The sequence below is a fragment of the Thermoplasmata archaeon genome, from assembly GCA_038729465.1.
Lineage (GTDB): Archaea > Thermoplasmatota > Thermoplasmata > Thermoplasmatales > ARK-15 > JAVRLB01.
Map to the genome: position 1 here is coordinate 57672 of JAVYRZ010000003.1, position 53340 is coordinate 111011.

48 protein-coding genes and 1 tRNA gene (1 of these 49 cut by a window edge) are annotated in these 53340 nt (G+C 33.9%); 36 read left to right on the forward strand and 13 right to left on the reverse strand.

The window, feature by feature from the left end:
* Positions 1–859, reverse strand: partial view of a phosphoglycerate kinase gene (locus QXQ25_01735; protein ID MEM0160427.1) — the 5' portion only. Its footprint begins 389 nt before the window's first position; the window shows 859 of its 1248 coding nt (coding positions 1–859); the start codon lies at positions 857–859; the stop codon falls past the left edge of the window.
* A 134-nt stretch (positions 860–993) separates the two neighbouring features.
* Between QXQ25_01735 and QXQ25_01740 the strand changes: the two genes are divergently transcribed.
* The 15 genes from QXQ25_01740 (at position 994) to QXQ25_01810 (ending at position 18225) form a co-directional block, all read left to right on the forward strand.
* A complete protein-coding gene (locus tag QXQ25_01740) occupies positions 994–1533 on the forward strand; it encodes a hypothetical protein (GenBank protein MEM0160428.1) in 540 nt (179 codons plus the stop codon).
* A 46-nt stretch (positions 1534–1579) separates the two neighbouring features.
* Positions 1580–2776 carry an acyl-CoA dehydrogenase family protein gene (locus QXQ25_01745; protein MEM0160429.1) on the forward strand — a complete coding sequence of 399 codons (1197 nt, stop codon included), beginning with the start codon at positions 1580–1582 and terminating at the stop codon, positions 2774–2776.
* Between the two features lie 6 nt (positions 2777–2782).
* Positions 2783–3574, forward strand: a complete 792-nt coding sequence (locus QXQ25_01750; GenBank protein MEM0160430.1) for an electron transfer flavoprotein subunit beta/FixA family protein — start codon at positions 2783–2785, stop codon at positions 3572–3574.
* On the forward strand, positions 3526–4578 hold the full coding sequence (locus QXQ25_01755) for an electron transfer flavoprotein subunit alpha/FixB family protein (protein ID MEM0160431.1): 1053 nt from the start codon (positions 3526–3528) through the stop codon (positions 4576–4578). Before QXQ25_01750 ends, QXQ25_01755 begins: the two co-directional genes overlap by 49 nt.
* A gap of 118 nt (positions 4579–4696) precedes the next feature.
* Positions 4697–6598 (forward strand): tRNA guanosine(15) transglycosylase TgtA, encoded by a 1902-nt coding sequence (tgtA, locus tag QXQ25_01760; GenBank protein MEM0160432.1) that lies wholly within the window; start codon positions 4697–4699, stop codon positions 6596–6598.
* 29 nt (positions 6599–6627) lie between these two features.
* On the forward strand, positions 6628–7269 hold the full coding sequence (locus QXQ25_01765; GenBank protein ID MEM0160433.1) for a hypothetical protein: 642 nt from the start codon (positions 6628–6630) through the stop codon (positions 7267–7269).
* Entirely contained in the window at positions 7266–8522 is a 1257-nt protein-coding gene (gene truD, locus QXQ25_01770) for a tRNA pseudouridine(13) synthase TruD (protein ID MEM0160434.1), read from the forward strand. Before QXQ25_01765 ends, truD begins: the two co-directional genes overlap by 4 nt.
* Positions 8523–8592: 70 nt before the next feature.
* Positions 8593–8751: a hypothetical protein gene (locus QXQ25_01775; GenBank protein MEM0160435.1), complete on the forward strand. Its 159-nt coding sequence runs from the start codon at positions 8593–8595 to the stop codon at positions 8749–8751.
* A gap of 172 nt (positions 8752–8923) precedes the next feature.
* Positions 8924–9475 (forward strand): 2-oxoacid:acceptor oxidoreductase family protein, encoded by a 552-nt coding sequence (locus QXQ25_01780; protein ID MEM0160436.1) that lies wholly within the window; start codon positions 8924–8926, stop codon positions 9473–9475.
* A 7-nt stretch (positions 9476–9482) separates the two neighbouring features.
* The gene (locus QXQ25_01785) at positions 9483–9785 is read left to right on the forward strand and encodes a 4Fe-4S binding protein (GenBank protein MEM0160437.1); all 303 of its coding nucleotides are present in this window, start codon (positions 9483–9485) and stop codon (positions 9783–9785) included.
* A gap of 1 nt (position 9786) precedes the next feature.
* Entirely contained in the window at positions 9787–10977 is a 1191-nt protein-coding gene (locus QXQ25_01790) for a transketolase C-terminal domain-containing protein (GenBank protein MEM0160438.1), read from the forward strand.
* Positions 10974–11864 carry a thiamine pyrophosphate-dependent enzyme gene (locus QXQ25_01795; GenBank protein ID MEM0160439.1) on the forward strand — a complete coding sequence of 297 codons (891 nt, stop codon included), beginning with the start codon at positions 10974–10976 and terminating at the stop codon, positions 11862–11864. The genes QXQ25_01790 and QXQ25_01795 overlap by 4 nt, the downstream gene beginning before the upstream one ends.
* A gap of 366 nt (positions 11865–12230) precedes the next feature.
* Positions 12231–13724, forward strand: a complete 1494-nt coding sequence (gvpD, locus tag QXQ25_01800) for a gas vesicle protein GvpD P-loop domain-containing protein (protein ID MEM0160440.1) — start codon at positions 12231–12233, stop codon at positions 13722–13724.
* 114 nt (positions 13725–13838) lie between these two features.
* Positions 13839–17378, forward strand: a complete 3540-nt coding sequence (gene smc / locus QXQ25_01805; protein MEM0160441.1) for a chromosome segregation protein SMC — start codon at positions 13839–13841, stop codon at positions 17376–17378.
* On the forward strand, positions 17368–18225 hold the full coding sequence (locus QXQ25_01810; GenBank protein ID MEM0160442.1) for a segregation/condensation protein A: 858 nt from the start codon (positions 17368–17370) through the stop codon (positions 18223–18225). The genes smc and QXQ25_01810 overlap by 11 nt, the downstream gene beginning before the upstream one ends.
* On the opposite strand, the gene QXQ25_01815 is transcribed toward QXQ25_01810, so the two are convergent.
* Positions 18215–18508, reverse strand: coding sequence for a DNA-directed RNA polymerase subunit L (locus QXQ25_01815; GenBank protein MEM0160443.1), 294 nt, complete (start codon positions 18506–18508; stop codon positions 18215–18217). The genes QXQ25_01810 and QXQ25_01815 overlap by 11 nt on opposite strands.
* Before the next feature lie 220 nt (positions 18509–18728).
* On the opposite strand from QXQ25_01815, the gene QXQ25_01820 reads away from it, so the two are divergent.
* The 4 genes from QXQ25_01820 (at position 18729) to thiI (ending at position 27102) form a co-directional block, all read left to right on the forward strand.
* Entirely contained in the window at positions 18729–23600 is a 4872-nt protein-coding gene (locus QXQ25_01820; protein ID MEM0160444.1) for a hypothetical protein, read from the forward strand.
* On the forward strand, positions 23597–25180 hold the full coding sequence (locus QXQ25_01825; protein MEM0160445.1) for a DUF5591 domain-containing protein: 1584 nt from the start codon (positions 23597–23599) through the stop codon (positions 25178–25180). Before QXQ25_01820 ends, QXQ25_01825 begins: the two co-directional genes overlap by 4 nt.
* A 65-nt stretch (positions 25181–25245) precedes the next feature.
* A complete protein-coding gene (gene pyrF, locus QXQ25_01830; protein ID MEM0160446.1) occupies positions 25246–25884 on the forward strand; it encodes an orotidine-5'-phosphate decarboxylase in 639 nt (212 codons plus the stop codon).
* Positions 25885–25968: 84 nt separating this feature from the next.
* Positions 25969–27102, forward strand: a complete 1134-nt coding sequence (thiI, locus tag QXQ25_01835) for a tRNA uracil 4-sulfurtransferase ThiI (protein MEM0160447.1) — start codon at positions 25969–25971, stop codon at positions 27100–27102.
* On the opposite strand, the gene QXQ25_01840 is transcribed toward thiI, so the two are convergent.
* A complete protein-coding gene (locus tag QXQ25_01840; protein MEM0160448.1) occupies positions 27099–28301 on the reverse strand; it encodes a tRNA (N(6)-L-threonylcarbamoyladenosine(37)-C(2))-methylthiotransferase in 1203 nt (400 codons plus the stop codon). The two genes, thiI and QXQ25_01840, sit on opposite strands and share 4 nt — an antisense overlap.
* A 229-nt stretch (positions 28302–28530) precedes the next feature.
* Between QXQ25_01840 and QXQ25_01845 the strand changes: the two genes are divergently transcribed.
* Positions 28531–28689: a hypothetical protein gene (locus QXQ25_01845; GenBank protein ID MEM0160449.1), complete on the forward strand. Its 159-nt coding sequence runs from the start codon at positions 28531–28533 to the stop codon at positions 28687–28689.
* Positions 28690–29076: 387 nt separating this feature from the next.
* Positions 29077–29688: a hypothetical protein gene (locus QXQ25_01850; protein MEM0160450.1), complete on the forward strand. Its 612-nt coding sequence runs from the start codon at positions 29077–29079 to the stop codon at positions 29686–29688.
* 14 nt (positions 29689–29702) lie between these two features.
* Here QXQ25_01850 and QXQ25_01855 read toward each other — a convergent pair whose 3' ends face one another.
* From QXQ25_01855 to QXQ25_01870, 4 genes are read right to left on the reverse strand one after another with little or no spacing between them, the layout of a single operon-like run.
* The gene (locus QXQ25_01855; GenBank protein ID MEM0160451.1) at positions 29703–30389 is read right to left on the reverse strand and encodes a KaiC domain-containing protein; all 687 of its coding nucleotides are present in this window, start codon (positions 30387–30389) and stop codon (positions 29703–29705) included.
* 4 nt (positions 30390–30393) lie between these two features.
* Positions 30394–31218 carry a recombinase RecA gene (locus QXQ25_01860; GenBank protein MEM0160452.1) on the reverse strand — a complete coding sequence of 275 codons (825 nt, stop codon included), beginning with the start codon at positions 31216–31218 and terminating at the stop codon, positions 30394–30396.
* Positions 31202–32173 carry an NAD-dependent epimerase/dehydratase family protein gene (locus QXQ25_01865; GenBank protein MEM0160453.1) on the reverse strand — a complete coding sequence of 324 codons (972 nt, stop codon included), beginning with the start codon at positions 32171–32173 and terminating at the stop codon, positions 31202–31204. Before QXQ25_01865 ends, QXQ25_01860 begins: the two co-directional genes overlap by 17 nt.
* A complete protein-coding gene (locus QXQ25_01870) occupies positions 32166–32810 on the reverse strand; it encodes a fibrillarin-like rRNA/tRNA 2'-O-methyltransferase (protein ID MEM0160454.1) in 645 nt (214 codons plus the stop codon). Before QXQ25_01870 ends, QXQ25_01865 begins: the two co-directional genes overlap by 8 nt.
* 262 nt (positions 32811–33072) lie before the next feature.
* Here QXQ25_01870 and rimI point away from each other — a divergent pair, with 262 nt between their 5' ends.
* Positions 33073–33537 (forward strand): ribosomal protein S18-alanine N-acetyltransferase, encoded by a 465-nt coding sequence (gene rimI / locus QXQ25_01875; protein ID MEM0160455.1) that lies wholly within the window; start codon positions 33073–33075, stop codon positions 33535–33537.
* On the opposite strand, the gene QXQ25_01880 is transcribed toward rimI, so the two are convergent.
* The 3 genes from QXQ25_01880 to QXQ25_01890 form a co-directional block, all read right to left on the reverse strand.
* Entirely contained in the window at positions 33534–34727 is a 1194-nt protein-coding gene (locus QXQ25_01880; protein MEM0160456.1) for a methionine adenosyltransferase, read from the reverse strand. The two genes, rimI and QXQ25_01880, sit on opposite strands and share 4 nt — an antisense overlap.
* Positions 34728–34798: 71 nt before the next feature.
* Entirely contained in the window at positions 34799–35065 is a 267-nt protein-coding gene (locus QXQ25_01885; protein MEM0160457.1) for a winged helix-turn-helix domain-containing protein, read from the reverse strand.
* Positions 35046–35606, reverse strand: coding sequence for a hypothetical protein (locus QXQ25_01890; GenBank protein MEM0160458.1), 561 nt, complete (start codon positions 35604–35606; stop codon positions 35046–35048). Before QXQ25_01890 ends, QXQ25_01885 begins: the two co-directional genes overlap by 20 nt.
* 184 nt (positions 35607–35790) lie before the next feature.
* Between QXQ25_01890 and QXQ25_01895 the strand changes: the two genes are divergently transcribed.
* The 10 genes from QXQ25_01895 to QXQ25_01940 all read left to right on the forward strand — a co-directional run bounded on the left by QXQ25_01895 (position 35791) and on the right by QXQ25_01940 (position 44853).
* Positions 35791–35865: transfer RNA gene (locus tag QXQ25_01895), tRNA-Arg, on the forward strand.
* Positions 35866–36422: 557 nt separating this feature from the next.
* Positions 36423–36653, forward strand: coding sequence for an ATPase (locus QXQ25_01900; GenBank protein MEM0160459.1), 231 nt, complete (start codon positions 36423–36425; stop codon positions 36651–36653).
* 11 nt (positions 36654–36664) lie between these two features.
* Positions 36665–37225, forward strand: a complete 561-nt coding sequence (locus tag QXQ25_01905) for a hypothetical protein (GenBank protein MEM0160460.1) — start codon at positions 36665–36667, stop codon at positions 37223–37225.
* The gene (locus QXQ25_01910; protein ID MEM0160461.1) at positions 37226–38290 is read left to right on the forward strand and encodes a V-type ATPase subunit; all 1065 of its coding nucleotides are present in this window, start codon (positions 37226–37228) and stop codon (positions 38288–38290) included.
* Positions 38291–38296: 6 nt separating this feature from the next.
* Positions 38297–38623, forward strand: coding sequence for a V-type ATP synthase subunit F (locus QXQ25_01915; GenBank protein MEM0160462.1), 327 nt, complete (start codon positions 38297–38299; stop codon positions 38621–38623).
* Positions 38624–38629: 6 nt separating this feature from the next.
* Positions 38630–40381: a V-type ATP synthase subunit A gene (locus QXQ25_01920; GenBank protein ID MEM0160463.1), complete on the forward strand. Its 1752-nt coding sequence runs from the start codon at positions 38630–38632 to the stop codon at positions 40379–40381.
* A 3-nt stretch (positions 40382–40384) separates the two neighbouring features.
* Positions 40385–41767 (forward strand): V-type ATP synthase subunit B, encoded by a 1383-nt coding sequence (locus tag QXQ25_01925; GenBank protein ID MEM0160464.1) that lies wholly within the window; start codon positions 40385–40387, stop codon positions 41765–41767.
* Positions 41767–42414, forward strand: a complete 648-nt coding sequence (locus QXQ25_01930; protein ID MEM0160465.1) for a V-type ATP synthase subunit D — start codon at positions 41767–41769, stop codon at positions 42412–42414. Before QXQ25_01925 ends, QXQ25_01930 begins: the two co-directional genes overlap by 1 nt.
* Positions 42415–42581: 167 nt before the next feature.
* Entirely contained in the window at positions 42582–42905 is a 324-nt protein-coding gene (locus QXQ25_01935) for a hypothetical protein (GenBank protein ID MEM0160466.1), read from the forward strand.
* Position 42906: 1 nt separating this feature from the next.
* Positions 42907–44853 carry a V-type ATP synthase subunit I gene (locus tag QXQ25_01940; GenBank protein ID MEM0160467.1) on the forward strand — a complete coding sequence of 649 codons (1947 nt, stop codon included), beginning with the start codon at positions 42907–42909 and terminating at the stop codon, positions 44851–44853.
* A gap of 4 nt (positions 44854–44857) precedes the next feature.
* Here the strand turns inward: QXQ25_01940 and cyaB are convergent, their stop codons facing one another.
* Entirely contained in the window at positions 44858–45382 is a 525-nt protein-coding gene (cyaB, locus tag QXQ25_01945; protein ID MEM0160468.1) for a class IV adenylate cyclase, read from the reverse strand.
* Positions 45383–45585: 203 nt separating this feature from the next.
* Here cyaB and QXQ25_01950 point away from each other — a divergent pair, with 203 nt between their 5' ends.
* Together QXQ25_01950 and QXQ25_01955 are read left to right on the forward strand one after the other, a co-directional pair.
* The gene (locus tag QXQ25_01950; protein ID MEM0160469.1) at positions 45586–45954 is read left to right on the forward strand and encodes a BlaI/MecI/CopY family transcriptional regulator; all 369 of its coding nucleotides are present in this window, start codon (positions 45586–45588) and stop codon (positions 45952–45954) included.
* 4 nt (positions 45955–45958) lie between these two features.
* Entirely contained in the window at positions 45959–47461 is a 1503-nt protein-coding gene (locus tag QXQ25_01955) for a radical SAM protein (GenBank protein ID MEM0160470.1), read from the forward strand.
* 14 nt (positions 47462–47475) lie between these two features.
* On the opposite strand, the gene QXQ25_01960 is transcribed toward QXQ25_01955, so the two are convergent.
* Positions 47476–48333, reverse strand: a complete 858-nt coding sequence (locus QXQ25_01960) for a universal stress protein (protein ID MEM0160471.1) — start codon at positions 48331–48333, stop codon at positions 47476–47478.
* A gap of 183 nt (positions 48334–48516) precedes the next feature.
* Positions 48517–51318, reverse strand: coding sequence for a class I tRNA ligase family protein (locus tag QXQ25_01965; protein MEM0160472.1), 2802 nt, complete (start codon positions 51316–51318; stop codon positions 48517–48519).
* A 57-nt stretch (positions 51319–51375) separates the two neighbouring features.
* Here QXQ25_01965 and asnS point away from each other — a divergent pair, with 57 nt between their 5' ends.
* Both asnS and QXQ25_01975 read left to right on the forward strand, forming a co-directional pair.
* Positions 51376–52662, forward strand: coding sequence for an asparagine--tRNA ligase (gene asnS / locus QXQ25_01970; GenBank protein ID MEM0160473.1), 1287 nt, complete (start codon positions 51376–51378; stop codon positions 52660–52662).
* Complete coding sequence (locus QXQ25_01975) at positions 52659–52937, forward strand: DUF5611 family protein (protein ID MEM0160474.1); 279 nt, start codon at positions 52659–52661, stop codon at positions 52935–52937. The genes asnS and QXQ25_01975 overlap by 4 nt, the downstream gene beginning before the upstream one ends.
* Positions 52938–53340 lie beyond the last annotated feature (403 nt).

The window sequence follows — 53340 nt, forward strand, 5'->3', positions numbered from 1 at the left end:
CTTCAGCACTTATTGCAAAATCTGTGGGCGTAACAATTTCATAATTTTTAATGATCTCTTTTGCAACACTCACAAGTTTTTCATAATTTCCAATCTCTTTGTTTAAGACCTCTTTATTGATAGGGCCCACGTCTATACCTTTTGCAATTAAAAAAATATTTGCTACCAGCCCACCAGTTAAAATTTGGTCTACAATTTTATGTTCCAGCATATTTTTTGCAACTTTAATAGAATCATCAGCTTTTGCACCTGCAAACAACGCTATTTTAGGATGTTCTTGAAACTCCATAAATTTAGTAAGCATTGTAATCTCTTTGTCCATCAACTTTCCAGCCAGCATAGGTACCTCTTCTGCAAAGGCTACAAGAGTTGGTTGCGGGCGATGTACTGCGGCAAAAGCATCGTTAACCAGATAGTCCATATATGGCGCCAGTTTTTTAACAATATTTGATTTTTTTTGTACTTCTAACGGTTCGTTTGCAAGAACTACCTCTTCAGCATAAAATCTAGTATTCTCTAGCATCAGGATGTCCCCCGGCACTAGTTTTTTTATTTCATCTATTACTCTAGAATCGAACAACCCGTCTATATACTTTATATCTCTTTTAAGCAATTTAGCAAGGGCAAGAGAATGCTGATATAATGACGTAAAATCTTTCTTTCCAGGCCTGGACTGATGTGCAATAATGACGACTTTAGAATGGTCTAGAGCTCTTATAGTATCCAGATGTGCTTTAAATCTGGAATAGTCCATAATATCTCCAGTTTTAGGATCAATAGGTGAGTTTATGTCTAATCTTAAAAATATAGTTTTACCAGTAAGATCAAAATCATCCATAGATAGATATGACTTTACCATAATTGTATATCTCATTTATACATATATTATTTTTGATACTCTTTTTAAATCTATAGGGGTAAAAAAGAAAAACATTTATATAGTTCTGAAATAATATCTGTCTGACAAAAATATGACATGGTGTGGTGAGAAAAATGGTAAAAGGATCTGCACTAATAAATATGGTAGAGTATGTGGAAAAGAAAAAAGGAATTAATGGATTAGAGATACTACACAGTGAAGTAAACAAGGAAAATTTAATATTTCCTCAACTGAAAAATATAAATAAATCTGATGAATTTTCAGCACGATATTTTGAAAGAATGCTTAATGCCAGCTTAAAATCTTTAGGAACTAGCGAAGAAACCATTCACGATTTTGGGTATTCTTATGGTAATGAGACTGGTCTTGGGTTTGGATCTAAAATGTTAAAATTAGAATCATCTAAAAGAATAGTTGAGGCTATTACATCCAGTTTCAGTAAATATATGCCTCTATTTAAAATCAGGGCTGAAGATCTCAGTGAAACTACCTTTATACTGAAAATTTCAAATTTAAGTAGTAAAGAACAGAGATTGTTTGTGTCAGGCTATTTTGACTCTTTATTATCTAATTTTTCGAAGAAAGTTCAGAAAAAGGAAGAGGACAAAGAGAGTGAAAAAATAATAACTCTACGGTTCATACAAAATTTATGACAATTGTTATATATTTCTTTTCTATTACCTTTCTCGGTGTATATAGATGAAAGATTATACTTTTACAGAAGAGCAAGAAATGATCAGGGAAAGTGTTAGAGATTTCGCGCAGAAAAAAATTGCACCGATATCCTTAGAAATGGAGCATACAAAAAGAATACCAGAGGAGATAATTAAAGGAATGGCAGACTTAGGACTTATAGCGTGCACTGTTTCTCCTGAATACGGTGGCCAAGGTTTTAATGCCGTAACAGCAGGAATTATTGCTGAAGAACTGGCCAGAGCGGATATTACAGGTTCGATACCAGTATTTTACTTGATACAGGCAGCATGGGGTCATCTTTTTGATAAGTATGGAACTCATGAGGCTAAATCTGAAATTCTTCCAAAAGTAACTAAGGGTGAAAAATTTTTGGGAATTGCAACCACAGAATCTGATGCAGGATCTGATGTGGCAGGAACAAGGACTACCATTACCAAGAAAGGAGATGAATACATCGTAAATGGGGAAAAGATGTATATAAGCGGAGTTAGAGAAGCAATAGAAACAGATGGAGGACATATCACTGTAGCAAAGCAGAACCCTGAGCTTGGAGCTAGAGGTATGACATTGTTTTATCTGCCTTTGAAACAAAAGGGAATTACGCCAACGTATGTAGATGATCTTGGAAGAGAAGGAATTACAACGGGCGGATTTTCGGTTGATAATGTAAAAATCCCGAAAAAATATATTATTGGTCAGGAAAACAAAGGATTTTATTTGATACATGAAGGCTATGAGTATGCAAGAGGATTTATTGCGGTTATATGCGCAGGAGCAGGTTTACAGTCGCTTGATAGAGGAGCCAAGTACCTGAAAGAGAGAAAAGCATTTGGGCTTCCTTTAGCAAGATATGAAGCTTTACAGTTCAAACTTGCAGAGCACTATACAAAGCTGAATTTTCTCATGGAAAGTTCATATAAAGCATTATGGACACTGGATCAGGAGAGCATCGGAAAAGCGAAGAGATTTGACTCCAGCAAAGCTATAGCAATGGCGAAAATGTTTGCTTCAGAATGGTCCACAGCAGCGATAGATGAAGTGATGCAGTGGCAGGGAGCTTTTGGATATACGAGAGAGTGTTTAGATCAGGCTGCATACAGGGCTGTTCGCTCGTTTGCGTGGGCGGAGGGAAGCAAAGAGATAATGAGAGTAATCGTTAGCAGAGAATTACTTGGAAAAGAGTATATAGCATATAAGTGATCAGTTATGGATATTTTAGTATTAGTAAAACAAGTGCCAGATACTACAGAAGTCAAAATTGACCCTAAAACTGGGAACATGATCAGAGAAGGTGTGCCCAGTATATTGAACCCGTTTGACCAGTTTGCGTTGGAAGAAGCAGTAATGATAAAAAATAAGCTAGGTGGTACTATAACAGTTATTACTCTCGGCCCGGATCAAGCTAAAACTGCATTGATGAGATGTTTAGCACTCGGCGCAGATGTTTCAATACACCTTTCAGATTATGCATTTGCAGGTGCAGATACGCTTGCAACGTCATTTTCTTTGGCCAGCGCGATCAAGAAAGTGGGAAAATACGATCTTATATTCACTGGACAGATGGCTCAAGACGGTGAAACAGGACAGGTAGGACCAGAGATAGCAGCAATGCTGGATCTACCACAGGCTACTTATGTGGAAGAGATAAAAGATATAACACCGGAGAAGATTATAGTTAAAAGTGATACGGATGAAGGTTACAGGATCATGGAATTGAAGTTACCGGCGTTAATAGCGTTTTTACCCCCAACCTCTTTTGAATATTCGAATCCTTCTATGAGTGGCATAATAAAAGCCAAATCGAAGCCTTATTCATTGTGGAAACAGGCAGATCTCAATGTTCCAAGAGAAAAATGTGGATTGAAAGGATCTCCGACCAGAGTCTCAAAGATTTATTCACCTACCCAAAAAACTAAAGGTGTAATATTTACAGATAATATTGAAGATGCTTGCAAGAAGGTAGCAGAGGCTATAAAAGAAAAGAAGGTGGTACAGTGATAGAAGATTTTAAAGGCATTTGGGTCTATGCAGAATACGATCAGACTAAAGTTAAAAGCGTTACATTTGAGCTGTTGTCTAAATCTCTGGAATTAGCATCTATTTTGAATGAAGAGGTAAGCTGTGTATTGATAGGTGCGGATGTTAAAAAGTTCGTTCCAGACCTTGCAGCTTACGGTGCTACCAAAGTATATCTAGCAGAGGATCCTAATCTGAAACTTTACAGTTCAGAAGCATACGCAAAGATCGTTACAAATTTAATAAACACATACAAGCCATCCATAATCTTAATCCCAGCAACAAAACTGGGCAGAGATCTAGCTCCAAGAATATCCGCATCAGTAGGAACAGGATTAACTGCTGATTGCACAAATCTGAAAGTACTTGACAAAAACTTAGTGCAGGTCAGGCCTGCTTATGGCGGAAACATTATGGCTGAAATCATTGCACCAAATCATAGGCCGCAGATGTCGACAGTTCGGCCAAATGTATTTAAGAAAATAGAGCCTATGTCTGGTAAAACAGCAGAGATAGTACAAATGCCAGTAACTCCAGATATGCTAAGCATGAGAGCAATTGTCAAAGAGATAATCAGCACCTCTGTTGCCGGAGTTAAGAAGTTAGACGAATCAGATATAATTGTTTCAGTTGGCAGAGGTGTAGGAACTACTAAAGAATCTCTGGTAGATGTTCAGCAACTTGCAGATTTGCTTGGTGCAGCTATGGGTTGCAGCCGAGTAATTGTAGATATAGGATTAATGCCTAAAACCGCGCAGATTGGGCAGAGCGGTATAACAGTATCTCCTAAACTATATATTGCATGTGGAATATCTGGAACTATCCAGCATATCGTAGGTATGAAAGAGTCTAAGATGATCGTGGCAATCAATAAAGATCCTAACGCCCCAATATTCAATATTGCAGATTATGGCATAGTCGGAGATGTACATACAGTAGTACCGGTATTGATCGAAGAGTTAAAAAAGGCCCTAAAAAACAATTAAATTTTTTAATATTTAAAATGACTTTGTCAGATAATCTATAAAAAAGATTGGTTTGGCAAGGTCTTTTAAAAACATTTTTAAACTATATTGCTTTTTGTATCTGTGGAGTTGCAGTTTAATGCTTGAGTTATTAGAGAGAGATGGATTAGCCAGGATATGCAAGTTCAGTGTGAATAATAAAGAGGTTGAAACACCTACATTAATGCCCGTGATAAATCCTGGTAAGATAGTGATATCTCCCAGAGACATCTATGAAAAATTTAAATTAAAGTCGATAATTACAAATTCATATATAATCTACAACAACAATGATCTTAAAGAGAAAGCGCTAACACAGAAACTGCACAAAATGCTTGATTATCCTGGCATAATAATGACCGATTCAGGGACTTTTCAGGATCATGTATATGGCAATCTAGAGCTTGACCCTCAAAAAATATTAGACTTTCAAAGAGAAATAGGGGCAGATATAGGAACTATTCTAGATATCTTTACAGAACCTGATTTCAGTAGAGAACAGGCATTGTCTGCTATTGAAGAAACGGCAAGGAGGGGAGCACAAGCACTAAAAATCAAAGGAAATATGAAGCTGGCGGGAACAGTACAGGGATCTGTGTATCTAGATTTAAGAGAATATGCAGCCCAGAAAATGAGTGCTTTGGAATTTGATTATTATCCTATAGGCGGAGTAGTTCCGCTGTTAGAATCATACAGGTATTCTGATATTGTTGATATATTAATTGCCTCAAAATTAAATTTAGATCCCAGCAAGCCAGTCCATCTATTTGGTGCTGGCCACCCCATGTTTTTTGCGATGTCTATATTGCTAGGGGTTGATTTTTTTGATTCTTCATCATATATAAAATATGCACGCGATAACAGGTTCTTATTTCCTGATGGCACAAGGGAACTGAAAGACATGAAATATGTACCTTATTATTCTCCCGTTCTCGATAAATACGAAGTTTCAGAACTGGCCCAAATGCCATATGATGACCGCGTAAAGCTAATCGCAGAACATAATCTGTTCATATCGGTGGAAGAGCTTAACAGAGTAAAAACTGCAATATTTGAGCAAAGCATATGGGAATATGTTGAAGAGCGATCAAGGTCTCATCCAGCACTCTATTCTGCATTGAAAACCCTGAAAAAGTATCAAGAAAAACTGGAAAGATTTGAAAATTTGAGCAGGAAACATGCCTATTTTTATACAAGTATAGAATCTTTGAATCGCCCTGTTATATACAGACTTGATAAGAGAATTAGATCGGAGTTTCAAAACGAAAAAACAGTAGTGGTGCTAAACCAGGAAAATATTGATAAAATGAAGCAATACATAGAAACAGCTAATGCCACGTTTTTGGTGCATACACCTTTCGGTTTTATACCATACCAGTTAATGAGTATTTATCCTATTTTACAGTCTTCTTTTCCAGATTATCCAGATAAGATAGACAACTTAAAGCATATAATGGATTCATGGGATTTAGATACATTGATATCCCGTTTAAAGAACCCGGATGATCCTATTGGAGATGAGTTTATTACTGAACACAAAAAAGATCTAGATATAGAGAAAATAAGAGCCATTGTAGATTATCAATTTGGCAAATATTCAAGCAATGCGCTTTTTAATGGACCTGTAAAAATTGTGAAAAGCAAAAATACTGGAATGATAAGAACTGTATTTTTAGATGATAAACATATATTATCCATGCGCAATGACGGTTTTTTTACTTTAAAATATGAAGCTGGAAAATTACTTCATGCGTATTTTAAGTATCCAAAGTTGAGGATCGCAGTGTCCAAAGATTCTGCAGAGTTCAACATGCTAGGAAAAAACGTTTTTGCCAGATTTGTAGTAGACATGGATCCGGACCTGATACCATATGATGAAGTCTTGATAGTTGATCCAGATGATAATTATATAGGGGTAGGAAGAACTTTTATGAACAAGACAGAAGCGCTGAAATTTAAGAAAGGCATGGTTGCAGAAGTGCGTGAAACAAATAAAAAGTAATAAATAGTAGATCCTATTCATAATGCTATATGATTGATGTGTATGTGTTAGTTTCAACAATAATATCTTTTATATTTGCGATCTGGATATTTGAGAGATATATAAAAAACAAAAAGCCAAAAAATCTATTTTGGGGTATAGGACTTATTTTTATGACCCTGGCATTTTTAAGTATGTTTTATGCTCAATATTATTCATGGAACATAGATCTTTACAAATTTTACAATTTTTCGAGTACGATATTAGTCTTATTATTAGGGCTTGGTACAATATATCTATTTAACAATCAAAAATTCAGTATGTACAGTTTGATCTATTCTGTTCTTGTAATAATCATATTTACAATAGTAAACTTTTCTGCAACTATAAATGCAACAACGTTGCTGTCAAGTACAGCAAATGCCATGCCAGCATATGTCACTGGTATAGGAATGTTATTGATAATTCCAGGTGCAATAGCACTTATATTGGGTGCATTCTATTCTGCTTACAGGCTTAGACACACAAAAAATGCGATAGTTTATAATTCCTTAATAGGATTGGGTGCGCTGGTATTTTCAGCAGTAGGTTCTGCAGCACTGATAAACAATTACGCGCTTTATTATTCGGGGCAGATGATAGGTGTAATATTGATGTTTCTCGGGTTTTTGAAGAGTATTGATATAATATGATCGATGAGGATTATATTGGAATTGGTGCATATCTTTCTCATACTAAAGGCATCGGCGGGAAACTAAAAAATAAAATTGAGGATTTTGAGGTGGAAGAAATACCTATTCCAGTACCAAGGGATTCTAATGGCAAGAATTTGATATTGTTAATCAAATTAAACAACTGGGAAACTAACCGTTTTGTCAATGAGCTATCTAAAAGGCTAAAGATAGGCAGAAACAACATCACTTTTGCAGGTACTAAAGATAAAAGAGCAATATCTACTCAATATTTCTGCATAAAAAATTTTGAATCTGATATCAACATTAATTTAAGAGATGTAGAAATACTCGAATCTTTCAGAACCAATATCTGTTTAGATTTAGGGGATTTGTACGGAAACAAGTTTAAAATCAAGGTCTCAGAATGCAATCCTGAATCCACATTAATAGATGGTACAATGGCTGAGCTAAAAGCTGGTTTTCCAAATTTTTTTGGTGTTCAAAGATTCGGATCATCGAGACCAATTACTCATATTGTGGGTAAATATATACTTCAGAGAGATTTTGAAAACGCAGTAAGACATTATGTGGGCATGAAATTCGACTATGACAAAGATACAGAAGCCAGATCTTATTTTTTTGACACTTTAGATGCTAAAGGTACTTTAAAAATGATATCTGAAACACTAGATTATGAAAAAGTGATGTTATACCATCTTATTGAAAAACCTGGAGATTATAGAGGTGCAATAGCAGCATTGCCAAGAACACTGAAAATGATGTTTATTCATGGATATCAGTCCTATTTGTTCAATAAGATACTTACCTTTAGGATTAAAGAGCAATCTATTTTAGAGCCTATGACTGGGGATGTTATAATACCGGTGAAAGATGGCTATCCAGATACAGACCGTGAAATTCCGGTAACTTTGGACAACATTGATACCATAAAAAAGAGAATTGAAGAGAAAAAAGCTTGGATTTCTGCAATATTATATGGTTATAACTCTGAGTTTTCAGGTGGAGAACAGGGAAGAATTGAAAAAGAGGTCATAGAGGCTGAAAATATATCAAAAGATATGTTCAAGATCAAAGAATTGCCAGAATTATCTTCTAAAGGATTTAGAAGGGCAATGTCTGAAAATTTTAAAAGTTTATCTTATGTCACGGACAACGATTATGCAGTTTTTAAGTTCTATTTGAACAAAGGGACTTATGCGACATCTTTAATGCGTGAATTTATGAAGCGAGATGGCATATATTTTTATTAGTAATAACAAATAAAAAATAGAAATGATTATATATGAAATTTTGATTTATGGAAATTGGAGGTAAATATCCATGCCTCAAAAAAAGAAAATCAACTTTGTGAAAAAGAAAGACTTGGATAAGTTGAAGAAGTATGAAGATATTGATTATATGATATCTGACAGCCTGGATGAGGATATAGATTCGAACGAGGATGAGGAGGAAAAAGAACAAAAGAATGATTGGGAATAAAATAGATTCAAAAAAAATCTGTTTTTAATCTTTTTTAGATTATATTTTATAATTTTTAACATTATACTCAACAATTTTTATTGATATATATTAGCAAATACCCGTCATATATGCCAAAGTTTGACATAGCCAATAAGAAGCTTTATCTTATTGTTTGCATTTACCTCTCGCTATGTATGAAGTAAGATTTCATGGCAGAGGTGGACAAGGTGCAGTTACAGCTGCAAATATTCTTGCGATTGCAGCGTTCAAAGAAGGCTATGATGTACAGGCATTTCCGTTTTTTGGAGTAGAGCGCAGAGGTGCTCCTGTAGAAGCGTATACAAGAATTGACAACAGGAAAATAGATATAAAAATGTATATTTATAATCCAGATGCGGTGATAGTACTAGACACATCTTTGATAAGCAAGATTGACGTGGCTAAAGGATTGAAAGATGGAGGAATAATAATATTTAATTCTGTTAAAGAACCGTCTGAATTCAAACTAAAAACCTTTAAAGTCGCAACAGTGGATGCAACTGACATTGCAGTGAACAGGGGATTAGGATCTAAATCCGCGCCTATAGTAAACACTGCGATTCTCGGAGCTTACGCAAAGGCAGTAGGAAACGTGAAAATAGAGAGCATAGTGGAAGCTGTGAAGGAAAACGCGCCGATTAAGGGAGAGGAGAACGCAGCCGCCGCTTTTGAATCTTATCAAAAAACGGTTTTAGGATGGTGAACTTTTTATGAAAATTACAAGAGGTATAGTCATATCAGAGCCAGGAAGTACCGCTCTTGAAGAGACGGGATCATGGAGAACTTATAAACCTGAAATAAGATATGAAAAATGTATTAGATGCATGATTTGCTGGACTTATTGCCCAGAGCCAGCAATAGAAAAGAAAGAGGGAAAAACATATGCAACACCAAACCAGAAACTGGTCAATATGCCAGTTCCAGTTATAAACTATGATTACTGCAAAGGATGCGGGATCTGTGTAAATGAATGCCCGACCAAAGCTATAGATTTCTACAGGGAGGAAAAGTAATATGACAAAAATGATCGTGAAAGGTAACGAATCTGTAGCTTATGCAGCCAAACTTGCGAGGGTATCCGTAATACCTGCTTATCCTATCACACCCTCCACTTTATTTCCTGAAAAAATATCAGAAATGATAGCTGAAGGGAAGATGGATGCACTGTTTTTACCTGTTGAAAGCGAACATTCAGCAATGTCCGCGGCGATAGGAGCTGCAGTAACGGGTGTAAGGACCATGACCGCAACTGCAAGCCAGGGCGTGGCATTTATGCATGAAATGCTGTTCATAGCAAGTGGAATGAGACTGCCAATAGTCATGGCTGTGGGAAATAGAGCATTAAGTGCACCGGTAAATATATGGGCTGATCAGCAGGATAGCATGTCAGAGCGTGATGCAGGATGGTTACATTTATATGCCGAAACCAATCAGGAAGCACTGGATCTTGCACTTCTGGCTTTTAAGATCAGTGAAAACGAAAAAGTGTTGTTACCAACATTGATTGGACTCGATGCTTTTGTACTGACTCACACAATGGAACCTGTGGATGTGCCAGAGCAGGAAGAGGTTGATGCTTTCCTAGGGAAAAAGCAAATAAATTATGAGGTTATGGACAGTAATAGCCCTTCCACTTTCGGGGCATTTGTATTTCCTGAACATTATATTGAATTCAGGTATTCACAAAGCATAGCCATGGAAAATGCAAAAAAAGTAATCGACGAATCATTTAAAGAATTCGAGACTAAATTTGGAAGGAAATATGAAAAAGTATCTAAATTTATGGTGGATGATGCAGATATAGTATTATTAACCATGGGCTCAATGACCGGCACAGCAAGAGAGTCAGTCCGAAGAATGAGAGAAAAGGGAATTAAAGTTGGATTAATCAAGATAACTGTTTTCAGACCATTTCCAAAAGAAGAGCTTATAAATATACTTAAAAAGGTAAAATTACTTGCCGTTGTGGATAGAAACATATCCATCGGATTTGCAGGATCTATTTATAGTGAGATTTCAACAATAATGTACGGTGAGAAAACACGCCCTAAAATTATAGATTTTATAATTGGGTTGGGTGGTAGAGATATTAAAGTTGAAAACTATGAAGAGATTGTAAATATTGCGCAAAGCCAGAAGGCTGAAGCTGTTAACTGGATCAATGTTGATAAAGACGCGGTATATAAAGCGGAGGGAATGCAATGATCAACGAAGATGTTGAATATTTTGCGCCTGGGCACAGAGCCTGTGCAGGCTGTGCAGCACCAATTATTGTAAAATGGGTACTGAAACTTGCAGGCCCGAACACGTACATTGTGAACGCTACAGGCTGTCTGGAAGTATTTTCCACACCCTATCCACATACATCATGGAAATTGCCTTGGTTACATACTGCTTTTGAAAATGCCTCTGCGACTGCAAGTGGCCTAGAGTATGCACTTAAAGCTCTTGGAAAAGACAAAGATGCAAACATAATTATATTCGGTGGAGATGGTGGTACTTCTGATATTGGCATACAGTCTTTGAGCGGAATGTTAGAGAGAGGTCATAATATCATGTATGTGTTATATGATAATGAAGCATATATGAACACGGGAATACAGAGATCTTCATCCACTCCTTTCGGTGCGTGGACTACAACGACACAGATAGGTCCTTCAGATATGCTCGGTAAAAAAGAGCTAAAAAAGCCGATTGCAAAGATAGTAGCAGCACATAATATTCCTTATGTAGCTACTGTTAATCCTGCCTATATGAACGATTTTAAAACGAAGATAAACAAAGCTTTAAAGATCAAAGGACCTAGATTTATACATTCTATATCCAGTTGCACAACAGGATGGAGACATGATCCAAGTAAGACAATAGAGATAATGAGACTTGCAACAGATACAGGAATATTTCCTTTATATGAAATAGAGAATGGTGAAATAGAAAATTTGAAGCTTACATATATTCCAAAGCAGAGAAAGCCAGTAGAAGAGTATTTAAAACCGCAGGGTAGATTCAGGCATCTCTTTAACAATCCACAATATATTAAAGAGATTCAGGAAATGGTAGATAAATGGTGGGCTCCATACGAAAAAAAGTAGAGTCTAAAAAATTATCTTTTACCCCTTTATTTTTCTTGGAATAAACAGAAAAGGTACTATTTTTAACGGACAGGATAATTCGTCAGATGAAAAATTAGAAAAGGAATTGCTAGATCACCGCACATTCAAAAACTGTGATCATGGTACGAGTAAAAGCAATGGCTATGTGTTTAAAGCATAATATATACATTCTTTTATCTTTGGAAAATAACGTAGTGTAAGCAATAAAAAGCAGAAAAAATAAATGAAAGAATATCTAGGAAAGAGGCTATTTTTGTGATTTTGAATGCAGTTCTACGAGGTAAGTTAAAAATCGAGTTATTGTCAGAAAATTTATTATAGTTATTATATAATATCAAATCTGTTATGAATGGTCTGTCTGGCTTAATGAAAGAATTATCTATCTTCTTTGAATCAAAATCTGCAACATCTCTTATCTTAGCTGGTGCTCCAGGTACCGGTAAAACTACGCTAGCACTCCAGATTTTAGAGACTTATAAAGATAAGTACAATGGAATATATTTATCTACAAGAGTTGGTGATTCTGCATTATATCAGCAGTTTCCATGGATAAAAGATATGGAAAATAAAACTAAAATAATAGATGCTGGCAGGTTGTTTTTAGATAGCTTAAAAATTATAGAAGCAAACAGTGACGAAGAACAAGTAGAGGCAGCGAGATTATTGATCAAGAATATCTACGATGACAAACCTGCAAAAGTGTCAAGAGTATTATACAACAAATATTTCAAGGATCTTAAAATACCAGAATTAAAACGAGTATACAATGAAGTAGAACGTAATCTTCCAAATAGGTCTATGATAATAATAGACAGCGTGGAAGGATTATCAAGCAAGTACAAAATTAACGAAGAAGAGCTTATATATACCCTAGTAAAAGACTTGGTAGATGACAGTAATGCGAATATAATATTTATTTTAGAAAAAAAGAGGTCAGAACAGTTAGAGTACATAGCTGATGGTGTATTTGTTTTAGATCAGGATATGTACGAAGGGAGAAAGGTGAGAAGTCTGAATATAATTAAAATGAGAGGTGTAAGCTTTAAATTTAGCAAATATATGATTACATTAAATGGTGGAAAATTTAGGATATTTTCACCTACTGCCGAGATCTCTCTTCAGGGGTTGGAAAATATAGAGAAAGATTACAATATGCAAAATAAAAACTTAATTACTACCGGAAGCAAAGATTTAGACACAATGTTGGATGGAGGGTTTAAATATGGCACTTTAAATTTAATATCTGTTAGTAAAGATGTGAGTAAATTGCAATATGAGACCTTTATGACCCAGATACTTGGAAATATATTAAGCAACAATATTGGGATCTTAGCAGTTCCTTCGTTGGGCCAAACTATCGAAGGTAATAGAAATAGATTTAAGAGCTATAGATTCTTAGACCCTGAACTGGTAGATAATAATCTTAGATTTATAGATTATTCTGGATACAATAATAACAAAAAGTATGTTATATCGCTTACAGGCAGAAGAGAAAGTTCAATAGAGCAATTGAACTCGAAAATAAATGAACTGAGAAAGTATAATAAAACAATTGTTTACCTCCTTTCCTTGAGTACAATTGAAAAGTTTAGAGGCCAAATAGCATTTTTAGAAATTGTAGATTTCATAAATAATATTATAAATAGCAACGATATAGGAATAGCTATAGCTAAGCCAGGCATAATAAGTGAAAATCTGATAAAAAACATGGCATCAATTCATATCAGACTTCTAAATATATACAATAAATTATGTCTTTATGGGATCGCTCCAAAAACTATCCTATATGCTATAGAACCTTCAAAAAATTATTCTTTTGATCTTGTGCCAATAGTATGACATTTATATCAATAATGTCTGATTTTTTAGTAAAATTTATATACTAATTATATTATATCTAATTTAATAAGTCAGACAAAAGTCATAAAATATCCTGGCAGGATTGGTGAGTAAATGTTTTTACAGTCAATAGAGCTTGAAAATTTCAAATCGTTTGGCAAAAAGACAAAGATAGAGTTTAAAAATGGATTCACAGTTTTGAGTGGTCCCAACGGCTCTGGGAAAAGTAATATATCAGATGCCATCCTATTTGTCTTAGGCCCAAAAAGCTCAAAAATGATCAGAGCACAAAAGCTTACTGACTTAATATTTAATGGAGGCAAAGACCGAAATGCAGCAGATTACTGTAAAGTTTCTATAACGTTTAATAATACAGATAGGTTTATACCATTAGATAATGATCTGGTCACGTTTTCAAGAATGGTTAAGTTATCAGAGCGTGAGGATGGATACAACTCTTATTTTTATATCAATGGTGATAAAGCAAAACTGCAAGATTTTACAGATCTGTTGTCACAAGCCAGAATTTTTGCAGATGGCTACAATTTTGTGCAACAAGGAGATGTAACCAATATTGTAGAGATGACGGCACTGGAGCGCAGGAGAATACTGGAAGAAATTGCCGGAATAACGAAATATGATGAAGAGATTCAAAATGCAGAGAGTAAGAAAAAAGAAGTAGAAGAAAACATGAATGCAATAGATCTCTTATTGAAAGAGATCGAAGTGCATGTAGCAACATTGAGCAAGGATAGAGATGTAGCGCTTAAATATTTAGAGATTAAAGATCGATATAATAAGGCAAAGGCTCAGCTAGAGTATAAGCGAATGATGGGATTTAGGTCAGAAATAGAAGGCGACGAAGCAGAGATACTCAGATTAAAAAATGAGATAGAGAAATTAAACAGTGATATCAAGGAAATGAATAAGTCGGAAGAGAACGTGAAAGCAAAGAGAACTGAGCTGGATTTAGAGATAGCAAACAGTGGAGGAGAAGATGTAAAAAAATTGAAAGAGCAGATTGATGAGCATAGGATCCAGCTTGGAAGAAACAAGATGAAGATTGAAGATCTGGAAGATACTATAAAAAAGCAAAGAGAGCTTGTTTTAAGCAATGAAAAAGATTACAAAGAGCTTCTTACAAAGCTCAAAAATTCAGAGCTACAGAGAACAAAATTAAGCAAAGAAAAAGAGGCAAAGGCTCAGGATTATAACGCAAAAAAAAGCATTTTAAGTGAAAAAGAGAAAAAAGCAGTAGAATATTCAGAGAGCACTAAAGGATTGCAGGAGAATCTGTTAAAGTTGTATAAAGATCTTGAGACTATGCGATCTGAATTCACGCAGAAGACAAATGAATTTAACAAAACAAAAAATAAGCTTGACATGCTTGCAGAGTCAATAGCAGGTCTCGAAGAGTCTAAAAAGAATTATGAACTAAACATAACAGATGCAGAATGGAGACTCAGTGAATCAAAAAATTTCAACAAAGGTATTGAGAAAAATACTAAAGAACTGCAAGAACAATATTTTAAGCTAACAAATCAAGAAAAAAGCCTAAAAGAGGAGATTGAGAAGGTAGAAAAAGAGATACTATCTCTTACTAAAGAGTATGAAAAAGTGCAGGCGAGAATTGACAGCAGTAAAGTGGGGGCGGGGTATCATATAATAAGTGCCAGAGACCATAATGAATTAAAGGGGATTGTTGGAACAGTATCTGAATTAATTACCGTACCTGACGAGTATAAGGTTGCAATAGAAATTGCAGCAGGTGCGAGGCTAGAAAGCATTGTTGTTGAAAATGATGAACATGCAACAAAAGCAATAGAATATTTAAGGAATAAAAATTTAGGCAGGGCCACATTTTTGCCTCTGAACAAAATGATGGTAGGCAGACCAAGAGGCAAGGCATTACTTGCCGTGAAAGAGCAGAACGTTCTGGGGTTTGCAATTGAGCTTATAAAATTTAATAAAGAATATGAAAATGCGATATGGTATATTTTTGGAGACACTATAATTGTCAGGGACATGGCTACCGCGAGGAAGCTTATGGGTGGGATCAGAATAGTAACGCTTGACGGCCAGTTATTTGAGGCAAGTGGCGCAATAATAGGAGGCTCTTTAGAATCTCGGGGCAGTAGAGTAACAATGCGTGATTTAGAAGAGCTTGGAAAGAAGCTCAGAGATAAAAATAGCATGAGAGACGATCTTGAAAATGGGCTGAAAAATATAGAAACTATGTTGCAAGATGTTACAGCAAAGCTTAGAGAGTCTGCCATGAAAAACAATAAGGCCGAGCTTGAAATCTGGGAAAAAACTAAAGAAGAGTATAATAAGAAACTAACTGAATGTGTAATACAACTGAAAGCTAAGCAGGAAGAGAGTGATAAATTTACGGTGGTGCTTAAGAGTCTGGAGAATGAGATTACAGATCTAAAAAATTCAATAGCGGCGAAAGTTGAAGAATCCGAAAAGATAAAAAAGAGCATAGAAGCATTAACGCCAGAAAAATTAAGAAACGAAATAAAAAAGCTTAATGAAGAAATAGAAACTTTAGATGGTATTATAAAAGAACAAACTAATGAGTTAAGTGGTTTAAATACTGAAATATCTCTATTATCTGAAAAAATAGAAACGAACAGAAAGCAGGTAGAAAACTATACTATAGAAATAAAAGCTAAAGAAAAGGAGCTAAAAGAAGTAGAAGAACAGAAAAAGCAGACTGAGCAAGAGCTACAAAAATTGATAGAAGTTGAAAAATCGTTTAATGTAAAGTATCAGGAACTGATAAAAAAAAGGGAAGAGTTGGACAATAAGATCATAAGCATAGATCATGAAATAACTAGAAGTCAGGAAAATGCTGGAAGAAAGCAAGATTTTATTATCTCTTTAAATACACGTCTTAAAGAATCGCAAGAAAAACTTGAAGAGTCTAAGAAAATATTTGAAGCTTTTAATATAGAGATAACAGAGCCGGTACCACCGGTATCAGAACTTAAAAAGATAGTCTCGGATAGTGAAACTGAGCTAAAAAATTTAGAGCCTGTAAATATGAAAGCTATAGATGATTATAATGTCGAAAAGGAAAGATACGACACATTAAAGTCAAATTATGAAAAGCTAGAGCAAGAGCGCCAAGATTTGATAAAGCTGGTGGTTGAGCTCAACGAAAAGAAAAAAACAGGATTAATGATCGTATTAAAAGCAGTGAAAGAAAACTTCATGACGATATATAAAGAGATATCTGAGGGAGGAGAAGCAGATATGTATCTTGAAAATGAAGAAGATCCTTTTTCTGGCGGCTTGGTAATAAAAGTTAAGCCTAAAAGCAAGAAGTTTATAAGGCTAGAAGCATTGAGTGGCGGTGAAAAAAGTCTGGCAGCATTGACATTTATATTTGCAATACAAAAATATGAGCCTTCTCCAATCTATATTTTGGATGAAGTGGACATGTTTCTGGACAGTGTAAATGCTGAAAACGTGGCAAGAATAATAAAAAGCAACTCAGGCAACGCACAGTTTTTAGTAATATCTTTAAGAGAAGTGACATTACACTATGCAGATTATATAATAGGCGTTACATCTGCTATGGACGGGTTATCTAGAATATTTTCACAGTCTATGAAAAATATGGAGGTTATGCAGAATGGAACTTGAAATACTTAAAAAACTAATATCTTTTGATGAATATGACGAGTCTAAAATAGAAGAATATCTGAAACTTATAGCAAACTCTCAAAAAGGTTTATATCACTCTATGAAAGATGATCAGGAAAAAGCAATAGTTGCTGCATTCGAGCTTGTTATAGAGCATGGCTTGAATCCATGGAGCCTTGATATATTAGAGTTTACAAAATTATATTTAGAGAAAGTCAAAAATGAAGAGTTTATAGACTTTATAACTGCCGGAAACCTTATATTCATGGCATGGCAAATTTTAGAGAAAAAAACAAAAAGCGTGCTACTAAAGTATGAAGAAAAAGAACCGGTGCAGGAAATAGAACCTTACACATACGATAATGATTATGGAGATTATGATCTTACAGATTATTTAATCAGAGAAAATCCCTTGCAGGAACCGGTGAGAAGAGAAGAAAAAAGGCCCGTAACGATTATAGAACTTATAAACGCATTGCAAAAAAGCATGAACGATCAGAACCTTAGAAAAGAGACACAGGAGAAAAACAAGAAATTAAATGAGACGCTAAGCAAAACATGGAACGAAAAGCTTCATAGAGAGCGTTTGGAAGAGGAAATAAAAACAATATGGAACCGCATCTTGAGCGTTGATAAAGATTATATGGAATTAAAAGAGCTTTATGATGGCTCTAAGCTAGATTTTATACAGACTTTCATACCTTTGCTCTATCTATACAAGGAAGAAAAAGTGAACTTGATCCAGAGCAAACCTTATGATACTATTTCTGTTGAAGTATTAGTACCTTATCCATTGAGAAAGCTAGAACACTTAGAACCGCCAAAAGTAGAGCTTATCACTTCTTAGCCAGCTCTTTTTTTAATATTTTGTCCATGTCTTCAAAATATTTTTGTAATTTATTCAGTCCTCTTTTTACTGCATTTTGTGGTTTTCCCTCTTTTACCTTTATATACAATACAGGATTATCCAGCGTAGGATGATCTATATGATAAGTGATCTCATCAACCATCGGATCTTTAGAGATCTCTTCGATTAAAGGTCTCAGAATGGTATTATCTGAATTAACAATTTCTAATTTGATAGAATCCTTTTCTTTCTCTATAATCTGAAAGCTCATTTCTTCGGTCATTATAAAAGCTGATACTTTATTACTATTTTAATCTTTTTATGCGTTCTTTTAGTATTTTCGTCCATAGAGAAAGCGTTCGAATTTTTTCAAGTGTTTAGCTAAAGATCTCAGACACATATTATTAAATCCTTTATCTTAGCTCTTCTAATAACATTTGAAACAAAAGTTTATATGTATAGATATCATTTATTTATAAAATTTAATAGTGGGGGAATTTTAATTGCCTAATCCTTATACGTCCGCAATAAAAATTACAAAAGAGCTTGAAGAGAAGGCAAAAGAGATCAAATTAAAAAAAGAGCAATGTGATAGTCTAGAGGCAGATATACAAAAAAAATTATTAGAATTGAAAAAAATAGGCGCGGATACAGTAAATATATCTACTAAATTTAATAAGGGGAAGGCACTTTATGATAATAAAAACTATATTGAATGTATACCTATATATCAAGATGTACTAAACAGCTTAAAATCTATTGAGCTAGCACATATTAATGATTTTGATACAGATCTAAATAAAATATTTGATATGTCTAAGTACTTCAATATAGATCTTATAAAATATCAAGTAGAGTATAAATCATTGTTAAACACAGCCTCTGAAAATTTTGTAGAGTCTTTTAAAAAGATAGAAATTCTTAAAAGTCAATGTTTACAGATCTTTGAAGAAAGTTTATTGAAAATAATACACGCTATAATAGCTAAACTGGATATATTTGATACAACGGAGAAAGGCATTTTTGAGTCCAGAAGTGATGAAATATTAGAGCTTATTAGCAAGAAAGAAACTATACTAGCCGCTGAAAAATTGAAAAAGTTAGATTTAGACTATAGAGAGCAATCTGGAGAAAAATACAGGGCTTTGTTACTAGAAATATCTTCTTTAAAAAAATCGATCGAGTTTGCAAAAATAACATTTGACGCCCTTAAAATAAGCCAGATTGAAAAAGAGATAGAAAGAGAATATAAAAAAGGGAACATAGAAAAAGCAATAGTAATATCGAAGGATTTGAGAGATCTATTAAAAAATCAGATCTCTGAATTTTTCGAGAGTATCATGGCAATAACAGGTAACCTCATAGACGAAGCAAAATTTATTGGCGTGGAAAATGCAGAAGAGCTGAATAATGAGATTAATAAGATAAAAAATGATTTTTATGAAGGATCTTATTTTAACAGTCTAGTAGCAATCAAGAGAGTGATGTCGCAGATTGAGAAAATGAAATTTCAGAGGCTATACGATGAGATATCGAAAGTAAAAGACATACTTTCAAAAGCCAAAGAAGATAATATCGATATCACGAATTCACTGAATAGTTTAGAATCTGCAAAAGATAAGTTAAAAGATAAAAACTACATAGCTTCATATAATGATATAAAAAATGCAAGGCAGCAAATAGAAAAAATTATAAATTTAAGAGATAGGCTTATTAAAGAGCTGGTTGAAACGAAAGATTTGTTACCAAAGCTTTCAAAAGAAGGCATATCATTAAATATTTCAGAAAAAGAACTAGATAGTATATCTGATTTAGTTAGGAGCGATCCTTTTAAAGCAGAAGCTCAATTGACGGAGTTTAAGAACAGATTAAAAAGAGATCTTGAAGATTATGCATTAAACTTAAAATCCAAACTAGATGAAAATATTTCAGTTTCAAAAATGTACGGAATAGACTTAAAAAATTATGATATTGAATTATTGGACCAGCTTTTTGAAAATTCAGATTTTATAGCTTATATATCCAGCACTAAAAAAATCGACGCGTTATTAATTGAAAACATAGAAAAAGTAATAAACTCAAAGATAAGAGATACCGAAAAAAAACTTGTAAAAGAGAGTCAAGAAACAGGTCTTATTTTAACAGACTCATTAGCCAAAATAAAAGAGTTATTAAACAATCATAGTTATAGAGAGATTTACACAATTTTTAAAGAAATTGAAAATGTATTGTGGAATGAAAAAGTGAAGGAATATAACGATAAATTAAAGAGCATTGAAACTGTAGCAGAACAGCTGAGTAATGAAAATTTTGATGTTTCTCAACTAAAAACTCAAATCACCATTTTAAAAATAGAATTAGAACAAAAAAATGATAACAATATAAAACAGGCATATTCTGATTTGCAAAATATCTTTGATAATTCAATGAAAGATATAATTGATCAGATACTGGTATATAGCAACACTATTTTGATAGTACTAAAAAAATTAGGCATAGATAAAGAAAGAACTCCATTACCGCGAGAGATCTCTGAAATTATGGATGAACACAAGAAAGCAAATATAGAAGAAGTTTTTAAAAAGTCTTTAATTTTAAGAAAGCAGGTTAACGAGATATTAGAACACAGCGAATCATTGTTTATAGATATGTTATCTATAAAGCAGAGAATAAAAGATATTAAGATACCTGATACAGGAATATTAAACATCGATTTTGAACTTGGGGAAATAAAAAAAGAGTATAGCGAATTTAATTTTGATAGATGCAAGAAGCTGATAGATGAATTATCTGAAAAAATTGATAATGTCATATTTTCTCTAGATATAGATGCTATAACTAAAAAGATAGAAGAACTGTACAAGATATCTCAAACAGTAGGGTTAGGGCCAGAATTTGAAAACGATGCAGTTGTATTCAAAAGACTAATAAACGAAAAGAAGTTTAAAGATGCAAAAACAGTGGCAGAGAAAATTTTCAAAGAAACCGAACAGCAAATTGAATCTTTTTTTTCGCAGAGCTTTTTAAAAATGGACCAGCTTTTAGATACACTAAAGAGCAGATATTTAAAAATTCCATTAGATGAGAATATTCTCGAAGATTCAAAAAAATATTTTGTGAGCCGAGAGTACAGTAAGAGCTTGGAAACTTTAAAAGTATATGAGAACAAAATCAATAACATCAAATATGTTTATGATATTTTAGAACCAGATATAAAGTTAGTTGAGCAAAAAATAAGAGAAGCCAAGAACCTGGAACTTGTGGTACAGGACCTTGAAAATGAGTATGAGAGCATAAAGGCGCAGGTTTCATCTGGCGTTTATACAGAAGCTATCAATAAAGTAAAAGCTATATTATCCAATATTTCAGCACGGTTAAATGAGGCAGTAGATTCAATATTAAATAATGTAAGAGAAGAAATAAACAACGCAAAAGCCAGGAATGTTGATACCACGATAGTGGAAGGACTTTTATCTTCTGCAGAATTAAACCTTAAAAAAGGCAATGATTATGAATCGTTAAAAAGAGGATTTGAAGCATTAGATGAGCTGGGAAAGACAGATATACAGAAAAAAATGGCTAAAAAAATATTTTTAAAAGTTAAAAATGAGATCAACGCCCAGTCCAGTCTTTTAGGTAAGAGAATGATAGAGCAACAGAACGAGATAGAAATATTAGTACGTGCTGGGAAATATACTGAATGTATTGATAGATCTCTGAAACTGTTAGATAATATTCAATATACTATTTTCCTGGTAAACAATATACAAAAAAATTTAGAATATTCTAAGATATTGATTGCAGAGGCACGTGATCTTAACTTAGATGTTAAAGACGTAATGAAGACAATAAGCGAGGCTAAAACTAATTTTGTTGGAGTTAACTATGAAAACTCATTATCTTTAATCAAAAAGTCGACAGATATACTTGAGAAAAGGATATCTGGGTATATGCTCACAAAAGAAAATGAATATCAGAAACTTTTAACAACATATAAAAAATTCGCTAATTTTGAAAAAATAGAAGTTAAAGTCAAAGAGCTAGAAAAAATAAATAAAAAAGATACAGTGGCTATAACCAAAAAAAGAGAAGAGCTAATTAATATAATTAACGAAGAACTAGAAAAATTGGTTAATGAAAGGATAGCATTACTTGAAAATTATATATTATCAGAAAAAAAGTATGACATATTTTATCCGGAACTCATAGATAAAGTCAATAACTTAAAAATGAATGTAAAAAATTTAGAATATGAATATATACTATCTTTTGTGGCAGAATTAATGAAGGAATTTGAAAGAAAGCTTTATGAATACATATTCAACTTTATCAATACTACAAAAACAGAGATAGAAAAATATAAATCATTTGGCATAGACCTGTCGGATATACTCATTAAAGTGTCAGATTTATTGGTAATCTTAGAATATAGCGATTTTGTAAAGATTATGGAAGAAACAAAAAACATCAGCTCTAGTCTAGAGTCTCGTATAAGGGAAGAGATAGAAAAGAGAATGAAGAGTGAACTTGCTGATCTGGAATTTATAAACACTCAAAACGTAAAAAGATTAAAAGAGCTTATAAATATGGCGTTTCAAGGTAAAGAGTATATTCAAGTTCTCAAATATTTAAGTGATGTAAAATCAGTAATTAATAGTTATGAATCTTTACTGAAAGATGCAAGGGAAAAATTTGAGATTTTAAAACAAAAGTTCATGAAAATAAAGATAGAAAATAAAGAAACGTATGTGTTTTTAAATCGGGCTAATGAAATAGCATTACTTATCAATAATAATCCTGAGCTTGCAATTGACAAAATCTCAGAACTATCTGGAGATATAGATAGATTCACAGAGGCACATAATAATATAATCAGTATAAACTTGGAAGCCATTAGCATCATTGAAACTGTTCTTCATGCAAAACTGGAAATAACTAATAACAGCCCAGAGGATACGCTTAACATTCAGATCAAGATAGCTGGTTTGCTATCACAAAGTGAGCCCATAAATATTGAATCAATTAAAGGAAAAGACAAAAAAGAAATGGAAACTGACTTTTCTATAGTTAAAAAGAGCGGAGAACTAGAATTTATTATTACTTTTACAAATTTGGATAAATCATATAAAAGTGAGATTACTGTTCCATTCAATCTGGAGATTGACCCGGGCTACACAATTAAAAAATCTACAGGCACTGAGAGATGTAGCTATTGCAGAGGCAAGATATTCAGCGGGCTAGATTATGTAGAATGTGAGACAGGGGACGCAGCCTATCATGTTCAATGTGCAAAGAGAGCAGGTAAATGCATTATATGCCACAGAGAATTTAATTTTGATAAAATAATATTACCTAAAATCAGTGTAATAACATGATAAAAATGAAAGCAAGATCTGGATTTGCGAAGTCTGGGGTCTACGAATCAAATGACCTAAATTTTACGTTTCCGGGTATTGTAAACATTGCCTCGAAAACAGCCATAAAGTCAGAACTGAAGTTAATTAGAGAAGATGGTAAATTATACTTGAATGGAATACTATTAGATGAAAAAGAAATAAAGAGAAATAGATACATAGAGTTCTATGAAGATTTAGTGATTGTGCCAAATCTCAGCACGATCTTAAAAAAGCATAAAGAATTTGTGAAATATGTAATAGATTTAAGAAAAGAGATAGGGGTCAAAAAAATAATATTTGCACCTTTTATTGGCATACCGTCACAGATTCCAGTTTTAATGTATTTGGGCATTGATCTTATAGATACCTCATATACATATCTGGCTTCTAAAAATGGATATTTATTTACACGATATGGAGCATTCAGAGAAGAGGGCAAAGTTGACGATAACCTGAATTTAATGGCAGAATATATGCAAGAAACGAGAGACGCGATAAACAGAAACAAGCTTAGAGATCTTGTTGAATCCTTGCCAGATCTAACTGCCAAATCTCTGTTAAGGATAACCGATCTATTTTATTATAAAGAAATTGAGCCTTTTTATCCAGTCTGGGAAAAAGAATTGAATGCAGTGCAGTATGACTCACTTTTTCGCGCAGATATAAAAAGATTTATAGAACGTGTTAATGAAAGGTATCATAAGCCCGCTCTATACAACACTCTGTTATTATTACCATGCTCTGCTAAAAAGCCTTATTCAGACTCTAAATCACACCGCTTTTTCAGAAATTTGATAGAGGATACTGGAAAAATGGTCCATGAAGTAATTGTAACTTCACCACCGGCAGTTGTGCCCCGAGAACTGGAAACGGTCTATCCAGCGCAAAATTATGATATCTCTGTAATAGGGTACTGGTATCAGGATGAGGTCAAGCTAATTAGAGAGCAGTTAAAGAGGTATATAGAAAATAACAGGTATGAGCATATTATTGCATATCTGCCAGAAGATTTAGAATTTGTGAGAGACGTGCTCGAAAGCTATGGAGCAAAGATAATAATCGGAAATCTCAGAGATGCTGAAAATATAAAAACCCTGAAAGATTATATATTAAGCTCGAATTCTCCTGCTATTTCAAGGAAGTATCAGATTAAAGAGGAAATAAAAGCTGTTATCAGGTATCAGTTTGGAGATAGTTTTGATAATATATTGGAAAGGCTAACAATTACTGGAAGATATCCCAACATAGATATTTTACTGGATAATGAGCATTTTATGCATTTTAACAGAGATAAAGGAATGGTAACTTTAAGTTTAAAGGCAGCAGAAATTCTGGCAGATAAGCGCAGATACAGTGTGACGATAGAGAATTTCGAGCCTAAAGGCACGGTTTTCGCGGTAGGGGTACTTGATGCTACAGAAGATATACGCAAAGAGGATGAAATTGCAATAATCATTGACGGCAAAGCAGTGGGAGCTGGCACCGCAAAGATGAATTATGCAGATCTGCGATCGCAAGATTATGGAGAAGCGATAAAAATCAGGGCTTTTAAAAAATAGAAAATCAAAAAATTAGATATATCAATAATTAATATTACCTTAAGAAATAGGTAGAGAAGATTGATATGAAAAAATATGAAAATAGGATAATATTGGCACTGGATGTAGTAGATGCTGAAAAGGCCATTAAGATAGCCTCAGAATTAAGAAATTATGTGGATGCAATCAAAATAAACTATCCATTGATATTAGCTCAGGGACTTAACTTTATAAATAAATTAACAGTGCTAAACGATGTGATATGTGACATAAAACTTGCAGATATACCGAATACCAACAAACTTATTGTTCAGGAGATCAAAAAATATAATGTATCTGGCATAATAGTTCATGGTTTTGTAGGCTCAGACTCTGTAAAAACGGCGGTTGAAGAGTTCAAAGGAAGAGATGTATTTGTAGTCGCAGAGATGAGCCATCCCGGAGCTTTAGAGTATATGCAGCCGCACAGTGAGAAAATCGCAATTATGGCAAAAGAAGTAGGTGCAGCGGGAATAATAGTACCTGCTACCAGACCTGATCGAATAAAGATATATAGAAATCTCGTCGGAAACTTAAAAATTTTAACGCCCGGTGTCGGTGCACAGGGTGGAGATGCAAAATTGGCAATTGCCAATGGTGCAGATTACATAATAGTGGGAAGATCACTATATGAATCTAAAGATCCGGTGGCAACAGCCAAGAGCTTAATATTTTCCATAAAATAAGTGATAGAGATTAAAAAAGAACGTTTAAAATGTGAAATAGAAGCACAATAAAGTTAAAATAGTATAAATAATACTGCACAATAAATGATATTAGTCAGATACGGCGAAATAAGTTTAAAGGGTCGAAACAGGGAAGTTTTTGAGGATAAGTTAGTGGAGAATATATATAAACACTTGCACAGAGAAGGACAATCAGCAAACATCAAGAAATATCGTGGTAGAATTTTAGTATATACTGCTGCAGATCCAAATATTTTAAAAAATGTGCTGGGAATTGTTTCGATATCAGAAGCAGTAGAAACAGATCTGGATATTGAGAAAGTATATGCACATATATGCAAGCTAATAAAATTAAAGAATCCCAGAACATTCAGAATCTCCACACAGAGACTGTGGAAAGGCTTTAAATATACTTCTGTTGAGCTAAACAATATTTTTGGAGAAAAGGTAATAAATGATTTTGGATTAAAAGTAGACTTGGAGAACCCAGAACTGGAAATAGGAATAGAGATCACAGATTCTCATGCCTATATTTTTTCAGATCGAATTTCTGGATTTGGGGGGTTACCTGTCGGCATAGAAGGCACTATAATCGCACTTTTTTCTGGGGGCATAGATTCTCCCGTGGCAGCATGGATGGTTATGAAAAGAGGTGCTAAAGTCCTGCTTCTGAATTTTTACCACAATCAAGAACAGTTACAAAAAGTAATAGAAACAGCACATATTTTAGACAGATATTCTCCAGATCCCATTGAATTTATAGCAGAAGACCATGGTGCTTTAATCGGCAGTTTTGTGCATAACCTATATTATATAAACAAGCAGAGGTGGACATGCGTATTTTGCAGATACTCAATGCTAAAAAGAGCAGAGGAACTATCCCATGAAAAAAATGCACTTGCCATTGTCACAGGTGAATCTTTAGGGCAGGTAGCATCTCAGACATTGAATAACATTAATGTTGAGTCAAGTGCAGTAAACATACCCATCTTAAGGCCACTTATCGGATTAGATAAAATTGAGATCGAGAACATAGCCAAAAAAATAGGAACCTACGAAAAATCTATAATAGCAAAAGGTTGTGGGTGTCCGTTCTTGCCAGAATATCCAGTTACCAAAGCGGATTATGAATCGTTTAAAAAGATTGAGGTTCAAGCGTTTGCCAAAAGAGATGTGCCTGAAGTAAAAATAGTAAACGAAAGCAAACATACCTGCTAAATTACCTTTCCTATCAAGTACACATTTCCTGCATCTACTATCTCAACATCATAAAAACTATTTATTTTTACATCTTTCAGTATTATTGGCCTGTATCCCTCACTTCTTGCTAAAAAATAGCGTTTACCAGGCTCTGTAACCAATGCTTTATGCACGGTTCCTATTAATTTTACGTTATTTTCTTCACTTATTTTCAAATGAATCTGGGTTAAAATTCTAGACCACTCTTTTACTTTTCTCTGAAGTATCGGCTTAAGATCATATGCGGCAGTCATAGGTCTGGGTGAGAACCTTGTAATATTCAAAATGTCAGGCTTGATATCTTGTACGAGCTTAACGCTTTTTTCAAACGACTCATCAGTTTCGGTAGGATAGCCAACTATAATGTCTGTAGAAAATGTGAAATGGCTGAATTTTGCTTTAAATTTAGAAACAATATTATAGAAATCAGATACTGTATAATCGCGTTTCATGTCATTTAATACCGAATCATCGCCAGACTGTACTGGTAAATGAATAAACTTGAATATTTTCCGGCTTTCATATACTTCCAGCAATGGTTCTAATATGGTAGATGTTTCTCTAGGCTCCATCATTCCTACCCTTATCCTATATTCTCCTGGAATCTGGATTATCTTGTTTAACAGTTCAGGCAAGCCTGTACCCCTGTCCTTTCCATATGCTGCAGTGTCCTGGGCAGTGATTCTAATCTCTTTATGCCCCAGAGAAACAGCCAATTCTGTCTTTCTTATAATCTCCTGTTCTGGATAGCTTTTTAGATATCCTCTCGCAAGTTTGGTAATGCAATATGTACATTTTCCCAGGCATCCTTGGGCTATTGGTATTGCAACAGGATACCCGCTGCCGATACCTTTGAGATCTAAATTCATGTTGAATAATCTCAATGTGCCGTTTAATTCTTTTGGCGTGATTGTTACAGATTCTGCAAATAGCTCTTTTTTAATGGCTGGAAGGCAACCGCTTATAACCATCTTTTTATTATATTTTTTCAGCTCTTCGATTCTTTTTAGCATGTGATTTTCAGTGTGCTGAATAACAATGCAAGTGCCGATTAGAATAATATCTGCATCTGCGGGGTCAAGAGTTTGTTCATACCCATTTTTTTTAATCGCTTCATCTATCTGGGCGGTCTCAGCTTTGTTCATTGTACAGCCATAAGACTCTGTATATATTTTCACTTTGTATCCATCCGTACCGACTTATAATGATGCCTTCATAATCATCTATTGGTAATTAATTTTTTCTTTCAGCGACGTTGTCAATTTTTTGTTGGTAAGTAAATATTGTTTCATTTTGTCAAAGCTATATGGTATGCTAATGAATCAAACAAAATAAAAGAGAGGATGGATCAATAGTAAAATTATCAAGAAAAGGAACACAAGCAGAGAATGTTCAGTATATGGGTCATTGACTCGAAAAGAGCATTGCATAACTATGATATGTGAAGAATGTGACTTGATAATTGACAGAACCGAAAATGCAACAATAAACATAGCAAGACGGGGTCGAACAAGGCTGATACGATCCCTTCATAAAATGAGAAAGGGCAATCAGGTGAAGCGATGAAACAGTCAAAAGATGTGGAACAGATGATAGCAAGCTAGATCATATCAATAAAGCTTTTACAATGTCTTTTAAAAAGATCATATAAATAAAAACGTAAGATTAATATTTGCTTTATTCTTTGAATATGCACAACTTAATTGAAGCATGCAAGTAATGAATCTGCACTGTTTGAAAAATTATTGATCTGATATGGGACCAGTCTGCAAAGCTTTTGCATCTACAGTTTTAGCGTAAACTCAGATTTTAAAAGCATATAAAAATAACTTTGAATGTATATTATCTTCAGTTGCCTAGAAATTAAATCATTTAAAAAATAGCATTATAATAGACTATATAATCATAAGGTTTATATAAATAGATATTAATTACTGTAAGTAGGGATGAATCATGGTAACAAAAGAATCTAAACAGGAAGACTGGTTTGAAAAATTACAATCAGACTTAAATAAGAAATCGGAAGAGATTTTAAAAGGATATAATTTAGAATCAGACAAGAAAAGAAGCATAAATATAGAAATGGTCCAGGATCTCTGGAAAATTTACCTTAAGTTCGTTGATGTGAACGTGCACTTTACCTTAGATCCACCAGCTACAAACTGGGCCTCTTTTACTGATTATCCTACTAATTGGAAAATCAGGGATGAATATAACTTTGGAGCTTTGAATAGCATCTCTTTTGTAGATACAACGAGAGAAGATGACAGAACTGGCGATGCACTAAAGATGATGTATGAGCTAGGTCCTGATGGAGAAAAAATTAAGATTACCTTCGAGTTTTTTGAAGGTGAAAAGTACTATAAATATTCTGGCTGGAAAAGAACTTACGCAAAACATATATTATACGATAATTTAGTCTCTAAGTCCTCTATCGATGAGATACATAATATTCTCTCTGATCTGATACTTAAATGGTATGAATCTCACTTAAAGAGAGACCGAAACTTGCTCATAAACCATATAAAAGAAAAGTACCCGATAAGCGAGAGTTTTACAGAATAATATTTTTTATTTTTTTAATATGTTTCTGTACCTGAAAGAACTTCTATACCTTTATCTGTAATATAGTAAGGTCTTATTTTTCTAGAATGATTAGTTCTTCTCATTTTTATAACACACATAGTTAACCTCAGTTCATCTGCACGCTCGATATATTTTAAGAGAATAACTCCATCCACCACATACTCTATTAATCCATCTCTAGAACTTGATGGGTTTCTAGGATCTACTTCTGCAGTGATAATTGATGTTGCACCAGATTCCTTAATAGCTTTTACCAGTGAAAAAATTCCTTTTCTCTTTTCTGCATCAGTATCAAAAAGCATGCTTAACAAAGATACAGAATCTAATACCAATCTTTTTGCACCAAATTCTCTTATCTGTTCCGGAAGGTCACTGTTTATCCTCTCAACTGTGTTTAAAGCAGATTCGGGATCAAGCTTTATCACCAGTAGCTTATCTTCTTTAATATATGAATCTATGTCCCAGCCATAAACTGCTGAATTTTTTGCAATATCCTCACTGTTTTCTTCCAAGCTTATATAGATTCCTTTTTCACCGTTTACCAACCCTTCCCAAATAAATTGCAATGCCAGTGTTGTTTTTCCTGTCCCAAATTCTCCCAGTACTGCAACACATTCATGCTCTGGGATACCACCCTCTAACATATTGTCAAGCCCGCTAATGCCAGTTTTTATTTTCATTCTTTCACCTGATCCTTTCAGTATCTACTACTACAAACCCTCTTTTATTGTTTAGAGAAGTATCAAACCTTACAATCTTCTCTTCTTCCAAGTGAGATAACACCCCATTAAACTTTAAAACATACATGTATCTCGAGCGTATATAATATTTTTCATATCCTTGCCATCTAAATACTATTACACCATCAACAGTATCATATAATATTGCCTCTAAACGTTTATCTACTATTGACTCTGCTAGCATTAGATATGTTATTCCATTTCTCGATTTTGTAAATCTTTGCAGTCCCTTAATAATGTCTATAACAGCGCTCTGTTCTATGTAGGGGGATATTATAAGGTCAGTCAATGAGTCTATAATTACTATACTATCGTCTCCGTTTTCATTTATATAGTCTACAAATTCACTGAGCAGATCTTTATCTTCTTTAAAGATATTGCTTTTTTCTCCAATCCAGTTTTTAGGCACTTTACTCCTTTTAAAATATAATCTAGAAAAATCTTTGAAAATAAGTGTGTTCTTAAAATCAGATATAAAATCCTGATCAAAGATAAGATCTATATTTCTTTCAATCTCCTCTCTTGACCTTGAAAAGGAAATATAATGTGTTTTATTGGGAATATGTACGATATTTCCATACTTTTCGTAATCCCTTTTTTTATCGTCTCCCAGAGAGTCACTAAGCTTTATCGCCGAGGTTAAAGCAAATTCTAAAGCACCTGCACCAGGCTCTCCTGTCAAAATGATCAGAGAACCATTAGGTAACCCTCCCTTTACGATACTGTCAAAGTCTGGAACCTCTGTTGGAATTTTAACTTTTGGGTCCATTTTTTATCTCCCTCCATAAACTCTCTGCAGCTAGTTCTATTGATATCCTTGAATTATAATGTGGAACAAATCCATAACTTTTGATTTTACTTATATCTAGGATCATAACCTTAATGTCCCCGATCCATCCTCTTCCATCTTTACCACCTGTAAATTTAAAATCTACATTTTTTAAGTTCATTGTTTTTACAACAATACTTGCAATATCTTTTACATTGATATAATCTTCAGAACCTATATTAAATATCTCAACAAACTCTTTTTTGTGCTCGAACCCAAATATTATGGCGTCAATACATTCCTCTATATATAGGTATGATTTAGACTGAGAGCCATCTCCCAAAATCTCTAAACTATCTGGATTTAACAGAAGTTTGTGAATAAAATCATATATAACCCCATGTGTACCGTGCTCACCTACAATGTTGGCAAATCTGTAGATCACAGAGCTTAATCCATAATTCTGGGAATATGCAGTAATATATGCCTCTGCTGCCAGTTTTGACGCCCCGTACATAGATATCGGTATCAATGGTCCGTAATTTTCGGGTGTGGGCATTAATTTAGCCTCTCCATAAACCGTAGAGCTGGAAGTGAAAATAAGGTTATTTACGTCCTTGATTCTCATAGCTTCTAACAAATTTGAGGTGGTTATTACATTCTGTTTTAAGTGAATATCTGTATCTAAAGCTCCAATTCTAACATCCGGATTTGCAGCTAAATGAAATATTATGTCAATATTTTCAAGGGCAGGATTTACTTCTTCCTTTGCCAAAAGGTCCCCCTTGATAAACTTAAAGTTTTTTAAGTTCATATAATCTTTCAAAAGATCAATATTTCCACTGCTTAAATTATCAAATACTACTATGTTATTATCTTTTATTAATCTTGCTACTAAATTACTGCCTATAAAGCCTGCTCCACCAGTAATTAGTATATTTTTGTTCCTAATCATACTTGCTCACCAGTACATAGTGCTCTTTTTCATACGGTTCAATATTTATAGTTTCTTTCACATTCTTTAATTTCTTTCTTTCTATCTCAAGAACTTGCTTTGCAGATTTAGTCACATCTATTGCTTTTGTTTTAAGTGCCAAGATCCCGTAGCCTCCATGTGATAGAAACCTGACATTTTTATTAAATATCTCTGCCTGATTTTTCTGGGCTATATCTTGATATATTATATCTATATCTTTTATAAAAAATTCATATTTTTCAGGATGATTTGCATCTTCTAATATAGGATACACATTTTTTCTTTTTTCTGCAAGACTCAATAATGATTTAAAAGACCTCACAGATTTTTCAATAGCAAAAATATTTCCCTCAACACAGATGTCTGATAAGAAAGAAACAGTATTCCCAAATGAGGCACCGAGATATAAGATGTTTGAATTTTTCTTAAAAGGGAAAAGTCCTATATTTTTGTACAGAGCAGCGGATAATTTACTTTTATATGGGTCCCAGTACCTATATTCTTGATTATTTATCTTTAAAACTCTCTCTCCAAACAGAGATCCTTGTGAATAATTTAAAGTATATAAGTCTCTATTATGCTCAAAGACACCAAAATATCGTTTTGATAGGATCATAACAAAGATGATATATCATACACGTTTTTATAAATGTTTTGCTGTGGCTATGGCGGTAATATATAGTTGGATAAATAATATTTTTTCAATTTTTTATGTACAATACGTATTTTTGAACCGCATCTATTGTGTCAGTAATATACCTCGAAAAAGATTAAAAAATATGCACTATGCTAACACAGGATAAAAAATGATCCAACCGTCAATTTTCACCCAAGATACAATAATAAAATTTATATATGACTGCGAATAATGTCTTACCGTGGCTTTTGCAGTATCTGGGAATATAATAATCAGAAAGTTCAATATAGACTCACTTTCTAATATAATAAAAATAGCGGATATGAGTTTGGATGAAAAGTATTCCATAGATCTTTTTCTTGATATATATAGTGAATGGCCTGAGGGATTCTTAGTAGCAGAGATGAACAATAATATAGTAGGTTTTTTAGCCGGAGCTAGATTATCTGCAAAAGAAAGTAGAATATTGATGCTAGCTGTAAATCCAAATTATCAAGGATTAGGAATTGGATCCAAACTAGTTAATAACTTTGAAGCGCTTTCTATAGCTAATGGTATCAGAACTATAAGATTAGAAGTGCGCGTTTCAAATTATAAAGCAATCCAGTTTTATCAAAAAAGAAAATATGTAATTGCGAATATTATTCCGCATTACTATACTAACAACGAAAATGCATTTTTGATGTGGAAAATCCTTATTTTTTAAAACAATGGTATTTTTCCGCTCATTAGTTCCATTGTTAGATCACTAATATTTGCGAGATAACTGTCCGCAATACTTTCAAACTCTCTCTTGTATTTATTAATATTTACATTCGCATTAGGCACAACCTGTATGCTTGCAACCTGAGGCTCGTCAATTGGTTTTCCGATCTGTGATACGATTCTGACATTTACTTCTTTTAGATCGCCACCGGCAGTGTCGTAGATTTTGTCTGCAATTTTGAATGAGAGTATATTATAAAGCTTACCTACATGCGTTACCGGGTTCTTACCCGCAGAAGCCTCCATGCTCATCGGACGATAAGGTGTTATTAAACCATTTACTCTGTTTCCTCTACCCACTGAACCATCATCTCCATTTTCCATAGAGAGACCGGTCACGGTTATATAGTAGCTCGAGAATTTTTCTAGATCTGCAGTATTGACAAATATATTTACTTTTTTGTCCGTAAACTTTCTAGAGTAATCTAGCAGTTTTTCTTTCAGTTCCAGTTTTGAATTATTATATTCTTTCGGAGAAGCTACTCTCTTTCCAACATATGCTGCAGCAACAGTAAGATTTATTACATCCTTATTTCTCACGCCCATAACTTTTATATCATATCCTATTTCTGGCATGGTCTCTTTTAAGCTACCATTTATATATTTTTCAGTTTCTAATGTGAGCTTATCTGTCTCTGAGAGCGGTGCATAACCAACCCCGAAGGAAGTATCATTTGAAAGATTCTGTTGAGAATACAGAGAGGTTAGATCCACAGATCCTTGCCCAATTTTGCAGTCTATTATAACATCTTCGTCAGTGTCCAGATCTTTAAAATTATTTCTTAAATATTCTCTGGCAGCTTTTAGCGCTATAGTTCGGTATGGGATCCTATCATTATTCACCTTAGTAGTAGCACGTCCAACCAATAATATATAAATAGGTTCTAGCATATTTCCTCCTCCAAATTCTGGTTTACTCTGTCCACCCACAACCTGTGTTTCATCAGTATTGTGATGCAGAACCTTTCCATAGTTTTTATAATAATAGTTACTTAATGCTCTACTAACAGACTCAGATAGTGCATCGGCCACGCTATCAGGATGTCCTATTCCTTTGCGCTCTACCAACTCTACATCTCGCTCAATTACCGCTTTTTGATCATTTTCTTCTACAACTATATTTCTAGGCATTTTTATTTTCCTCCTAGTGAATAAAAAGATATATAATCCTTCAAGTTTTAAATTTTTCGGTGCAATCACAGCTAAAATCTAAGGCCATAAATATCAAGTAACTTCGTAAATTTCTTGGTTTCAGTGATAAAAGCTAGGCCTTCTCTGGTGATTTTGTAGCTGTTGGTCCCATCTATTTCTTCGATCAATTTTTTTTCTTTTAAAACTCCAATGTAAGTAACTAATCTAGTATATGGCACATTCACCTTTTTTAAAATATCTCCTATCGTTTCATCTCCTTCTTCCAGGCTGGTCAATATTTCAAGCATTATTCCCATTTCAGTCCTGTTTTTTCTCATTTGTTCCCCTTAAAAGTACAATGTAAAGTGGTACAAAAAACATTATTACTCCAGCACTTAAAAATAGCATTGATAATATTTGAATTACGCCATTATTTACAACAACATTAAACATGTTCAATCCCACAGAAATAATGAACAACAAAAACGAAGAAAATACTACAAGTGAATAAAGCTCCTTGGTTTTTTGTTTTAATATAATGATGCTGTTATAAACAAGGAAGTAAAGAGAAAGCACAAGTAAAAGATTATAAACGATCATCAATGGTAATGCAGCTAATATTATCTCTTTTCTGAAATACTGAATATAAATAATAAAAAATGCCAAGGTCTCAAAAATAGTTGAATAAACTAAAAAATCGAAATTGTAAAAATAGCTCATCATAGAAAATAAGAAGCTTAGGGAAAAAAAGAAGTAAGTCAATAACAATATATAAAATGATCTTTTTTTTAGTTTGTTAAACGCCACAGAAAGTAATATTGTTGAAAATACTGAAATCGCAAATCCGAATATGGATGCAAATAAAAGGATATAATTCATAAATACTAATTATTACTACTCTGTTTATAAATCTTATCATTTTCAATGAATTTATCTACCAACGCAAATATTCACCTTTTTATTCATCTTATCAAACAACCCTAATTTTAATTTTCATCTTTTTAAGTGGTCGTAAAAACGATTTTTTAAATATTATAATGCAATTTAACTTTTCAGAATAAAAGGGCGTGTGGCCTAGCATGGATAGGGCAACGGCCTCCTAAGCCGTAGATCAGGGGTCCAAATCCCCTCACGCTCGCTCTAAAATTAATAAAAAATATTTTTTATATAGTTTATTTTTTTTAAAATGCAGTGCCTTGATACAACATGATCTGAGAATTAACCTCTATTTCAAGCTCTCATGGTGCGGCATTGATCGATTATTCGTCATGTGTTTGCTGTTATCCGTATCTTTTTCTATGTTCTTTCATAGTAAAAGATCTCAGATTTTAATTCTTTTTCAGTATTGGAACCTTTAGACTCTGATATTATTAGGATAGTGTTTTAGGAGTCTCTGCTTGTTAATTTGCATAACCTTTATGTCTGTTATACCTTTTGATTAAACTAGAGTATAGATTCCGTTCATCTTTGAAAATTTTTAATTTACATATGAGATATATTTTTTTAAAAAATCGTTTAATATTACAATTTTTAGAAATAAAATGTTGATTAATATCTTTTTATAACTTTTATATATATTTTTTGCACGTTTTATTTATTAATTAGCTATAAAATAAAAATAACCATTTAAAATATATGCAGAAATAAGATAATATTTAAATATTGGTAATCATTTAACTAACTGGTGAATTTTATATGGTTGTAGATTATACATCTGCTTTACTGGCAATATCGGCTAGCATAGCCATTGCTGGTGGACTGATAGGTACTGGTCTTGCTCAACAAGGTATTGGTGCAGCAGGTATGGGTATAATTGCAGAGAAACCAGAAAAATTTGGACAGGTGCTATTTTTCTTTGTTATTCCTGAAACCCTCTGGATAATCGGATTTGTGCTCGGAATAATTTTGTTGTTGCATATCCTATAAGCGGGATAAGTATGTCTCTTGAAAATATAATACAGGAAATAGAAAATCGCAAAACTCTAGAGATCAATAAAATTATAGATGAGTACACTAAAAAGATTAATGATGTGAAGGTCCAGAAGGAGAAAAAAATAAATGAAATAAAAGACCTATATTCCAGGAAAAAGAATGAAGAAGCACTTTTAATAGAAAAAAGAGAGCTCGATGCTGCCGAATTTGAAGCGAAGAAGATTGTAAGAGATAAAGTTGCAGAACTTATAAATATCAATGTAGATAAAGGAGTTATTATCCTGGAGAATCTTAGAGATACAGCAGAATACAAGGAAATTTTAAACAAGATGATTCAGGTTTCTAAGAAGCTTTTAGGTTCTAATTGCACAGTTAAGGTAAATTCAGCAGACGCAAACTTGATTACTGATTCTTCAGTAACTATTGTAAAGGATAGCGTTGACAAGTATGGCGGGATCATTGCAGAATCAGAAGATAAAGAAGTGGATCTTACAATTTCTTCAATTATTAAAAATTTGAGAGAGCGCATAGCTATGGAATTATCTAATATTGTAGGTGAACATTAGATGGATTCTACGTACTCAGGTGCATATGGACGCGTAAAAGTTTATCAGACTGAGTTTTTATCATCTGATTTTATTAACCATCTTATAGAGCTCAACAGTTTGGAAGATATTATGCATGCACTTTCTTCGACGCCATATCAAGAAGATATTACATCTCTCATTTCTTTGTATAAAAATCCAGATCTGTTAGAGATGGTTCTTAATAGGCATCTCATAAAAAAAAATAAGATAGCAATGTTTGCCATGCCACCCTTGTCTAAAGACTTACTGAAGGTTTATTTTTCAAAATGGGATATTGAGAATATTAAATCAATTTTGTCTTCGAAGTTGCTTGGCTATAATTTAAAAGAGAATGAGTCTTTTTTAGTTAGCTTTAGGGATATTCCCATGGGAATATTTGGAGGAACTATTTCATACGAAGATTATAAAATACTTATGTCTCAGGATTCGATTGAAGATATTGCTAACTACTTATCCAAATTTGGATATGGTTCTCTTTTGATTCAGTATATTGATACATATAGAAAGACTGGAGACATCTCTAATATGTTATCTTCCTTGGACACATATTTCTACACTAAATTGATGGAGAGCTTAAAATATTATCGAGGCGATGAAGGGCCTTTAATCAGATACTTTAGGGAAGATATAGACAGCAAGAACTTGATGATGATTCTCAAATCTAAAGATCTCGGAGTAAAGTATGCGGATATTGCTAGCAATGTTATTCCCTACGGTAATTTATTGATTTCATACATGGAAGAACTATATAAAAGCGAGAACGTTGAAGAGATATGTAATAAACTAGAATCTAAAATTATATTTGACAAAGCATTAAAGACTTATCAGGAGACAGGTCAATTAAGTGGCTTTGAAATTGAATTAAAAGCTGGAATTTATAAGAGATATCTAGAGATATTATCTTCTCAATCATTATCTATTGGCTCTATTTTTGCATTTATATTAAGGTCAGAGATTGAAAGGCAGAATTTAAGAGCTATAGTTGTAGGAAAAAATTATCTATTAGAAAAAGAGAAAATAGCAGAACTTATAATAAAAGGGTGAATAAGAATGTCTAAAATCCAAGAAGACGGAAAGATCGCGGTAATAGGCGAGAGAGCTTTGGCATTGGGATTCCGATTAATAGGATTAGAGCATTCTTACATATATGATGGTGCAGAGGGGGTAAATAAGTTTTTAGAACTTTATAAATCAAATGAATATTCATTGATTATGCTATCAGAAAGTTTAAAACAGTATATGGATAAGAGGTTAATAGAGTCTATAGAGCTTTCTACTAAACCTCTTGTAGTCTTTATTCCACTATTAAAAACTGGTGAAGAAGAATCTGTAAGCAGTCTAGCAAAGAGGATATTAGGTGTAGATATAGGAAGGTGAATTATTATGGGTAAAATTGTAAGAGTTTCCGGGCCGGTGGTAATCGCTGATGACCTGGAAAAAGCGAAAATGTATGATGTAGTTAGAGTTGGATCGTTAGGATTAATTGGCGAGGTTATACGAATTTCGGGAGATAAAGTGACAATACAGGTGTATGAAGATACCAGTGGTATAAGACCGGGCGAGATTGCTGAAAATACCGGGAAACCGTTATCTGTACAGCTTGGTCCGGGGTTGTTAACCTCCATTTATGATGGAATACAGAGACCGCTGGATGTTATAAGGAAAGAAAGTGGAAACTTTATAATGAGAGGATTAACTGCTAATCCTTTAAACGAGGAAACATTATGGGAATTTGTACCGGTTGTAAAAAAAGGAGATAAAGTTGTAGAGGGTCAGATTATAGGCACTGTTCAAGAAACTAGCTTGATTATGCATAGGATAATGGTTCCATTCGGAATGAGTGGTGTTATTGATGAGATCAATGGTGGCAAATACAAGGTTTCAGATACTATTGGAGTATTGAAAACCAGTTCTGGTCCTGTCAATTTAAAACTTAAACAGGATTGGCCAGTGAGGATTGCAAGAAGAGTTTCTCAAAAACTTCCACCATCTATACCTTTGGTTACGGGGCAGCGTGTGATAGACACTTTTTTCCCGGTGGCAAAAGGAGGTACCGTAGCCGTGCCTGGTCCTTTTGGATCTGGAAAGACAGTAGTACAGCACCAGCTTTCTAAGTGGGCAGACAGCAATATAGTTGTATATGTGGGCTGTGGAGAGCGTGGTAATGAGATGACTGAAATCTTGACAACTTTTCCTGAACTGAAAGATCCTAAAAGCGGAAAACCTTTAATGGAGAGGACAGTATTGATTGCAAATACTTCTAATATGCCAGTCGCTGCAAGAGAAGCCAGTATTTATACGGGAATAACTATTGCAGAGTATTACAGGGATATGGGTTATGATGTTGCGATAATGGCTGATAGTACGTCCAGATGGGCAGAAGCATTACGTGAGATATCGGGCAGGCTAGAAGAGATGCCAGGAGAAGAGGGTTACCCAGCCTATCTTGGAAGAAAGGTATCTGAGTTTTATGAGAGATCTGGCAATGCGGAAGTGATCGCTCCCGATCACAGATTTGGATCTATAACAATAGTAGGTGCGGTATCTCCGCCAGGAGGAGATATTTCAGAACCGGTGTCTCAAAACACGCTTCGAGTAACGAGAGTGTTCTGGGCATTAGACGCATCTTTAGCTTCAAGAAGGCATTTTCCATCTATAAACTGGTTAAACAGTTACTCATTATATCATGATGTATTAGCAAAATGGTATAACAGCAACATTGCCTCAAACTGGAACGATCTTTATTCGGAAGCAATGAACATCTTACAGAAAGAGGCCGAATTGCAAGAGATAGTTCAGCTTGTTGGATACGATGCACTTCCTGATAAAGAAAAAGTGATATTGAATATTGCAAAGATGATAAGAGAGGATTTTCTACAGCAAAGTGCTTTTGACGATGTTGATACATACTGCTCGTTAAAGAAACAGTATCTAATGTTAAGCACTATATTAGATATGGGTAAATACCAGAATAGTGCTGTGGAGAAAGGTATAGAAATATCTAAGATTCAGGCAGTGCCGGTAAAAGAGAAGATCTCGAGAATGAAAGAAGTAAAAGAATCAGATATCGAAGCATATCAAAAATCATTGTCGCAAGAGATAAAATCTTCATTTGAAACTTTGATGGGGGTTTAAAAGATGGTAGATGTAAGTTATAAATCTATTTCGCAGATCAGCGGGCCACTGTTATTTGTTGAGAAAGTAGCAAATGCAGCATATAATGAGCTGGTAGAAATCACACTTGAAAGTGGAGAGACGAGAACAGGGCAGGTACTTGATACCAGTTCAGGGCTGGCAATTGTACAGGTATTTGGGCCTACATCAGGTATGAATCCAGGCAGCACAAAGGTTAAATTTTTAGGGCAAACAGCAAATGTTTCAGTTTCTGATGAGATGCTAGGAAGAATATTTAACGGGCTAGCTCAGCCTATAGATCACGGTCCTGCAATTTTAACAAAAGAGCGATTTGAAGTGGTTGGAAACGCAATCAATCCGTATGCTAGGGAAGAGCCATCTGAGTTCATAGAAACCGGAATATCTTCAATAGATGGCATGAACACACTTGTCAGGGGTCAGAAATTGCCAATCTTTTCTGGAAGTGGGCTACCGCACAATATGATAGCTGCGCAGATAGCCAGGCAAGCAAAGGTGCTTGGCAAAGAAGAGAGTTTTGCAGTAATATTCGGTGCTATGGGCATTACCAGTGAAGAAGCGAACTATTTTGTCAATGAGTTTAAGAATACAGGAGCTATTTCGAAGTCGGTCATGTTTTTAAATTTGTCATCGGATCCGTCAATGGAGAGAATCATTTTACCGAGAATGGCATTAACGACTGCAGAGTATCTTGCATATGAAAAAGATCTGCACATTTTAGTAATATTAACAGATATGACAAACTATTGTGAAGCATTGCGAGAGATCTCCTCTGCAAGAGAAGAGGTACCTGGCAGAAGAGGGTATCCAGGATATATGTACACGGACTTGAGCACTATCTATGAACGTGCAGGTAAGATTATTGGCAAGAAAGGATCTATTACACAGATCCCAATTTTGACAATGCCCAACGATGATATAACGCATCCTATTCCAGATCTAACAGGCTATATAACAGAAGGGCAGACAGTGCTTTCTAGAGATTTACAGAGGAAAGGAGTGTATCCACCAATAGACGTCTTACCGTCTTTATCAAGGCTCATGAATCAGGGTATAGGCAGCGGCAGGACTAGGGAAGATCACAGGGGTGTGGCAGATCAATTATATTCTGCATATGCAAACGGTAAGGATCTGAGATCGTTAAGTGCTATAGTAGGAGAAGCTGCATTGGGAGAGCAGGACAAATTATACCTGAAATTTGCGGACGAGTTTGAGAAAAGGTACATAAATCAGGGATTGTATGAAGACCGCACTATTGAAAATACATTATCGCTGGGCTGGGAACTGCTTTCAATGTTGCCAGAAGAAGAGATGAAAAGAGTTAAGAGAGATCATATTAAAAAATATGGAAAATGGAGCAAGGAATAATGGTAAATCTAGATATAAGGCCAACAAGAATCGAGCTCATTAAGACGACTAGAAGAATCAAATTTGCAAAGCGAGGCCTGGACTTATTAAAAATGAAAAGATCGTCATTGGTAATGGAGTTTTTCGCAATAAGCAGGACTGTAAAAGGTATGCGTGAGAATCTTCGAAATGATATTTTGGAGGCAATGGAAAGGCTCAAGATGGCAGAAATACTTCATGGAGCGATGGCCATAGAGCTTATTGCGTATATGACCTCAGAATCCAAAGTTTCGGTTAATTCTAAAAATGTGATGGGTGTGCGAATTCCTGAGCTGAAGATTAGCGACCAGAAAACAGTATTGTCCAACGTATACAGAGCTACATCTGTGCCGGTATCCATTAACGATGCCATAAATAAATTTGAGAAAGTGTACAATCAGCTACTGGACATAGCTGAAAAAGAGAATTCCATGCGCAAGTTATTGTACGAAATAGACAAAACCAAGCGCAGGGCCAACGCAATTGAAAACGTTTTGATTCCAAGCCTAGTAGATACTGCAAAATATATAAGAATGAGGCTTGATGAGATTGAGAGAGACACATTTATAACCTTAAAAACCATTAAAAAGAAGATGGTCGAAAAACAGAGCGTTGAGGCTGGTGATTAATATTTATAATTTCAAAGATAAATGGAGTTATAAAAGATATCTGAATATACCAATATCTAATGAGAATATGAAGAAATTCAGAAAGATCAGAATTATCACGATGATTTTTAATTTTACAGCAACGCTAATAATATTACTTATAATTCTGTTGGGGGTGTTATAAAATTATGGATGACTTAGAAGCTTTAAAAACTATTAAAGAAAAAGAGCTTACAATTGAAAAAGAGATCCGTGAATTTAAAATTGAACAAGAACAGAAATTTATCGATCTCAAAAAAGAGGTAGAGCTTGAGATCAAGAACATTGAAAAAAGTGAGATAGATGACTATACTACTCATATAAATAAAGTTAAAGCAGAGATTTCCAAGAGGGTAGAAGCAATAATAAATGAAGCTAAGAAGAGAGCAGCGTCTAAATCGATAGCCATTTCGGACAATGATCTGAAAAATCTTGTAACTAAGCTATTAAACGAGTATTTAGAAGTTGGTTAAAATGGTTTTAAAGCCAGAAATGATGGATAGGTTCAGGATCATAGGTTCTAACAGCAAGAAAGAGGAGATTATATCAGCCATACATGATGTGGGAATTATACAACTGGAACAGGTTGCAGTAGATGTAAATGCCATGTTAGAACCCGGGAAAATGGGGGAAAGCTACAAAATATTAAATGATTATCTACAGAAATTCAAGGGATTTGAGACTTTATTGCCTCCCAGACCCGTGTCAGAGCCAAAATTCTTTGAGTCAGTATCTCATCTATTAGATTCTGCATCTAAAGTGAATATAGAAACTGTGCTTAAAAAATTAAAGAATGACGAGGAAAAAGCTATAACAGAGATTAAAGATATAAAAAACAGGTTGTCTGCGGTAGATCTGCTTCAGAACATAGACTATGATCTATCTATATTTAATAATAGCTATCTTGTTTCATTTTTGATAGAGAAATTGAAGAAGGGTGATATTAAGAGCATAGTACAAAAAGAAGTTCCAGGATCTACAGTTATCGATGCAAAAAACGAGTATTATATAGTGTCAGTTCCGATAAATAACGAAAGTGAGCTCGCTAAAATTGCGAATAGTTACGACTTAAAATTAATCAATATCGCGGTGATGAGTGGCAAGCCGAAAGAGTATCGAAATATTTTATTAGAGAAGCAGGCTGAATATCAGAAAGAGCTTGATGAGATCAGAAAAAAGCTTAATGAGCTTTCAGATCAATATTATGCAACTGTAGTTCAGATAAGAGAGCAGCTTGACATAGAGGTCAAAAAATTGGAAGTATCTGAAAAGCTATCTTCTACCCAAGATATATTTGCACTTGAAGGCTGGATACCTGATCGATATTTTAAGATTGTTGCTGAGCTTGTAGAAAAAGTATCTGATAATATGGTCATCATTAATAAGGTAGAGACCAAAGACACACCTCCAACAATGTTATCAAATCCCAAAAGATTCAAGCTATTTGAGTTCTTTATAAAGTTTTATTCATTGCCGCAGGAATGGGAGTTTGATCCTACTTTGATATTTGCGCTGGTGTTTCCCGTATTCTTTGGATTAATGGTCGGAGATTGGGGGTACGGTGCTGTGATATTAGGCATTTCTTTATGGCTTGTGCACAGGCTAAATCATCCTGTTAAAAACAGCAAGATTCCCAAATTTATCAGCAGGTTTGTGCTTATGATCATGAGCAAGTACAGTCTCAGGATCCTAGCAAAGGCGCTGATTCCATCCTCGATCATTGCCATAATATTCGGATTGTTATTTAATGAATTTTTCGGATTTGCAGTGCTACCTTTCACAGTGTTCAAGTTAGTATCAAATTTGCCGAAATTGCTCTTAATATCCGGGTATATTGGTCTGGCCATGGTATCTTTCGGGTTGATTCTCGGGTTTATCAATGAGCTTTATATCAAACATCGTAAAGGTGCGATCGCAAAGATCGGATGGCTCATGCTGGGTTGGGGCATTGCTATAATAGGCTTGAACATGATACACAGAGTGTCTCTATCTCCAATGGTCAGCTTTACTTCGCTCATCGGGTTAGTGTTATTGATTGCAGGAATTGTGGCAGTACTGCTCATGGAAGGTGGGCAGGGAATGATGGAGATTCCGTCAATAATAAGTCATATTCTGTCATACACCAGAATTGTTGGAATATTGCTGTCTTCTGTAATACTGGCATATGTGATAGATCTTATATTTACACATGCAATTCACAAATCTCTACTCTTTGTAATAGTGGGATTGGTAATCTTGATCTTTGGACAGATGTTCAATCTTGTAATTGCAGTATTTGAACCTGGAATACAAGGAGCAAGGCTTATTTATGTAGAATTTTTCTCAAAATTCTACAAAGGAAACGGAAAGTACTTTAGGCCCTTTTCAACTCCACGAAATTATACAATCAAAAAATTTGAGCTGGAACCGGTCAAAAAATAGTTTTTTATTTTTTATTTTTTATTAATTCAAAATATGATCTTCTTTCAAATTTGCTTATTTTCAGCAGTGCTGCTATATCAAAAATCGATTTTTTGCATTGTTCAAAGTCCCCAAAACATTCTATTTCTAAAAACTCTCCAAGCTCATTGACAGAATCTAACATTATGCTGCAATCTCGAAAAGTGTAAGTTTTTCTGGTTTTCAATACCGTTCCCGCTTCTTTAAAGCCGAGATGCTCTAGCAATCTTTTGTATGATTCAGGGTTTTCAATCTTAATTTCAAGTTCGGTCCTAGATTTTGTATCATTATCTATCTTTGGACCCTTATAAGTAACAAAATATCGATTGCCAGAGATCCTGATTCTAAGAGCTTCATCTGTTTCCTGGAAGTCTCTGCAAGGATGCTGGTAATAATGATCTTCTTCAACTGTTTTTTCCTTGAATAAAGCTTTTAGTTCTATTAATTGATTTTCTACAGTCTTTATGTTTTCAATCTGTGCTTTGATTTCAATTTCAATGCTTTCATTCATCTTAAATTGTCATGCTTGAATAATATATTAAATTTTAGATGATCTTGAAATTAATGCATTTTTAAAAATTATAATAATTATTATCTTATTTAGAAAACTTAGCTACAAAAAGTTTAAATGTAAAATTATTATACAATCTTCCAATAAAATTTAGAAGTTGAATGACAATGAATAGTAAAATATCACGTTATCTCCAAGATTTAATGAATAATTATGGAATAAGAAAAAATGAGACTGTTTTGATTGAATATTTGAGTTTAACACCAAATCCGCTCACTGTAGAGAGCCTGGCAAAAAAGACGAGATACAGCAGATCTACTATATCTTTAATATTATATAGACTTTGTAAACAGAAGGTTGTTAATAGAAAAAAGATTGGAAAAAAATATATGTATACTCTAAACAATGATTTTCTTATAAATCTTGACGTTTATCTTAATAAACGTTTAAAGATCAAAACTATCAAGCTGAAAAAATCATTAGAATCAATACAGGATAATATACAGCACAAAAAAGAAAAATTGGTAAATGAACTAAATAAATTTGAAAATTATCTAAATGGATATAGGTGAAAAAATGGTGGATATCGTTATAACGGTCGATAGAACCATGATGAGCAATCATCACGGAAAAGAGTTCTTGGGGTTCGGTGCCACTGGGGTTCCTATTGTATTACCTGAATCGTTGTGGCTTAAAATTTTTGCCCCGAAGATGAAGACGGTAAATGGAAGACCTGTTCAAGCACCTTATGGTATAAGAAAAATAGAGGCTGCATTACTGGACGCTGGATATGACGTAGCAGTAATAGATCCTGATTATTTGGACACATATTTAAAAGATGCTAAGATCCTGATGCTGTCGCATCATGATTATTTTGGATTTGGACCTCCATCCAGCACTTTCGCTTCGATATTTAAGACCGAGCCTTTAAATGCCAGATCATTTGCAAGGATGATGGACTCTGAGCCTATAAGAGAAGCAAAAAAAAGAGGAATAAAAATCATAGCTGGTGGTCCTGCTGTATGGCAGTGGGATTACAGAGAAGATATGAGAGAGAAATGGGGCATAGATACGATCGTAGATGGCGAAGGTGAAAAAATCGTAGTGGATCTTGTAAAAAAAGTGTACAATAATGAACCATTGCCTAAGAAAGTAGTGATGCCATTGCAAGATGTTCCTGACATAAATGAAATTTCAGAGATAAAGCATGCAAGCGTGAATGGATTAATAGAGGTAATGCGAGGATGTCCGAGAGGGTGTAAGTTTTGTTCTGTTACTTTAAGAAGGCTTAGATACTATCCTTTTGACAAGATTGAAAGAGAAATGCTAGTAAATAAGAAAGAAGGTTTAAAGGGAGTAATATTACATTCTGACGATCTGATGCTTTATGGCGGTAATGGAGTGATTCCTAACGGAGACAAGCTTGTAGAGTTGCACCAGCTTGCAAAAAAGCATTTTAAGACACTTGCATGGAGCCATGCCAGCGTAGCGGGACTGTTAAAGGCAGAACAGGATTCAAAGGCAATAAGCAGAATCAGTGAGATATTTTTGCAGGATCAGGACTGGATAGGTGTAGAGATAGGTGTAGAAACCGGATCACCTAGACTTGCAAATATAATCATGCCTGCTAAGGCAAGCCCGTTCGATACTCAAAAATGGCCTGAAATAGTCAAAGAAGCTGCAGGATTGATGGCTGACGCACATATCATACCCGCAATGACCCTGATCACAGGATTGCCTGAAGAAACTGAAGATGATGTGAGAAAGACTATAGAGCTTGTTGAAGATCTCTGGGATTTTAAGGCATTGATTATGCCCATGTTTTTTGTGCCAATGGGTAAACTAAAAGAAAAAGACTGGTTTAAGGCAAATGAACTGTCAGATATACAGATCGAGCTTTTGAAAGTATGCATGTCGCATGGGCTGAGACAGTCTAAGAGAATATTGAGAGAGTATGTGAGAGATACTGGTGCACTGTACCCACTATATCCAGTATTAAGAGGTTTTATAGGCACTTTAGAGCTTTTGGCCAGAAAAAACAAGGCTATAGTAAGACCAGATCATCCAGAAGCAGAATAAAATATAAAAAATAGTTATTCGTTAACAAGTATTACTGGTATTTCAGAGAGTGATATTACAGTTTTTTCTACATTTCCAAGAGAGAAATCTTTGTGCAGGTACCTGAATTTATAGGATATTCCACGTCTTCCCCTAGAGGCAACCATTATATCACATTGTTTTGCCAGCTCTAATATATCTTTAACCACTGTGTTTTTTGATGATGCTGGCAAAAACTCAATATTAATTTCCTGATTTTTAGCATATTCTTTTATCGGGGTTAACATGCCCTCGTTATATTGGCCACCCACTTCCAATACCTTAACTGAAGCATTAAAATGTTTTGCGAAGCTCAATGCTAATAAGCTGGCTCTGAATGAGTACTTGCTGAACGTAGAAGGGTTTAAAACCGTTTTTACAGGTCTTAGCTTTGCATTTGGCGGGATCAGCAATACTGGTATTCTAGTTCTAACAATTACACCTCTTGCTGTAGACCCCAGATTTATCATCTCTGTGCCAACTTTAGAGGTGGTTGCAAGAACAATTAAATTAATATTTTTCTTTTTAGAATATTTCAAAATTGCATTTGTTGGATGTCCATACAGGATCTTACTATCTTCTACTTTCGCCTGTTTTTTTTCTAATTGAGCTTTTATTTCATTGATTGCATCCTGCTCTAGTTTTTCTAAAACATCTAAATGGTCACTAGAGTATGAAGTGTAAAGAAGCGTAGATTCACCAGTAATATCAACAACACCTAAAATAAAAAAATTTGCATCTGGAAACATAGAAACGATATAATCTATAGCACCCATAGTGATCGGGTTTTTATTTGTGGGAATTAATATATTTTGTATAATCCCTTTTTCAAAAATAGAGTTTATCACGGGCATCAATACTAAATAACATTGGCAATATTTAAATTTTTTCTATATTTTTTTACAGGCAATAACTTTTCAGGGAGAGACGCCGTTTTTTATGCAAATTTGTTATTTAAAACGCATAATACCAGCAACTTTAAAGTGTGTAAACAATTTGTTTTATATATCCGAAATCAGTCTAGAGCAGCGATAAAATCATGATAATCTTATTTTCTGCCAGTTTTGAGGGGCCAAGCATCTGGGACAATAATCTTCATTTAATTCTAGTTCAGCGCCACATAGCGAACATAGATATTTGTTGTTTTCTCTAATCACTTCAAATTTTTCCTTATTTTTTAGATATCCAATGATGTTACTTGCAATATTTTCATCTATTTGTAATGATTGCAGAGATTCTACAGTTTGGTGCATTAACTCATAGACACTGGTTATATTAGCATCAAATAATTTCAGTGCTAGATCTTTATTTATTGCCGGTATATGTTCAAAAGCTTTTAATACGTTTGACCGGAACAACGGTGTTATTCCAATATCTATATTGTATTCTATGATCTTCCATGAAACTATATATGATCCAGATACCTCTCTGTCAAAATTCAATTTTTTATACAGCAATTTACTTGAAAAATATTCTTTATTTGCATTTATCATATCTTTTACATCAGAAATATCGCTTATTGAAATGTCCACATAATCATCATAATCCATATTTATATCCTTTCTCATAATTTTTATACTTCTTATTATTTTATTGATAATATACAATTTCTTAGTTTGTTCATCTTGTAGGGTATATAGATACCCTTTTCCAAATGGAGTGTCAAATTCTTCGTAGCCATCAGGCACTTTCTGAACAAAATTAACCATATTTTTTGTAATGCTGATCGTCTGCCCTTCCACTCCAAGCTCATAACTGCCTCTATCTATTTCCTCTTTCACTTTTAGAGGATCTCGAGAGCTTAATAAATCCGAGATTTTACTTTGCCACTGTCTATATGTTTTCCCTATAGCTTCTCTATTTGCTTCAACTTTCAGGGCTATTTCCCGCCATTGAGGATAAGTGTTTATTCTAATGATATTTGTCATAATTGACAACTTTGAAATATTAGTATTTATAAATATAAGGTCTTCATCCTTTCCTACCAACACTAATCTTTTTAAAGGTTTTTTTAATGGTATATTGTACTTTTTTCTTATTCTCATAACACTATTAATAATATCTAAAAATTTTTGCATTTGAGTTTCTAGCTCTTCATCAATTTCAAACTCGCCCAAATTTAAATTTAATTTTTCAAAGCCATAGCTCAGTTTTAGTGTGTCTATAATTGAAGGTATAAATGGATATGAGAGAACAAATATACCATATATTAATTCTTTTGGTAAGGGCTGGAATCTGGTGAGCTTTATATATGTTTTTGAAAAATAAAAATCTACAAATTTTTTTAATGAATCAAAGGCTCTTTTATAATTTAACATATCCATATTTTTTACATATTCTTGCTTTGTTTTCTCAAGCTTAGATAAGATCCATCTATCTAAGTCATAGCTCTCTCTAACCCCATATATCTTCGAATAATTTACTATATCTTTTATCCGCTTTATAAATTTACGCGCGCTCTTAAAACTATCAGCACTAAGCTCTAATTTCTCATTTAGTAATACGCCTAATCTAAATGTTGGAGGATCGTATTGAGTCAGATAATCTTCAATTTTCTGATTTATAACCGGAACTATTTTTATTTTTGTAAAATATTGCGTTCTCAAATGCGAAAAAGCCATAAATAAAGATGCCCTTTTTTCAATTTCAGATTTATATAAAAAACCAATGTTTTTTGTACTACGTAATAGATAATATACACCAACTGTTAAAAAGTGAGGATCGTACCCGAAATTTAGAGTAAGTACACCTCCGCAACTGCATTTTTTTTCCTTTTCTCCTATCTCTACTTTACCACAATTATGGCACTTTAACAAAGGCATCTTCGGAACAGTTTTTAAATTGCTGGAGATTAATAGATTCGAAAAATTGAAGTTTTTGAGAATATTTGCGGGAATAGTAGTGAAATTAATCATGGTCGGCTTTAAATATACAGCATCTAATTCCTGCATTGAAACGGGCTCGTTGCAATATATACAATGTCTTGTTTTCAGCTTGACTTGCTCTGTATATATAACTTCAAACTCAGGGTTGTATTTTTGATAATCAATATTTTTCATTAATTCGTAATGTACGTTATTTTTTGAAGGAGCTAAAGGGCCAGAAGCCATCTTTTCAATGCTCAGTGTGGGGACATCTTTAAAATAGGAGAGAATAATCCTGCCAGAGCTCTTCGAAACATTTACTGCAAATATACCAATTTTGTTTTTTACATCATCTTCTATGCGTTCAGGTACTATCCATTTTTCAGTACCAAAAGCCATGATAGTAAATGTTTCGTGAGGATTTACATTTATTCCTCTAACGTTTCTTATAATTTCATCAATGTCTCTACAAATAAAATAAATATCTTTATCAATCTTTAATTTAATATATAATTTCTTTTTTATGCGATCTTGAATAGTAGTTTCTGCTTTAGTAAGTGTAGTATGACAGTTATCACACCATAAAACAGGTCTTTTGTCTAAATATATTGCATTTATGTTCCAAATTTTTAAAAATACCTCATTTAGAGCTTTTAAAGGCTGCTCTAACTCTGCTGAATAAACCTTGATCTTCGGAATGAATTCAGCCATGCTTTTTTCGATCTCTGATGGCTCAGTGACTTCTTTTTTTTGATACGTTTTCAAAAATATATCCATAGGTAAGATCAGGCTTCTGGGCGCTAAAGATAAAAATGCCAGATCGGTAGGAAAGGCTTCATAATTTTCACCCTTTTCGGTAGTAATAAGATACAATCTATATACGTCTGAATAAAGTGCACTAATTAAAGACTCATAATTTCTGTCAGTATCGTAAGGCAAAGTTAGGAAAATTTCGCCACTTATAGAAATACCCATTATTATAGTGATATAATTAAGAAAGTATAAATATTCTTCTACATTTTGGTGTTAACTATGGATATAAATAGTTGCTTAAATGATTTATATATAGATAAAAAAATAGAATTTAAAGGCTGGATTTACAGAACTAGAGAAAGTGGAAAAATACTATTTATTATAATACGCGATTCTAGCAATATAATACAATGCATAGTTTCCAAAGATAATGTATCAAATACTGATTTTGAAAATGCTAAAAAAGCAGGAATAGAATCTTCAGTAATAGTATCAGGAACACTCCGAAAAGATCAAAGAGCTGTTACGGGTTATGAACTGGATTGCGACAGTTTTAAGGTTGTTAACAGCGCTGAACCATTTCCTATCACTAAAGATAAAAGCGATGAATTTCTATCAGATAACAGGCATCTATGGCTCAGAAGCAGAGAAATGACCGCTATTTTGAAAATTCGCTCGACTATATTTTATTCACTGCACGAATTTTTTAAAAAAGAAGGATATTATGAAGTACAGGCTCCTATGTTTGTAAGCAGTGCAGTAGAAGGCGGATCCACACTTTTTGAAGTTCCTTATTTTGGAGCGAAAATGTACCTTACTCAAAGCTCTCAATTTTATCTTGAAACTTTTATTTACGCTCTTGAAAAAGTTTATACTGTCGCCCCTTCGTTCAGGGCTGAAAAATCAAGGACTAGAAGGCATCTTGCTGAGTTCTGGCACGCTGAGGCTGAGGTGGCTTGGGTATCTAATGAAGAGATGATGAACATTGAAGAAAAAATGATCGAATATATTATAAGTTCAGTGCTGAATGAGAGAATTGACGAACTAAAGTATCTTAAAAGAGACATATCTATATTACAAAATATAAAGATACCATTCAAGAGAATTGAATATAAAGATATAATTAATATTGGAAAAGATGTGGGTTTAGACATTGACTATGGTGCAGATCTGGGTGCTGATGAAGAATATGCAATAACTAAAAAATTTGAAGTACCGGTATTTGTTACAAACTATCCAATCGAATTAAAGCCTTTTTATCATAGGCCAGATCCTAATAATCCAAAAGTGGTGCTTAACCATGATCTGCTGGCACCTGAGGGATATGGCGAGATTATAGGGGGCGGTGAGAGAATTTATGAGCCGAAAGAGTTATTTGATAGAATTGAAAAAGAGCATCTTAATCCTAATGATTATAGCTGGTATATTGACCTGAGAAAATATGGATCTGTACCACACTCTGGATTTGGACTGGGACTTGATAGATTGGTAATGTGGATTGCAGGATTAGAACATATAAAGTTGGCAGTACCTTATCCAAGAACTATGCGGAGGACCTATCCATGAGATCATACAGTATAAAAAGATCTGTAAAACTTAATACTGAAAAGCTAGAGACAATATTAAAAACTATATTTGGAACATACAAAAAGGACAATGATAAATATATTGTGTCTTATAAAGCGTTGTCAAAGATAGAAATTATCTTGAAAGACAATAAACTGTTAATAGAAACAGAAAGCAATAACAATAAAGATGACTATGAAGAGACCATAAAAAAATATAATGAATTTTTAGAGCAAGCTACTGGATATACTGCAAAAGAAAGATCAAAAAAATAAATTAAAACACAAAAATAACAACCGGTTATAACGCCATTACATTCAGAGATTATCTTATGGAAATATCTCCAAAAAAAGATATAGATAATACTAGATAATGCAAAGTATCATTATGCAGCATTGCTAAACGAATTTTTTGAAAATAGTAATGTAATACTAGAATATCTACCATCATATTTTCCAGAGCTTAATGCGATAGAAAGAGTATGAAAAGTTATAAGAAAACTAGAACATCCATATTTTTCATCAATTTGTGATCTTGTATTAGAACTTAATGAACAATTCAGAAGTTTCAGCAATTCTAATAAAACTTTAAGAAAATTATGCGCAATTACTTAATGAGTTATGTATAGAATAATACACTGATTTATTTGAAACATCTTTGTTTTTAAAATACAAACAT

Excerpts from the sequence above, each read along its gene's own strand:
- QXQ25_01815 (MEM0160443.1), bottom strand. The coding sequence starts at position 18,508 with ATGACCGAAGAAATGAGCTTTCAGATTATAGAGAAAGAAAAGGATTCT.
- gvpD (MEM0160440.1), top strand. The coding sequence starts at position 12,231 with ATGAATGGTCTGTCTGGCTTAATGAAAGAATTATCTATCTTCTTTGAA.
- QXQ25_01925 (MEM0160464.1), top strand. The coding sequence starts at position 40,385 with ATGGTAGATGTAAGTTATAAATCTATTTCGCAGATCAGCGGGCCACTG.
- QXQ25_01750 (MEM0160430.1), top strand. The coding sequence starts at position 2,783 with ATGGATATTTTAGTATTAGTAAAACAAGTGCCAGATACTACAGAAGTC.
- QXQ25_01920 (MEM0160463.1), top strand. The coding sequence starts at position 38,630 with ATGGGTAAAATTGTAAGAGTTTCCGGGCCGGTGGTAATCGCTGATGAC.
- QXQ25_01955 (MEM0160470.1), top strand. The coding sequence starts at position 45,959 with ATGGTGGATATCGTTATAACGGTCGATAGAACCATGATGAGCAATCAT.
- tgtA (MEM0160432.1), top strand. The coding sequence starts at position 4,697 with ATGCTTGAGTTATTAGAGAGAGATGGATTAGCCAGGATATGCAAGTTC.
- QXQ25_01850 (MEM0160450.1), top strand. The coding sequence starts at position 29,077 with ATGGTAACAAAAGAATCTAAACAGGAAGACTGGTTTGAAAAATTACAA.
- QXQ25_01790 (MEM0160438.1), top strand. The coding sequence starts at position 9,787 with ATGACAAAAATGATCGTGAAAGGTAACGAATCTGTAGCTTATGCAGCC.
- QXQ25_01950 (MEM0160469.1), top strand. The coding sequence starts at position 45,586 with ATGAATAATTATGGAATAAGAAAAAATGAGACTGTTTTGATTGAATAT.
- QXQ25_01880 (MEM0160456.1), bottom strand. The coding sequence starts at position 34,727 with ATGCCTAGAAATATAGTTGTAGAAGAAAATGATCAAAAAGCGGTAATT.
- QXQ25_01930 (MEM0160465.1), top strand. The coding sequence starts at position 41,767 with ATGGTAAATCTAGATATAAGGCCAACAAGAATCGAGCTCATTAAGACG.
- QXQ25_01825 (MEM0160445.1), top strand. The coding sequence starts at position 23,597 with ATGATAAAAATGAAAGCAAGATCTGGATTTGCGAAGTCTGGGGTCTAC.
- QXQ25_01915 (MEM0160462.1), top strand. The coding sequence starts at position 38,297 with ATGTCTAAAATCCAAGAAGACGGAAAGATCGCGGTAATAGGCGAGAGA.
- QXQ25_01785 (MEM0160437.1), top strand. The coding sequence starts at position 9,483 with ATGAAAATTACAAGAGGTATAGTCATATCAGAGCCAGGAAGTACCGCT.
- thiI (MEM0160447.1), top strand. The coding sequence starts at position 25,969 with ATGATATTAGTCAGATACGGCGAAATAAGTTTAAAGGGTCGAAACAGG.
- QXQ25_01910 (MEM0160461.1), top strand. The coding sequence starts at position 37,226 with ATGGATTCTACGTACTCAGGTGCATATGGACGCGTAAAAGTTTATCAG.
- QXQ25_01860 (MEM0160452.1), bottom strand. The coding sequence starts at position 31,218 with ATGGACCCAAAAGTTAAAATTCCAACAGAGGTTCCAGACTTTGACAGT.
- QXQ25_01855 (MEM0160451.1), bottom strand. The coding sequence starts at position 30,389 with ATGAAAATAAAAACTGGCATTAGCGGGCTTGACAATATGTTAGAGGGT.
- QXQ25_01940 (MEM0160467.1), top strand. The coding sequence starts at position 42,907 with ATGGTTTTAAAGCCAGAAATGATGGATAGGTTCAGGATCATAGGTTCT.
- QXQ25_01745 (MEM0160429.1), top strand. The coding sequence starts at position 1,580 with ATGAAAGATTATACTTTTACAGAAGAGCAAGAAATGATCAGGGAAAGT.
- QXQ25_01935 (MEM0160466.1), top strand. The coding sequence starts at position 42,582 with ATGGATGACTTAGAAGCTTTAAAAACTATTAAAGAAAAAGAGCTTACA.
- truD (MEM0160434.1), top strand. The coding sequence starts at position 7,266 with ATGATCGATGAGGATTATATTGGAATTGGTGCATATCTTTCTCATACT.
- QXQ25_01975 (MEM0160474.1), top strand. The coding sequence starts at position 52,659 with ATGAGATCATACAGTATAAAAAGATCTGTAAAACTTAATACTGAAAAG.
- QXQ25_01865 (MEM0160453.1), bottom strand. The coding sequence starts at position 32,173 with ATGATTAGGAACAAAAATATACTAATTACTGGTGGAGCAGGCTTTATA.
- QXQ25_01795 (MEM0160439.1), top strand. The coding sequence starts at position 10,974 with ATGATCAACGAAGATGTTGAATATTTTGCGCCTGGGCACAGAGCCTGT.
- QXQ25_01870 (MEM0160454.1), bottom strand. The coding sequence starts at position 32,810 with ATGATCCTATCAAAACGATATTTTGGTGTCTTTGAGCATAATAGAGAC.
- QXQ25_01960 (MEM0160471.1), bottom strand. The coding sequence starts at position 48,333 with ATGCCCGTGATAAACTCTATTTTTGAAAAAGGGATTATACAAAATATA.
- QXQ25_01765 (MEM0160433.1), top strand. The coding sequence starts at position 6,628 with ATGATTGATGTGTATGTGTTAGTTTCAACAATAATATCTTTTATATTT.
- pyrF (MEM0160446.1), top strand. The coding sequence starts at position 25,246 with ATGAAAAAATATGAAAATAGGATAATATTGGCACTGGATGTAGTAGAT.
- smc (MEM0160441.1), top strand. The coding sequence starts at position 13,839 with ATGTTTTTACAGTCAATAGAGCTTGAAAATTTCAAATCGTTTGGCAAA.
- QXQ25_01780 (MEM0160436.1), top strand. The coding sequence starts at position 8,924 with ATGTATGAAGTAAGATTTCATGGCAGAGGTGGACAAGGTGCAGTTACA.
- QXQ25_01740 (MEM0160428.1), top strand. The coding sequence starts at position 994 with ATGGTAAAAGGATCTGCACTAATAAATATGGTAGAGTATGTGGAAAAG.
- QXQ25_01885 (MEM0160457.1), bottom strand. The coding sequence starts at position 35,065 with ATGAGAAAAAACAGGACTGAAATGGGAATAATGCTTGAAATATTGACC.
- QXQ25_01965 (MEM0160472.1), bottom strand. The coding sequence starts at position 51,318 with ATGGGTATTTCTATAAGTGGCGAAATTTTCCTAACTTTGCCTTACGAT.
- QXQ25_01890 (MEM0160458.1), bottom strand. The coding sequence starts at position 35,606 with ATGAATTATATCCTTTTATTTGCATCCATATTCGGATTTGCGATTTCA.
- QXQ25_01775 (MEM0160435.1), top strand. The coding sequence starts at position 8,593 with ATGCCTCAAAAAAAGAAAATCAACTTTGTGAAAAAGAAAGACTTGGAT.
- cyaB (MEM0160468.1), bottom strand. The coding sequence starts at position 45,382 with ATGAATGAAAGCATTGAAATTGAAATCAAAGCACAGATTGAAAACATA.
- asnS (MEM0160473.1), top strand. The coding sequence starts at position 51,376 with ATGGATATAAATAGTTGCTTAAATGATTTATATATAGATAAAAAAATA.
- QXQ25_01900 (MEM0160459.1), top strand. The coding sequence starts at position 36,423 with ATGGTTGTAGATTATACATCTGCTTTACTGGCAATATCGGCTAGCATA.
- QXQ25_01905 (MEM0160460.1), top strand. The coding sequence starts at position 36,665 with ATGTCTCTTGAAAATATAATACAGGAAATAGAAAATCGCAAAACTCTA.
- QXQ25_01810 (MEM0160442.1), top strand. The coding sequence starts at position 17,368 with ATGGAACTTGAAATACTTAAAAAACTAATATCTTTTGATGAATATGAC.